The organism is Streptomyces sp. NPDC044571 (assembly GCF_040647115.1).
In the GTDB taxonomy this organism is placed as follows: Bacteria; Actinomycetota; Actinomycetes; order Streptomycetales; family Streptomycetaceae; genus Streptomyces.
In genome coordinates this window covers 54459-109725 of the sequence record NZ_JBEZBN010000007.1, presented here as the reverse complement: position 1 = coordinate 109725, position 55267 = coordinate 54459, and the positions used below count along the sequence as shown (strand labels likewise).

At 73.3% G+C, this 55267-nt stretch carries 54 protein-coding genes and 2 pseudogenes (2 of these 56 only partly in view); 32 read left to right on the top strand and 24 right to left on the bottom strand.

Features of this window, described 5'->3' with window-relative positions; all coding sequences use genetic code 11:
* Both AB0B01_RS05990 and mltG read left to right on the top strand, forming a co-directional pair.
* Nucleotides 1-577, top strand: partial view of an ABC transporter ATP-binding protein gene (locus tag AB0B01_RS05990; RefSeq protein WP_361713356.1) — the final stretch only. 1295 nt of this gene lie to the left of the window's left edge; the window shows 577 of its 1872 coding nt (coding positions 1296-1872); its start codon lies off the left edge, out of view; its stop codon occupies nt 575-577.
* Between the two features lie 63 nt (nt 578-640).
* On the top strand, nt 641-1507 hold the full coding sequence (mltG, locus tag AB0B01_RS05985) for an endolytic transglycosylase MltG (protein WP_361713354.1): 867 nt from the start codon (nt 641-643) through the stop codon (nt 1505-1507).
* Here the strand turns inward: mltG and AB0B01_RS05980 are convergent.
* Both AB0B01_RS05980 and AB0B01_RS05975 read right to left on the bottom strand, forming a co-directional pair.
* The gene (locus AB0B01_RS05980; RefSeq protein ID WP_361713449.1) at nt 1452-2567 is read right to left on the bottom strand and encodes an FAD-dependent oxidoreductase; all 1116 of its coding nucleotides are present in this window, start codon (nt 2565-2567) and stop codon (nt 1452-1454) included. The two genes, mltG and AB0B01_RS05980, sit on opposite strands and share 56 nt — an antisense overlap.
* Nucleotides 2568-2635: 68 nt before the next feature.
* Nucleotides 2636-3115: an Lrp/AsnC family transcriptional regulator gene (locus AB0B01_RS05975; RefSeq protein ID WP_361713352.1), complete on the bottom strand. Its 480-nt coding sequence runs from the start codon at nt 3113-3115 to the stop codon at nt 2636-2638.
* Nucleotides 3116-3262: 147 nt separating this feature from the next.
* Between AB0B01_RS05975 and AB0B01_RS05970 the strand changes: the two genes are divergently transcribed.
* The 3 genes from AB0B01_RS05970 to AB0B01_RS05960 are packed head-to-tail and all read left to right on the top strand — an operon-like array spanning nt 3263 to nt 7297.
* Complete coding sequence (locus AB0B01_RS05970) at nt 3263-4843, top strand: SDR family oxidoreductase (RefSeq protein WP_361713350.1); 1581 nt, start codon at nt 3263-3265, stop codon at nt 4841-4843.
* Between the two features lie 17 nt (nt 4844-4860).
* Nucleotides 4861-6234 (top strand): deoxyribodipyrimidine photo-lyase, encoded by a 1374-nt coding sequence (locus tag AB0B01_RS05965; protein ID WP_361713348.1) that lies wholly within the window; start codon nt 4861-4863, stop codon nt 6232-6234.
* Nucleotides 6235-6292: 58 nt separating this feature from the next.
* Entirely contained in the window at nt 6293-7297 is a 1005-nt protein-coding gene (locus AB0B01_RS05960) for a MerR family transcriptional regulator (protein WP_361713346.1), read from the top strand.
* Here AB0B01_RS05960 and AB0B01_RS05955 read toward each other — a convergent pair.
* The gene (locus tag AB0B01_RS05955) at nt 7224-7799 is read right to left on the bottom strand and encodes a sigma-70 family RNA polymerase sigma factor (protein ID WP_361713344.1); all 576 of its coding nucleotides are present in this window, start codon (nt 7797-7799) and stop codon (nt 7224-7226) included. The genes AB0B01_RS05960 and AB0B01_RS05955 overlap by 74 nt on opposite strands.
* Before the next feature lie 110 nt (nt 7800-7909).
* On the opposite strand from AB0B01_RS05955, the gene AB0B01_RS05950 reads away from it, so the two are divergent.
* The 4 genes from AB0B01_RS05950 (at nt 7910) to AB0B01_RS05935 (ending at nt 12815) form a co-directional block, all read left to right on the top strand.
* On the top strand, nt 7910-8503 hold the full coding sequence (locus tag AB0B01_RS05950) for a histidine phosphatase family protein (protein WP_361713342.1): 594 nt from the start codon (nt 7910-7912) through the stop codon (nt 8501-8503).
* A 320-nt stretch (nt 8504-8823) separates the two neighbouring features.
* On the top strand, nt 8824-10317 hold the full coding sequence (locus AB0B01_RS05945) for an FUSC family protein (RefSeq protein WP_361713447.1): 1494 nt from the start codon (nt 8824-8826) through the stop codon (nt 10315-10317).
* Between the two features lie 217 nt (nt 10318-10534).
* On the top strand, nt 10535-11671 hold the full coding sequence (locus AB0B01_RS05940) for a nitric oxide synthase oxygenase (RefSeq protein ID WP_361713340.1): 1137 nt from the start codon (nt 10535-10537) through the stop codon (nt 11669-11671).
* 49 nt (nt 11672-11720) lie between these two features.
* On the top strand, nt 11721-12815 hold the full coding sequence (locus tag AB0B01_RS05935) for a lactonase family protein (protein ID WP_361713338.1): 1095 nt from the start codon (nt 11721-11723) through the stop codon (nt 12813-12815).
* A gap of 75 nt (nt 12816-12890) precedes the next feature.
* Here AB0B01_RS05935 and AB0B01_RS05930 read toward each other — a convergent pair whose 3' ends face one another.
* The 3 genes from AB0B01_RS05930 to AB0B01_RS05920 all read right to left on the bottom strand — a co-directional run bounded on the left by AB0B01_RS05930 (nt 12891) and on the right by AB0B01_RS05920 (nt 15748).
* Nucleotides 12891-13811, bottom strand: a complete 921-nt coding sequence (locus AB0B01_RS05930; protein WP_361713336.1) for a hypothetical protein — start codon at nt 13809-13811, stop codon at nt 12891-12893.
* Nucleotides 13812-13919: 108 nt separating this feature from the next.
* On the bottom strand, nt 13920-14606 hold the full coding sequence (locus AB0B01_RS05925) for a uracil-DNA glycosylase (RefSeq protein ID WP_361713334.1): 687 nt from the start codon (nt 14604-14606) through the stop codon (nt 13920-13922).
* Nucleotides 14607-14656: 50 nt separating this feature from the next.
* Nucleotides 14657-15748, bottom strand: coding sequence for an exo-alpha-sialidase (locus AB0B01_RS05920; protein WP_361713332.1), 1092 nt, complete (start codon nt 15746-15748; stop codon nt 14657-14659).
* Between the two features lie 214 nt (nt 15749-15962).
* Here AB0B01_RS05920 and AB0B01_RS05915 point away from each other — a divergent pair, with 214 nt between their 5' ends.
* A complete protein-coding gene (locus AB0B01_RS05915; RefSeq protein ID WP_361713330.1) occupies nt 15963-17384 on the top strand; it encodes a wax ester/triacylglycerol synthase family O-acyltransferase in 1422 nt (473 codons plus the stop codon).
* A 68-nt stretch (nt 17385-17452) separates the two neighbouring features.
* Here the strand turns inward: AB0B01_RS05915 and AB0B01_RS05910 are convergent, their stop codons facing one another.
* The gene (locus AB0B01_RS05910) at nt 17453-18823 is read right to left on the bottom strand and encodes an FAD-dependent oxidoreductase (RefSeq protein ID WP_361713328.1); all 1371 of its coding nucleotides are present in this window, start codon (nt 18821-18823) and stop codon (nt 17453-17455) included.
* 53 nt (nt 18824-18876) lie between these two features.
* Nucleotides 18877-19533, bottom strand: coding sequence for a DUF305 domain-containing protein (locus AB0B01_RS05905; RefSeq protein WP_361713326.1), 657 nt, complete (start codon nt 19531-19533; stop codon nt 18877-18879).
* Nucleotides 19534-19610: 77 nt separating this feature from the next.
* Between AB0B01_RS05905 and AB0B01_RS05900 the strand changes: the two genes are divergently transcribed.
* The gene (locus AB0B01_RS05900) at nt 19611-21104 is read left to right on the top strand and encodes a hypothetical protein (RefSeq protein ID WP_361713324.1); all 1494 of its coding nucleotides are present in this window, start codon (nt 19611-19613) and stop codon (nt 21102-21104) included.
* On the opposite strand, the gene AB0B01_RS05895 is transcribed toward AB0B01_RS05900, so the two are convergent.
* The 4 genes from AB0B01_RS05895 to AB0B01_RS05880 all read right to left on the bottom strand — a co-directional run bounded on the left by AB0B01_RS05895 (nt 21098) and on the right by AB0B01_RS05880 (nt 24205).
* Nucleotides 21098-21751, bottom strand: coding sequence for a helix-turn-helix domain-containing protein (locus tag AB0B01_RS05895; RefSeq protein WP_361713323.1), 654 nt, complete (start codon nt 21749-21751; stop codon nt 21098-21100). The two genes, AB0B01_RS05900 and AB0B01_RS05895, sit on opposite strands and share 7 nt — an antisense overlap.
* Before the next feature lie 103 nt (nt 21752-21854).
* Nucleotides 21855-22508, bottom strand: coding sequence for a phosphatase PAP2 family protein (locus tag AB0B01_RS05890; protein ID WP_361713321.1), 654 nt, complete (start codon nt 22506-22508; stop codon nt 21855-21857).
* Nucleotides 22509-22625: 117 nt separating this feature from the next.
* Nucleotides 22626-23564 (bottom strand): M48 family metalloprotease, encoded by a 939-nt coding sequence (locus tag AB0B01_RS05885; RefSeq protein WP_361713319.1) that lies wholly within the window; start codon nt 23562-23564, stop codon nt 22626-22628.
* Between the two features lie 80 nt (nt 23565-23644).
* Complete coding sequence (locus AB0B01_RS05880) at nt 23645-24205, bottom strand: DUF5134 domain-containing protein (RefSeq protein WP_361713317.1); 561 nt, start codon at nt 24203-24205, stop codon at nt 23645-23647.
* A 141-nt stretch (nt 24206-24346) separates the two neighbouring features.
* On the opposite strand from AB0B01_RS05880, the gene AB0B01_RS05875 reads away from it, so the two are divergent.
* Nucleotides 24347-24886, top strand: coding sequence for a GNAT family N-acetyltransferase (locus AB0B01_RS05875; RefSeq protein ID WP_361713315.1), 540 nt, complete (start codon nt 24347-24349; stop codon nt 24884-24886).
* Nucleotides 24887-24934: 48 nt separating this feature from the next.
* Here AB0B01_RS05875 and AB0B01_RS05870 read toward each other — a convergent pair whose 3' ends face one another.
* Both AB0B01_RS05870 and AB0B01_RS05865 read right to left on the bottom strand, forming a co-directional pair.
* Complete coding sequence (locus AB0B01_RS05870) at nt 24935-25627, bottom strand: glycerophosphodiester phosphodiesterase family protein (protein ID WP_361713313.1); 693 nt, start codon at nt 25625-25627, stop codon at nt 24935-24937.
* 188 nt (nt 25628-25815) lie between these two features.
* Nucleotides 25816-26397, bottom strand: coding sequence for a PadR family transcriptional regulator (locus tag AB0B01_RS05865; RefSeq protein ID WP_361713445.1), 582 nt, complete (start codon nt 26395-26397; stop codon nt 25816-25818).
* Nucleotides 26398-26542: 145 nt separating this feature from the next.
* Here AB0B01_RS05865 and AB0B01_RS05860 point away from each other — a divergent pair, with 145 nt between their 5' ends.
* The 6 genes from AB0B01_RS05860 (at nt 26543) to AB0B01_RS05835 (ending at nt 32712) form a co-directional block, all read left to right on the top strand.
* Nucleotides 26543-27664, top strand: a complete 1122-nt coding sequence (locus tag AB0B01_RS05860; protein ID WP_361713311.1) for an LLM class flavin-dependent oxidoreductase — start codon at nt 26543-26545, stop codon at nt 27662-27664.
* A gap of 11 nt (nt 27665-27675) precedes the next feature.
* Nucleotides 27676-28680, top strand: coding sequence for an alpha/beta hydrolase (locus AB0B01_RS05855; RefSeq protein ID WP_361713309.1), 1005 nt, complete (start codon nt 27676-27678; stop codon nt 28678-28680).
* 81 nt (nt 28681-28761) lie between these two features.
* A complete protein-coding gene (locus AB0B01_RS05850) occupies nt 28762-30168 on the top strand; it encodes a DUF6421 family protein (RefSeq protein ID WP_361713307.1) in 1407 nt (468 codons plus the stop codon).
* Between the two features lie 26 nt (nt 30169-30194).
* On the top strand, nt 30195-30965 hold the full coding sequence (locus AB0B01_RS05845; protein ID WP_361713305.1) for an SDR family NAD(P)-dependent oxidoreductase: 771 nt from the start codon (nt 30195-30197) through the stop codon (nt 30963-30965).
* Nucleotides 30962-32023, top strand: a complete 1062-nt coding sequence (locus tag AB0B01_RS05840) for a low specificity L-threonine aldolase (protein ID WP_361713303.1) — start codon at nt 30962-30964, stop codon at nt 32021-32023. Before AB0B01_RS05845 ends, AB0B01_RS05840 begins: the two co-directional genes overlap by 4 nt.
* Nucleotides 32024-32112: 89 nt before the next feature.
* The gene (locus AB0B01_RS05835) at nt 32113-32712 is read left to right on the top strand and encodes a transglutaminase family protein (protein WP_361713443.1); all 600 of its coding nucleotides are present in this window, start codon (nt 32113-32115) and stop codon (nt 32710-32712) included.
* Here AB0B01_RS05835 and AB0B01_RS05830 read toward each other — a convergent pair.
* Nucleotides 32648-33889, bottom strand: coding sequence for an MFS transporter (locus tag AB0B01_RS05830; protein ID WP_361713301.1), 1242 nt, complete (start codon nt 33887-33889; stop codon nt 32648-32650). The two genes, AB0B01_RS05835 and AB0B01_RS05830, sit on opposite strands and share 65 nt — an antisense overlap.
* An 82-nt stretch (nt 33890-33971) precedes the next feature.
* On the opposite strand from AB0B01_RS05830, the gene AB0B01_RS05825 reads away from it, so the two are divergent.
* A complete protein-coding gene (locus AB0B01_RS05825; RefSeq protein WP_361713299.1) occupies nt 33972-34532 on the top strand; it encodes a CGNR zinc finger domain-containing protein in 561 nt (186 codons plus the stop codon).
* Nucleotide 34533: 1 nt separating this feature from the next.
* Nucleotides 34534-34896: pseudogene (locus AB0B01_RS05820) on the top strand (hypothetical protein); the annotation flags it as partial.
* 96 nt (nt 34897-34992) lie between these two features.
* On the opposite strand, the gene AB0B01_RS05815 reads toward AB0B01_RS05820, so the two are convergent.
* Complete coding sequence (locus AB0B01_RS05815; RefSeq protein WP_361713297.1) at nt 34993-35715, bottom strand: lysophospholipid acyltransferase family protein; 723 nt, start codon at nt 35713-35715, stop codon at nt 34993-34995.
* A 304-nt stretch (nt 35716-36019) separates the two neighbouring features.
* Between AB0B01_RS05815 and AB0B01_RS05810 the strand changes: the two genes are divergently transcribed.
* The 5 genes from AB0B01_RS05810 to AB0B01_RS05790 all read left to right on the top strand — a co-directional run bounded on the left by AB0B01_RS05810 (nt 36020) and on the right by AB0B01_RS05790 (nt 40649).
* Complete coding sequence (locus tag AB0B01_RS05810) at nt 36020-36367, top strand: thioredoxin family protein (protein ID WP_361713295.1); 348 nt, start codon at nt 36020-36022, stop codon at nt 36365-36367.
* A gap of 246 nt (nt 36368-36613) precedes the next feature.
* On the top strand, nt 36614-37174 hold the full coding sequence (locus tag AB0B01_RS05805) for a flavin reductase family protein (protein WP_361713293.1): 561 nt from the start codon (nt 36614-36616) through the stop codon (nt 37172-37174).
* A gap of 202 nt (nt 37175-37376) precedes the next feature.
* Nucleotides 37377-38162 (top strand): electron transfer flavoprotein subunit beta/FixA family protein, encoded by a 786-nt coding sequence (locus AB0B01_RS05800; RefSeq protein ID WP_356848881.1) that lies wholly within the window; start codon nt 37377-37379, stop codon nt 38160-38162.
* Nucleotides 38163-38224: 62 nt separating this feature from the next.
* Nucleotides 38225-39187, top strand: coding sequence for an electron transfer flavoprotein subunit alpha/FixB family protein (locus AB0B01_RS05795; protein WP_361713290.1), 963 nt, complete (start codon nt 38225-38227; stop codon nt 39185-39187).
* Between the two features lie 163 nt (nt 39188-39350).
* Nucleotides 39351-40649, top strand: coding sequence for an aldolase (locus tag AB0B01_RS05790; protein WP_361713288.1), 1299 nt, complete (start codon nt 39351-39353; stop codon nt 40647-40649).
* 469 nt (nt 40650-41118) lie between these two features.
* On the opposite strand, the gene AB0B01_RS05785 is transcribed toward AB0B01_RS05790, so the two are convergent.
* Entirely contained in the window at nt 41119-42105 is a 987-nt protein-coding gene (locus AB0B01_RS05785; protein ID WP_361713441.1) for a LacI family DNA-binding transcriptional regulator, read from the bottom strand.
* Between the two features lie 201 nt (nt 42106-42306).
* Between AB0B01_RS05785 and AB0B01_RS05780 the strand changes: the two genes are divergently transcribed.
* Entirely contained in the window at nt 42307-43347 is a 1041-nt protein-coding gene (locus tag AB0B01_RS05780) for an NUDIX domain-containing protein (protein WP_361713286.1), read from the top strand.
* Nucleotides 43348-43448: 101 nt separating this feature from the next.
* Here the strand turns inward: AB0B01_RS05780 and AB0B01_RS05775 are convergent, their stop codons facing one another.
* Together AB0B01_RS05775 and AB0B01_RS05770 are read right to left on the bottom strand one after the other, a co-directional pair.
* Complete coding sequence (locus AB0B01_RS05775; RefSeq protein WP_361713284.1) at nt 43449-44141, bottom strand: MBL fold metallo-hydrolase; 693 nt, start codon at nt 44139-44141, stop codon at nt 43449-43451.
* A gap of 129 nt (nt 44142-44270) precedes the next feature.
* Nucleotides 44271-45635 (bottom strand): dipeptidase, encoded by a 1365-nt coding sequence (locus AB0B01_RS05770; protein WP_361713282.1) that lies wholly within the window; start codon nt 45633-45635, stop codon nt 44271-44273.
* 252 nt (nt 45636-45887) lie between these two features.
* Between AB0B01_RS05770 and AB0B01_RS05765 the strand changes: the two genes are divergently transcribed.
* Nucleotides 45888-47186 carry a geranylgeranyl reductase family protein gene (locus tag AB0B01_RS05765; RefSeq protein WP_361713439.1) on the top strand — a complete coding sequence of 433 codons (1299 nt, stop codon included), beginning with the start codon at nt 45888-45890 and terminating at the stop codon, nt 47184-47186.
* A gap of 195 nt (nt 47187-47381) precedes the next feature.
* On the opposite strand, the gene AB0B01_RS05760 is transcribed toward AB0B01_RS05765, so the two are convergent.
* Entirely contained in the window at nt 47382-47840 is a 459-nt protein-coding gene (locus AB0B01_RS05760) for a nitroreductase/quinone reductase family protein (protein ID WP_361713280.1), read from the bottom strand.
* 147 nt (nt 47841-47987) lie between these two features.
* On the opposite strand from AB0B01_RS05760, the gene AB0B01_RS05755 reads away from it, so the two are divergent.
* Nucleotides 47988-48686 carry a TetR/AcrR family transcriptional regulator gene (locus AB0B01_RS05755; protein ID WP_361713278.1) on the top strand — a complete coding sequence of 233 codons (699 nt, stop codon included), beginning with the start codon at nt 47988-47990 and terminating at the stop codon, nt 48684-48686.
* A 111-nt stretch (nt 48687-48797) separates the two neighbouring features.
* A complete protein-coding gene (locus AB0B01_RS05750) occupies nt 48798-49286 on the top strand; it encodes a hypothetical protein (protein ID WP_361713276.1) in 489 nt (162 codons plus the stop codon).
* A 337-nt stretch (nt 49287-49623) separates the two neighbouring features.
* Here AB0B01_RS05750 and AB0B01_RS05745 read toward each other — a convergent pair whose 3' ends face one another.
* Together AB0B01_RS05745 and AB0B01_RS05740 are read right to left on the bottom strand one after the other, a co-directional pair.
* Nucleotides 49624-49896 (bottom strand): zinc-ribbon domain-containing protein, encoded by a 273-nt coding sequence (locus AB0B01_RS05745; protein WP_361713274.1) that lies wholly within the window; start codon nt 49894-49896, stop codon nt 49624-49626.
* Nucleotides 49897-50260: 364 nt separating this feature from the next.
* Nucleotides 50261-51126 (bottom strand): annotated as a pseudogene (locus AB0B01_RS05740) (IS5 family transposase).
* Nucleotides 51127-51159: 33 nt separating this feature from the next.
* On the opposite strand from AB0B01_RS05740, the gene AB0B01_RS05735 reads away from it, so the two are divergent.
* A complete protein-coding gene (locus tag AB0B01_RS05735) occupies nt 51160-51705 on the top strand; it encodes a hypothetical protein (protein ID WP_361713272.1) in 546 nt (181 codons plus the stop codon).
* 61 nt (nt 51706-51766) lie between these two features.
* Here the strand turns inward: AB0B01_RS05735 and AB0B01_RS05730 are convergent, their stop codons facing one another.
* Complete coding sequence (locus AB0B01_RS05730) at nt 51767-52309, bottom strand: GNAT family protein (protein ID WP_361713270.1); 543 nt, start codon at nt 52307-52309, stop codon at nt 51767-51769.
* A 217-nt stretch (nt 52310-52526) separates the two neighbouring features.
* The gene (locus AB0B01_RS05725; RefSeq protein ID WP_361713268.1) at nt 52527-53267 is read right to left on the bottom strand and encodes a maleylpyruvate isomerase family mycothiol-dependent enzyme; all 741 of its coding nucleotides are present in this window, start codon (nt 53265-53267) and stop codon (nt 52527-52529) included.
* A gap of 37 nt (nt 53268-53304) precedes the next feature.
* On the opposite strand from AB0B01_RS05725, the gene AB0B01_RS05720 reads away from it, so the two are divergent.
* Nucleotides 53305-53988 carry an alpha-ketoglutarate-dependent dioxygenase AlkB gene (locus tag AB0B01_RS05720; RefSeq protein ID WP_361713266.1) on the top strand — a complete coding sequence of 228 codons (684 nt, stop codon included), beginning with the start codon at nt 53305-53307 and terminating at the stop codon, nt 53986-53988.
* 44 nt (nt 53989-54032) lie between these two features.
* Nucleotides 54033-55267 carry the 5' portion of an ROK family protein gene (locus tag AB0B01_RS05715; RefSeq protein WP_361713264.1) on the top strand. It continues 37 nt past the right edge of the window, so the window shows 1235 of its 1272 coding nt (coding positions 1-1235); its start codon is at nt 54033-54035; its stop codon lies beyond the right edge, outside the window.

Sequence of the window (55267 nt, the reverse complement as noted above, 5' to 3'; positions counted from 1 at the left end):
CGACTTCGACTCGCTGGCCCGCTCCATCGGCGTGGTCTCCCAGGAGACCTACCTCTTCCATGCCTCCGTCGCCGACAACTTGCGCTTCGCCAAGCCGGACGCCACCGACGAAGAGATCGCCGAGGCGGCCCGCGCCGCGCAGATCCACGACCACATCGAGTCCCTGCCCGACGGGTACGACACCCTGGTCGGCGAGCGCGGCTACCGCTTCTCCGGCGGGGAGAAGCAGCGCCTCGCCATCGCCCGCACCATCCTGCGCGATCCGCCGGTGCTGATCCTCGACGAGGCCACCAGCGCACTGGACACGCGTACGGAGCATGCCGTGCAGCGGGCCATCGACAACCTGTCGCAGGGCCGCACCACCATCACCATCGCGCACAGGCTGTCCACCGTCCGCGACGCCGACCAGATCGTGGTGCTGGACAAGGGCCGGATCGCCGAGCGCGGGACCCACGAGGAACTCCTCGCGGCGGACGGCCGGTACGCGGCCCTGGTGCGCCGGGACCGGGAAGCGGCGCTCACGCCGGAGGCCCCGGGCGCCGGTGAAGCGACCGAACCGGCCCCGGTGAACGTGTGATCGTATGACCGACATCTGAGCCTTATGTCAGAAATGCCGCACCTCGCGGGTTAGCGTGCCTGCATGCGACATGAGCACCGGCCGCCACGGCGGCGCATCCGGCTCACTCGCCGGGGCCGTCTGGCACTCTTCCTCTGCCTACTGCTCCCGATCGGTGTAGCCGTCCTGGTTCCGCTGCTGCGCGGCGGGGGCGGCGGTCAGGCACCCGAGCAGCCCCGCCCGTTGGTGATCCCGGAGGGGTGGCGGGCCCCTCAGGTCTACGCCGCGATCGACCGCGCCCTGCATCTCCCGGCGGGCTCCGCGAAAGCCGCTGCCGCAGCCGCCCCGCTGGCCCTGCCCGCAGAGGCCGGGGGCAACCCGGAGGGCTTCCTCTTCCCGGCGACCTACCCGGTGACCTCCAAGACCACGCCGGCCACGCTGCTGGCGTACATGGTGGAGACGGCCAACCGGAAGCTCGCCACCCCGGCCGTCACCCAAGGCGGCAAGGAGCACGGGATGACCCCGTACCAGACCGCCACCGTGGCCAGCATCGTGGAGGCGGAGGCCGACTCCCGCGCCGACATGGGCAAGGTCGCCCGGGTGGTGCACAACCGGCTGGCGAGGTCGATGCCGCTCCAGATGGACTCCACCCTCAACTACGCGCTGAACCGCAGCACCGTCGACACCAAGCTGAGCGAGACCCGGATCGACAGCCCCTTCAACACCTACCGGCGCCAGGGACTGCCCCCGACCCCGATCGGCAACCCGGGCCTGGAGGCCATGACCGCCGCCGTCGCGCCGACCCCGGGGGACTGGCTGTACTTCGTCACGGTCGAGCCGGGGGACACCCGCTTCTCGGAGACGTACGAGGAACACAAGGAGCACGTCGCGGAGTTCAACCGCGTGCGCGCAGCCGCGACCGGTCGCGCCCACGCGGGGCCCGCTGGCTGACGGCCGATCCGGCCGGTTCGCGGGCGCCTGCGGCCAGCAGGCGGCGGATGTCGCGGGCCGCCGCACCGCCCGCCCGGTTGGCGCCGATGGCCGACGCGGACGGGCCGTAGCCGACCAGGTGGATCCGCTCGTCGCGCGCCGCACGGGTGCCCTCGACCCTGATGCCGCCGCCCGGCTCCCGCAGGCGGAGCGGGGCCAGGTGGTCGATGGCGGCCCGGAAACCGGTGGCCCACAGGATCACGTCGGCCTCCACCTGCCGGCCCTGCGCCCAGGCGACGCCCTCCGGGGTGATCCGCTCGAACACGGGCAGGCGCTCCAGCACCCCCGAGGCGATCCCGGCCCGGACGGCCTCGTTCAGCGCGAGCCCGGTGACGCTGACCACGCTCTGCGGGGGCAGCCCCCGGCGTACCCGCTCGTCGACCAGGGCCACCGCCGCGCGGCCCTCCGCCTCACCGAAGGCTCCGTCGCGGAAGACCGGGGGCCGCCGGGTCACCCAGGTCGTCCGCGCCGCCACCTCGGCGATCTCCAGCAGGTGCTGCACCGCCGAGGTGCCGCCGCCCACCACGACCACCCGGGCTCCCGCGAAGGCCTGCGGCCCCGGGTAGTCGGCGGTGTGCAACTGGCGGCCGCGGAAGGTCTCCTGGCCCGGGTAGCGCGGCCAGAACGGCCGGTCCCAGGTCCCGGTGGCGTTGACCAGGGCGCGCGCGGACCAGGTCCCGTCCGAGGTCTCCACCCGCAGCCGCCCCTCGCGCCCCTCGCGTACCGCGCTCACGTCCACGGGGCGCCGCACCCGCAGGTCGAAGCGAGACTCGTAGGCGGCGAAGTACTCCGCGACGACATCCGACGAGGGCCGCCGCGGGTCCGCGTCCACGAGTTCCATGCCGGGCAACGCGTGCATCCCGTGGACCTTGCCGTAGGTCAGCGAGGGCCAGCGGAACTGCCAGGCGCCGCCCGGCCGCGGCGCGTGGTCCAACACCACGTGGTCGATCCCCGCCCGGGCCAGGTGGTAGGCACTGGACAGCCCTGCCTGCCCGGCCCCGACGACGACCACGTCCCGCATGATTTCGTTCACGGTTCTACCAACCTGGGGCGGGGGCGGGATCTTCCCGGCCTTCCGCGTCCGGGGCCTCAGGAGGTGCGCACGGCCCGTCCCACGGACTCGACCAGCGGCAGGAGCCGGTGCGGGACCCGCTCGCGCAGGGCCACCTCGGTCCGGGTGCGGACCACACCGGGGAGCCGGATGAGCCGCTGGATCACGTCCTCCAGGTGCGCGTTGTCCCGGGCCGCCACCCGGGTCAGCAGGTCCCCGCCGCCCGTGATGGAGAAGGCCTCGATGATCTCGGGTACGGCGGCCAGCGCGTCCCCGACCTCGTCCAGGTACCCCTGGGTGACCTCGATGTGCACGAAGGCCAGGACCGGATGCCCGAGCGCGGCGGGGGACAGGACGGGGCCCGTCCCGGTGATCACCCCGGTGCGCTCCAGCCGGTCCAACCGGGCCTGGAGCGTGCCGCGCGCGATCCCGAGGATCCGCGCGTACTCGCGGACGCTGGTGCGCGGCTGCTCGATCAGCAGGCGCAGGATCCGGGTGTCGAGCTCGTCCACGGCCATGCTGCGACTGTACCCACGGCCCACCGGAACCCCCGCTCCGGCGAGCCATGGTCCACCCCGGCCCGTGTCCCCCGTACGGGTGCGGTGCGTCCGTACGGACCCTCGCGGGGGAATCCCTACCGGGAACCACGACGAGCGGAGACGGTCATGACGGGTCTGCACTGCCTGGTCACCGGGGCCACCGGTTACATCGGCGGCCGACTGGTGCCCGAACTGCTGGCCGCCGGCCACCGCGTCCGGTGCCTGGCCCGCTCCCCGGAGAAGCTCCGCGACCACCCCTGGGCCGACCGCGTGGAGGTGGCCCGCGGGGACGCCACCGACGCCGAGTCCGTCGGCGCGGCCCTGCACGGCATCGATGTGGCCTACTACCTCGTGCACGCCCTGGGAGGCGGCTCCGGCTTCGAGGAGCGCGACCGCTCCGCCGCCCGGATCTTCGCCGAACAGGCCCGGGCCGCCGGCATCCGCCGCATCGTCTATCTCGGCGGTCTGACGCCGGCCGGCATCCCCGTCTCCGAACTCTCCCCGCACCTGCGCTCGCGCGCGGAGGTCGGCGAGATCTTCCTCGCCTCCGAGGTGCCCGCGACCGTTCTGCGCGCCGCCGTCATCATCGGCTCCGGCTCCGCCTCCTTCGAGATGCTGCGCTACCTGACCGAGCGGCTCCCCGTCATGGTCACCCCCAGCTGGGTCGGCACCCGCGTCCAGCCCATCGCGGTCCGCGACGTCCTGCGCTACCTCGTCGGCAGCGCCACCATGCCGCCGGAGGTCGACCGCGCCTTCGACATCGGGGGCCCCGACGTCATCACGTACGAGGAGATGATGCGCCGCTACGCCGCCGTGGCCCGGCTGCCCCGGCGCCGCATCCTGCGCGTCCCCATGCTCACCCCGCGGCTGTCCAGCATCTGGATCGGCCTGGTCACGCCCGTGCCGCGGGCGCTGGCCCGACCGCTCGCGGAGTCCTTGCGCCACGAGGTGGTCTGCCACGAGCACGACATCGCCCGCCACGTACCGGACCCGCCGGGCGCGCCGATCGGCTTCGACGAGGCGCTGACGCTCGCCCTCCAGCGCGTGCGCGAGGCGAAGGTGACCACCCGCTGGTCCTCCGCCGCCCTCCCCGGCGCGCCCAGCGATCCGCTGCCCACCGACCCCGACTGGGCGGGCGGAAGCCTCTACACCGACCGTCGCGCGCTTTCCGTCGACGCCTCGCCCGCCGCACTGTGGACGGTCGTGGAGGGCATCGGCGGAGAGAACGGCTGGTACTCGTTCCCACTGGCCTGGGCCGTACGCGGGTGGCTGGACCGCCTCGTCGGCGGGGTGGGCCTGCGGCGCGGGCGCCGGGACGCGGCCCGGCTGCGCGTCGGGGACTCCCTGGACTTCTGGCGGGTGGAGGAGATCGAACCGGGACGGATGCTGCGCCTGCGCGCCGAAATGCGGCTGCCCGGACTGGCCTGGCTGGAGATGTACGCCGAACCGGCGCCGCAGGCCGCGGCCCCGGGAGCACCGCCCGGCCGGGCCCGCTACCGGCAGCGGGCCCTGTTCCACCCGCACGGCCTCCTCGGGCACCTCTACTGGTGGAGCGTCTCCCCCTTCCACGCCGTGGTCTTCGGCGGCATGGCCCGCAACATCGCCCTGGCCGCGCAGCGGCTCGACGGCGCAGCTCCCGCATCCGTACGGCCCGTACCGGCCGAAGTACCGGACGCCAGCCCACCCACCACGCCCCCTCGGCCCTGACGCGGAGCGACACCCCCATGAACGTCGCGGTGGTTCTCTACACCTCGGACCTGCGCCTGCACGACCATCCGCCCCTGCGCGCGGCCCTGTCCTCCAGCGACCAGGTGGTCCCGCTGTTCGTGCGCGACCCCGCGGTCGACGCGGCCGGCTTCGCCGCGCCCAACCGGCTCGCCTTCCTCGCCGACTGCCTGGCCGACCTGGACGCCGCGCTGCGCGAACGCGGCGGCCGGCTGATCCTGCGCTCCGGGGACACCGTCGCCGAAGTCTGCGCGCTCGTCCACGAAGCCGACGCCGACGAGGTCCACATGGCGGCCGGAGTCAGCGGCCATGCCCGCTCCCGCGAAGAGCGGCTGCGGGCCGCGCTCGAAGCCGAAGGCCGGCGGCTCTACGTGCACGACGCGGTGATCACCGCCACCGCCCCCGGCGCGGTGGTCCCCGCAGGATCCGACCACTTCGCCGTGTTCACCCCGTACTTCCGCCGCTGGGCCGAGTGGCCGCCCCGGCCCGTCACCCCCGCCCCCCGCTCCGTCCGCGTGCCCGAGGCGGTCGGCTCCGATCCGCTGCCCCGGCGCTCCGCCCTCCCCGGGACCTCGCCGGGCCTCGCCCGCGGCGGCGAGAGCGAGGCCCGCCGCCTCCTGACCCGCTGGCTGGGCGCGGGCCTCGCCGGATACGAGGACGCCCACGACGACCTGGCCGGCGACGCCACCTCGCGGCTCTCCCCGCACCTGCACTTCGGCACCCTCTCGGCCGCCGAGGCCGTCCACCGGGCGCGCGCCGCGGGCGGCCCCGGCGCCGAGGCCTTCGTACGGCAGCTGTGCTGGCGCGACTTCCACCACCAGGTGCTGGCCGCCCGGCCCGAGGCCGCCGCGCACGACTACCGCGACCGCCACGACCAGTGGCGAACCGGAGCCGCCGCCGAGGAGGAGACCCGGGCCTGGAAGGAGGGCCGCACCGGATACCCCGTGGTCGACGCGGCCATGCGCCAGCTCCGCCACGAGGGCTGGATGCACAACCGGGGCCGGCTCCTCGCCGCGAGCTTCCTCACCAAGACCCTCTATGTGGACTGGCGGGTCGGCGCCCGGCACTTCCTGGACCTCCTCGTGGACGGAGACCTGGCCAACAACCAGCTCAACTGGCAGTGGGTCGCCGGAACCGGCACCGACACCCGCCCCAACCGGGTCCTCAACCCGGTCCGCCAAGGCCTGCGGTACGACCCCGAGGGCCGCTACGTCCACCGCTGGGTGCCGGAACTCGCCGCCCTCCCCGCCCCGCAGGTCCACGAACCGTGGCGGCTGCCCGGCCCGGAACGCGCCCGCTACGACTACCCGGAGCGGGTCGTGGAACTCGCCGACGGGCTCGACCGGTTCCGGCGCGGGCGGGGCTCCGGCTGAGCGCCCGCCACGGCTCCCGCCCGGCCCCGGGGCCGCCCGGGCGCCGTATCGTGGGCGGGTGGAGAGCGTGCCCCCGACACCCCCGCAGGACCTGCCCCCGGCCGCCCTGAGCACCGGCGCGGTGGCCCGCCGCCTCGGGGTCTCGCCGACCACCTTGCGCTCCTGGGAGCGCCGGTACGCGATCGGCCCGGCCCGCCGGGAGGACGGCCGCCACCGGCGCTGGACCCCGCTGGACATCGCCCGGCTGGAACTGATGTGCAGCCTCACCGCGCGGGGCGTACCGCCCGCCGAGGCCGCCCGGGCCGCGCGCTCCGGGTCCGCCGAGCCGGCCCCCGTGCCCGCCCGCGCCCCGGGTGGTCCGGTGACCCTCCCGCTCGGGACGGTCCGCCCCGAGTGCCGCGGACTCGCCCGGGCCGCCGTACGCCTGGACGCGCCGACCGTGGCCGACCTGCTGGAGGCGGCCCTCGCCGAACACGGCCTGGTCACCGCGTGGGAGGAGGTCGTGGCGCCGACCCTGCACGCGGTCGGCCGCAAATGGGCGACCTCGGGGGAGCGCTACGTCGAGGTGGAGCACCTGCTCTCCTGGCAGATCTCCGCGGCCCTGCACCGGATCCGGCCCGCCGCCGAGGCCGACCGCACCCCGCCCGTGCTCCTCGCCTGCGTGCCGGGCGAGCAGCACAGCCTGCCCATCGAGGCACTGACCGCGGCGCTGGGCCAGCGGGGTGTGCCGGCCCGTATGTTCGGCGCCGCGCTGCCGGCCGAAGCCCTGCACGACGCCGTACGGCGTACCGGCCCGCGGGCCGTCGTCCTGTGGGCACAGTCCCGTACGACCGCTGACCCCGCACTCGCCCGCTCGGTGGCCGGTCTCGAATGGGGGCTGCGGGGCGCCCGCGGGCAGGCCGCGCTGCTGCTCGCCGGGCCGGGCTGGGGCGCCGGGCTGCCGGGCCCCCCCACCGAGCGGCTGCACGGCCTGCGCTCGGCCCTCGCGGTCATCGCACCGCCGCAGCCCCCGCCGGGAGCGAACGGCGCAACTGGTGCAGGGCCCGGCGCATATGGCTCTTGACGGTGCCCAGCGGCAGCCCGGTGCGGTCCGCGATCTGCGCCTGCGTCAGGTCCCCGTAGAAGGCCAGGCGCAGCACCTGCTGCTGCGCCGACGGCAGCCGGGCCAGTTCCCCGAGGATCAGCACCCGGTCCACGGTCCGCTCGGGCTCCGGATGCGGCAGGCTCCCCGGCCGCTCCGCGGCGGGGTGCAGCGTCCTCGCGGCGGCCTCCACCGACCTGGCCCGGCGGGCCCGGGCCTCCAGCGCGTCGGCCACCTTGTGCCGGGTGATACCGGTCAGCCAGGCTCCGAGACCGCCTGGGCCGGGCCGGTAGCGGCCGCGGCCGCGCCAGGCGGCGAGGAAGACCTGCTGCGTCACGTCCTCCGCCTCCCGTTCGTCCCCCAGGCCGCGCCGGGCGAGCGAGTGGACCAGCGGGCGCCAGCGCCGGTAGACGGCCTCCGTGCAGCGCTCGTCGCCCGCGGCGAAACCGGCCGCGAGGCGCTCCTCGCGCTCCTTCTCGTCCATGGCCCGAGCCTCGCGACCCCGCCCCCGCGGGGTAAAGTTGCATCGTTTTCGCATCGAATTTCGGAGTGGGGCGTGCGCGACGGGAGCGGCCCGCGGTTATCGTCCGAAGAATGAGCGACCTGCTGCTGGTGAGGCACGGAGAGACGGCCTGGAGCGCCTCCGGGCGGCACACCGGCCGCACGGACGTACCGCTGACCCCGACCGGAGTCGAGCAGGCGCTCTCCCTGGCGCCTTTCTTCCAGGACCGGCGTCCGGCCCGGGTGCTGACCAGCCCGCTGCGCCGGGCCGTCGCCACCGCCGAGCTCGCCGGGCTGGCCGACGGCGCCGTGGATCCCGACCTGTACGAGTGGGACTACGGCGGCTACGAGGGCGTGACCACGGCGGAGATCCAGTGCACCCGCCCCGGCTGGTCCCTGTGGACGGACGGGGTCCCGCCCGGCGACGCCGAACACCCCGGTGAGAGCGCAGCCCAGGTCGGCGCCCGGGCCGACCGGGTCCTGGCCCGCCTCGCCCCCGTCCTGCGGCAGGACGGGGGCGACGCCGTCCTGGTGGCCCACGGCCACTTCCTGCGCGTCCTGACGGCCCGCTACCTGGGGCTGCCGCCCGAGGACGGCCGCCTCTTCCTGCTCCGCACCGGCACCGTGAGCACCCTGTCCACCGAACACGGCCTCCCGGTGATCGCGGCCTGGAACGCCCGGCCCTGAGCGGACCTGAGCGGGGCGCGGGACCGTCCCTCCCGCGCGCCCGCCCGAGTGCCTGGTGCATTGGTCCGGCCCTGGCCGTTCACCTGCCGTCACGGCTGTGCCAATGGCCCAGTGTCGGCGGCCGGACTTGAGCCAGTGGGTCGGCACGTGCTTATGTGTGTCGTATCCATGTACTTTCGGCGCCGTGCAGCGCCGGGCGGCAACGAGGCCGGCCCGGAGCGCGGTGCCTTCGCCGTGCCCGCCTGCCGCCCACTACCCCCGGGCCGGCGCCGGGCCGGCGCGCACCACTGCAAGGGGGGCGGCACACCGCCGTGAAGAGGATGTTCGTGGCTCCGGATCCGGGGCGTCTGAGACTGCGCAACTCCCTGCGTGCCGTGATCGGCGTCGCCTGCGCCGTGGCCGTGGCCGAGCTCTGCGGCCTCTCCCTCACCGCCTCCATCACGGGAGGCCTCGCGGCCCTGCTCGCCCTGTTCACCGTCACCGACTCCACCGTCCGCGCCCAGCGGGTGACCACCGCCCTGCTTCCCGTGGCGGGATTCCCCGTCCTCGCGCTGGCCACCACCCTGCACGGGATGCCCTTGGCGCGGGACACCGCCTTCCTCGCCGTCGTCTTCGCCGGGGTCCACGCCCGCCGCTTCGGGCCCCGCGGGCATGCCCTCGGGATCTTCGGCTTCATGATGTTCTTCGTCACGCAGTTCCTGCACGCCGTGCCCGGGCAGCTGCCCGAGCTGTACGCGGCCGTCGGGCTGGCGCTGCTGTCCGCGGGAGCGGTCCGGTTCGCGGTGTGGCCCATCGAGCGCAAAACCCCTCCCGCCGCCGCTCCACCGCCGCTGCCCGGCACCGGGCTCGCGCGGCCGACCACGCGGCAGGCCTTCCAGGCGACCGCCGCCTGCGCGTTCGCCCTGGGGATCGGCCAGGCGCTCTCGGAGGACCGCTGGTACTGGGCCGTCGGCACCGCCTGGTGGATCTTCGTCAACACCGCCTCCCGGGGCGAAACGCTGGTCCGGGGCTTCCGCCGGGTCCTCGGCACCGTCCTCGGCATCGCCGCCGGTCTGCTCGTCGCCGTCCCCCTGCACGGAGCGCCCGCGCCCACCGCCGCGCTGGTCGCCGTATGCGTCTTCGGCATCTTCTACACCGCGGCCCCCTCGTACTCCTGGATGATGTTCTTCGTCACCGTCATGGCCGGACTGCTGTACGGGCTCCTCGGGGTCCTGCACCCGGGACTGCTGCTCCTGCGCTTCCAGGAGACGGCGATCGGCGCACTGGGCGCCGCCCTCGCCGTGGTGCTCGTCCTCCCGGTGACCACCCATGCCGCGAACCACGCCTGGATCCAGCGCGCCCTCCACTGCGTACGGGCTTCCACCGCGGCCTCGCTCGACCGCCTCGCGGGGAACCCGGACGCCGACCCGGCCCCGCACGTCGCCGAGCTCGAACTCCTGCTGGCGCGCGTCCGGACGGCCCTCGCTCCGTTGGTCCACCCGCTGAGCCCGCTGCGTGCCCGCAAGGCCCGCGCCCGGCAGGTCCTGGCCCTGCTCGACGACTGCGCGCGGGAGGTGCGCGGGCTGGTCGCGGTCGCCGCCGATCCGCAGGCCTCGCACGACGCCCGCCTGGCCGCCGCGTGCTGGCGGGTGGAGGCGGCGGTCGAGGCGCTGACCGCCCCGGGCGGCATGGCGGAACTCTCCGCTCCGGCCCGCCCCCGGCCGGACGCCGAGGAGCCCGCCCTCGTGCACCTGCACGGCCTGGAGCACGCCCTGGTGGCCCTCCACGCCCCGCTGCGCACGGACCCCCGGGCGCCGCTGGTCATCAGCGCCTGACCGCAAGGGCCCTACCACACGGACTCGGGAGCGGTGGATCCTAAGCCCCTTTGACGCCGAGGGGCGGGCCGATGCGCGACGATCACCCGGTGGGAGTGTTCCGCGTGCGCGGGGCGTCCACCGCTGACCTGCGGCATGTACAACGGGTGATTGTTGAATGCACATTCATCCGGCATGTACAGGGTGGATCTGTTCGGACAGGGGGTAGTCGCCCGGGATGGAAATACTTCAACAGCGCTCGACCGTCACTGAAGTGGCGGAAGCGGCCGAGGAGTTCATCCGACTCTTCCACCGGGAGAATCCGGAGGCCGGTGATCCGCGGCCCCGCCTCGCCGCCGTGCGGGACGAGCTCGCGGACACCGGCACGTACCGGCACACCCCGCAGGAACTCGCCCACGGGGCACGGGTCGCCTGGCGCAACAGCAACCGCTGCATAGGCAGGCTCTACTGGAACTCGCTGCGCGTGCGCGACCGCCGTGAACTCACCGACGCGGACGAGATCGCCGCCGAGTGCTTCGAGCACCTGCGCGAGGCCACGAACGGCGGCCGCGTCAGACCCACCATCACGGTCTTCGCCCCCGACGCCCCCGAGCGCCCCGGCCCGCTGATCTGGAGCGAACAGCTGGTCCGGTACGCGGGCTACGGCGACCACCCCTCCGTCACGGTCGGCGACGCCCGCAACGCCCCGCTCACCCGGGCACTGCTCGACCTCGGCTGGACCGGCGGCGCCGGCAGCCCCTTCGACCTGCTTCCCCTGGTGGTGCAGGGAGTCGACGACAAACCCCGCTGGTTCGACACCCCGCCGGACGCCGTGCTGGAGGTGCCGATCGAGCACCCCGACGAGCCCGGCTGGGCGGACTGGGGCCTGCGCTGGCACGCCGTGCCCGCCATCTCCAACATGTGCCTGGAGATCGGCGGGATCCACTACCCCGCCGCACCCTTCAACGGCTGGTACATGGGCACCGAGATCGGCGCCCGCAACCTCGCCGACACCGACCGGTACAACCTCCTCCCCGCCGTCGCCCGCCGACTCGGCCTCGACCTGTCCAGCGACCGCTCGCTGTGGAAGGACCGCGCGCTGGTCGAGCTCAACCGGGCCGTGCTGCACTCCTTCGACCGGGCGGGTGTCACCATCGCGGACCACCACACCGAGTCCCGGCGCTTCCTCGCCCACATGGAGCGGGAGGAACGCAAGGGGCGCGAGGTGGGGGCGGACTGGTCCTGGATCGTGCCGCCGATTTCCGGCTCCGCCACGCCGGTCTTCCATCGCACGTACGACGACAGCCCGAGCTCTACGGTGTACGTGCACCACGACGGCGCGCGGGAACGGGCCCAAGGACGGGACTTGGTCTAGACCTTCTGTTACGGTCGCCCCACGGAGCGGAACGGCGGAAGGGCGACCTGTGGACGACGTGAACGGCGGGACCGGTACCCAGGGTTCGGCGCGCAGCGCCGGACACCGGGCCTACATCGGCTCCTTCACCTCGGGGGGCGGCCGCGGGATCACCACCGCGGCCGTGGACCCGGCCACCGGGGCGCTGACTTCGCTCACGGTCACCGCCACCCCCGAGAACCCCTCCTGCCTCGCCCTCGCCCCGGACGGCCGGGTGCTCTACGCGGTGAGCGAGGCCGACCGGGGTGCCGCGCTGGCCTTCCGTACCGGACCCGAGGGGCTCACCGCGCTCGGCGCCCCCGTTCCGGTCGGCGCCGCGGGGCCGACCCACCTCAGCACGGCCGGCGGCCGGCTGCTGACCGCCAACTACACCTCCGGCAGCGTCAGCAGCCTGCCGCTCGCCGCGGACGGCAGCCTCTCCGGGCCCGCCGCCGTCCTCGCGCACCAGGGCAGCGGCCCGGACCCCGAGCGGCAGCAGGGGCCGCACGCACACCAGGTCCGGCCCGACCCGACCGGCCGCTGGGTGCTGAGCGTGGACCTGGGCACCGACTCGGTACGGGTCTGCGCGCCCGACCCGGCCACCGGCGGGCTGCGCGTGCACGCCGAGACGGTGCTCCGGTCCGGGTCCGGGCCGCGCCACCTCGCCTTCCACCCCGAGGGCGACGTGGTCTACGTGCTGCACGAGCTGGAGCCGCAGATGACCGTCTGCCGCTGGAACGGGGTCGCCGGGCAACTGGAACCGGTGTCGGAGGTTCCGGTGGCCCCGGAGGGTGTTCCTGGCGCCCCGCGGGCCTATCCCTCGGTGGTCGCCGTGTCGGCGGACGGGCGCTTCCTGTGGGCTGCGGTGCGCGGCGCGGACACCATCGCCGCCTTCTCGCTCGCCGACGGAGCCGAGAAGCCGCAGGCCGCCGCCACGGTGGGCTGCGGCGGCAGCTGGCCACGCGATCTCGTCGCCGATCCGTCGGGGCGCCGGCTGTACGTGGCCAACGAGTGGTCCGGAGACGTCACCTGGTTCGACCTGGACCGCGTCACCGGCGAGCCGCGCCGGGCCGGGTCGGTGGCCGTGCCCGCGGCCGCCTGCGTGGTCTTCGCCCCCGTGCCCTGACCGCCGCGCACGACCGACGAGGGCCCGCTCCCGGAATCCCGGGAGCGGGCCCTCGTCCGCGGCAGGACGGACCGGTCAGTGGGCGGCAGCGCCCAGCGTGAGCCCGAGCGCGGCGGAGTACTGGGTGACGACGAGCTTGCCGAGCGCCGGGTAGGCGCCGAGCACCTCGGCGGCCGCACAGTCGGCCTCCTTGCACGCCGTGTCCAGCAGCCCCTCGGCGGCTTCCGGGCCGATCAGGTACGGGGCCAGTGCGAGCTGCGTGGAGCCCTCGCTGCGCAGCTGCTCGGCGACCGAGGCCACCGAACCCTCCTGGTCGAGCGCGGCGGCCTTGACGGGCACGGCGAGGCGGGCGGCCAGCAGCATGCCGGTGACCGCGGCGACCTGCACCGCCTCCTCGCCACCGGTCGTGGCCACGACGATGCCGTCGGCAGCGGTGGTCACGGTGAACAGACGGGCGCGGTCGGCGCGCGCCAGACCCGCCTCGGAGAGCCGCACGTGCAGGCCCTCGGCGAGCAGGGGGTGCGGGCCGAGCACCTCGGCCAGCTCGACGGCGGCCGAGGAGTCCATGACGGCCCGGCGGATCCGGCGCAGCAGGTCGGCGTCCGGGCCGGCCAGCAGGGGGACGACCACGGCGTCCGGGCCGGTGGGCGCGGGCACCTCGTGGCCGGCGGCGCGGGCGAACTCCGCGCGCGCGGTCCGCTCGGCCGCGACCGCGGTCAGTACGCCTGAGAGGGACGGGAACTCGGAGCCCTCCTCGTCGACGCCGTCGAGGAAGCCGATGCGGGCGTCCAGGCCGGGCAGCTCGGAGCGGCCGATGCTGGTGATCTCTTCCGCGAGCCCCCGCGAGGCGGCCGAGGGGACACCGGGCACGGCGAGCACCAGCGCGGGCGCGCCCTCGGGCGCCACCGCGGGCTCGGGCCGGCGGTGCCGCCCGGTCTGGCGGGGTCGCGGCATTCGTACGGGCAGGCCATGTTCGGGCCCAGTGGGGGAGCTCATGGCGCCGCATGCTACTGGTTCACCGGAACCCGGTGTTCGGGCAGGGCCCAGACGAGCGGCGTTTGTCCCTATTTATCCGTTGAATGTCGTATAAGGTTCAACCGTCGGTCAACTCGCGGTCGGCAGACGCCAGTCGACCGGCTGCGCACCCTGGCGGACCAGCAGGTCGTTCGTCCGGCTGAACGGTCGGGAGCCGAAGAAGCCGTTGTCGGCGGACATGGGGGAGGGGTGGACGGACTCCACCGCCGGCAGGGAGCCGAGCAGCGGCCGCAGATTGCGCGCGTCCCGGCCCCACAGGACCGAGACCAGCGGCTTGCCGCGGGCGGCGAGCGCCCGGATCGCCTGCTCGGTGACGGCCTCCCAGCCCTTGCCGCGGTGCGCGTTCGGCTTGCGCGGGGCGGTGGTCAGGGAGCGGTTGAGCAGCAGAACGCCCTGCCTGCTCCAGGGAGTCAGGTCGCCGTTGGCCGGACGAGGCACCCCGAGGTCGGAGTGGAGCTCGCGGAAGATGTTGTCCAGGCTCGGCGGTACGGGGCGCACCTCGGGGGCCACGGAGAACGACAAGCCCATCGCGTGCCCCGGGGTGGGATACGGATCCTGGCCGACGATCAGCACTTTGACCTCGTCGAAGGGCTGCTGGAAGGCGCGCAGCACATGCGCCCCGGCCGGCAGGTACGTTCGGCCCGCGGCGATCTCGGCGCGCAGGAAGTCTCCCATCGCGGCGATCTGCCCCGCCACCGGCTCCAGAGCCCGGGCCCAGCCCGGCTCGACGATCTCGTTCAACGGTCGTGCTGCCACAGGCGGTCACTCTACTGGCTGCACCGCAACGCCCGGCCACGGCCACCGCCCTACGCGTCCAGCACCGCGGCCCGTACGCACAGGACGTCCGGCAGGTGTTCGGCCAGCAGCTGCCAGCTGTCCCCGTCGTCGTGGCTGGCGTACAACTCGCCGTTGCGGTTGCCGAAGTAGACCCCCGCGGGATCGGCGTCGTCGGTGCACAGGGCGTCGCGCAGGACCGTGCCGTAGTGGTCCCCGTCCGGCAGTCCTCGGGTGAGCGGTTCCCAGGTGGCGCCCGCGTCCTGCGTACGGAAGACCCGGCACCGGTGCTCCGCGGGCACCCGGTCGGAGTCGGCGTTGAGCGGGAAGACGTAGGCGGTGTCCGGCCGGTGGGGGTGGGCGGCCACGGCGAAGCCGAAGTCGGAGGGCAGCCCGCCGCCGATGTCGGTCCACCGCGCGCCCGCGTCGTCGCTGCGGTACACGCCCCAGTGGTTCTGGAGGTACAGCCGCCCGCGGTCGCCGGCGTCCTGGGCGATCTTGTGCACGCACTGGCCGAACTCCGGTTGCGGGTCCGGCAGGAACACCGCCGAGACACCCCGGTTGGACGGGGTCCAGCTCGCCCCGCCGTCCGTGGTCCGGAACACCCCGGCCGTGGACACCGCCACCGTCACCGCGTCGGGGTCGGCCGGATCGGTCAGCACCGTGTGCAGGCCCTCCCCGCCGCCGCCCGGCATCCAGCTCTTGCGGGTCGGGTGCTCCCACAGCGGGCGGACCAGCTCGAAGGACTGCCCGCGGTCGGCCGAGCGGAACAGCGCGGCGGGCTCCGTCCCGGCATAGACCACGTCCGGTGCCTCCGGCCCGGCCGGATGCAGCTGCCACACCCGCTCCAGCGAGGCACCGGTGTCCTTGGGGAACTTGACGGCGGGCGCGGCCGGTTCCTGCCAGCTCGCCCCCAGGTCGTCGGAGCTGAACACCGACGGCCCCCAGTGCGCGCTGTCCCCGCCGACCAGCAGCCGCGGGGCCGGGCCGCGCCGGTCGACCGCGACGGCATACACGGCCTGGGCGTTGAAGTGGGGGCCGTCGAAGTCCCACGGCCCGCCGCCCCGCCTGCGGCCGATGAAAAGACCCTTGCGGGTCCCCACGAGCATGAGCACATCGGACATGGCCGACACCTCCGGACTGCGTTGTCCCGGTCGTCTGCAGAGCATCTTCCGGCCAGTCTGCACCTCCCCGCCGACAGCGGCCCGGCGGGCACACGCTGCTCTGACCAGCCGATCACCATCGATCAACCGTGTGTGAAAAGGGGTGGCTACTTGATCGTAGGAGGGCGGGAGGAGTTGACTTTCAGCCCCTGCCGCCGCACGCGAGAGGCACTACGTGGTCACCGAGCACCTGTCCCCGCTCGACCTCGCCTTCTGGCGGATCGAATCCGCCACCCATCCCATGCACCTCGGAGCCCTCGCCGTCTTCGACGCGACACCGCGGACCGACGCGCCCGTTGCCGACCGCCCCGGGACCGACCGCCCCGGCGCCGCCCGCCGTGGCAGCGCCGCCCGCCGCCCCGGCGCAGCTCCCCGCCCCGATGCGGCCGCCCGAGCCGCCGAGCTGCTCGCCGCCCGCTGCGACGCCGTGCCCGGTCTGCGCCGCAGGATCCACGACGTGCTGCTGCCGGTCGGCGCAGCCGCCTGGTCGCCCGACCCGGACTTCGACCCGGCCCGGCACGTGTTCCTCGTACGGACCGGCGATCCGCAGCGGGCCGCCGGGCCGCTGATGGCGCGCCCGCTGGACCGGGACCGGCCGCCCTGGGAAGCGCATGTACTGGCCGGACCGGACCCGGACTCCTTCGCGGTGCTGTTCAAGTTCCACCACGCCCTCGCCGACGGGCTCGGGGCCCTGGCGCTGGCCGCCGCCCTCTTCGACGAGGGCTGCGCCTTCGCGGGTCCCGAGCGGCCCGCCCCCGCCCCGCGGCCCGCCCGCTCCCTGTTGCGCAGCCTGCCCGCAGTGCTGACCTCCCGCTTCCAGGACGTCGGCCAGGCCCTGGAGATCGGAGCCGCGGTGGCCCGGGCCGGGCTGCCCGTCGGCGTCCCGGCCGCCCTGGCCGCTCCGGTCCCGACCGGGCCCGGAACCCGGGCGGTCGCGGGTCTCGCCCTCGACCTGGACGAGGTCAACCGCATCCGGAAGGTCTCGGGGGGCACCGTCAACGACGTGCTGATCGCCGTCGTGGCCGGCGCGATGCGGCGCTGGCTCGTCGGCCGGGGCGACGGGGAGCCCACGGGCGCCGGGCCGCGCGCCCTGATACCGGTGTCCCGGCGCAGACCGGGTGGCGGCGCCAAGCCGTACGGGAACCGGCTCTCCGGCTACCTGCTGAGGCTTCCCCTCGCCGAACCGGACCCGCTGCGCCGCCTGGAGCGCGTCCGCACCGGCATGGACCGCAACAAGGAGGCCGGACCCGCCCGCGGGGCCGGGGCCGTCGCCCTGCTCGCGGACCACGTCCACCCGCTCGGCCACCGTCTCGGCGGCCCCTTCGTCGCGCAGGCCGCCCGGCTGCTCTTCGACGTCCTGGTCACGAGCGTCCCGCTGCCGAGCTTCACCTTCTCCCTCGGCGGCAGCCGGGTCCGGGAGGTGTACCCGCTGGCCCCGCTGGCCCGCGGCCACTCGCTCGCGGTGGCGGTCTCCACGTACAAGGGAACGGTCCACTACGGCCTGGTCGCCGACGCGGCGGCCGTCCCGGACCTCCCGGACCTCGCGCAGGCCCTGCGCGCCGAGCTGGACGACCTGGTACGGGTGGTGCGCTGCTAGGACGCCCGGACGGCCGCCCAGGCCTCGGGGACCAGGAGCCCGGGGCGGAGCCCGCGCGCGGGATTGGGCTAGCCGGTCGGGCGGTCCGCGGCGGCCGCGGTCAGGAGGCCGGTCCAGTCGGGGATCTTCACCGAGCCGCGGCCCAGGGAGCGGCCGAGGGCCGCCTCGGCCGTTTCGATCGCCAGCCAGCCCGGCCACTCCACCGGCTCCAGGCCCGCCGCCCGCAGGGCGTCCAGGGGGTCGTCCGGAAGCTCCCGGCGGGCCAGCGCACCCGCGTCCTGGAGCAGCGAGGAGGCGGTCTCCTTGGCGCAGGGGCGGTTGGTGCCGATCACCCCGGTGGGGCCGCGCTTGATCCAGCCCGCCACGTACTCGCCGACCGAGACCCGGCCCCCGCGCAGCACCCGCCCGGCCGCATGCGGGACCGTGGCCGTCGCCGGGTCGAAGGGGAGGCCCGGCAGCGGGACGCCCTGGTAGCCCACCGAGCGCAGCACCAACTGCGCCTCGACGTCCTCGTACTCACCCGTTCCGGTGACACCGCCCCGCCCGTCCGGAGCCGTGCGCTCGAAGCGCACCCCCGAAACCCGGCCGCCGGGGCCGCCCAGCAGCTCCACCGGGCGCAGGTAGAACCGCAGGGTGATGGCCCGCGGCGTCCCGTCGGGGTCCTGCTCCGCCCAGCCGCGCAGCACCTCAAGGTTGCGCCGGGCGACCGCGGGCAGCGCGGCGGCGGCGCCCGGGTCGGCATAGGCAGGGTCGAGGGCGAGCTCCGCGGGGTCCACCCGCACGCCCACACCCGGCAGCGTGCCGAGCTCCCGCAGCTCCTTGGTGGTGAACTTCCCCTGCGAAGGACCGCGTCGGGCGACCATCGCCACCGACCGCACCCCGCTGCCCGCGAGCACGCCGAGGGCGGGCTGCGGCATGTCCGTCGGCGCCAGCTCCGGTTCGCCCCGGGCCAGCATCCGCGTCACGTCCACCGCGACGTTGCCCGCCCCGATGACCACCGCCGAGCCCACCCCGGCCAGGTCGAATGCCTCTGCCGCCGTATCGGGGTGTCCGCTGTACCAGGCGACGAACTCGGTCGCGGAATGCACCCCGGCCAGCTCCTCGCCGGGAATCCCCAGCAGCCGGTCGCGCGCCGCCCCCACGCAGTACACCACCGCGTGGTAGAGCTCCAGCAGTCGCCCGGTGGACAGCAGGGGCCCGCCTACCTCCACATGGCCGAGGAAGCGGATCCGCTCGTCCTCCAACACCGTGCGCAGGCTGCCCTGGAGCGACTTGATCTTCTCGTGGTCGGGGGCGACCCCGTACCGCACGAGGCCGTACGGCGCCGGCAGCCGGTCCAGTACGTCCACGCGGACGCCCGGCACCTCGCGCTGCTGGACCAGTGTCTGAGCGGCGTAGACCCCGCTGGGGCCCGAACCGACGACGGCGACACGAAGCACGGCGGAGCTCCTCCCGCAGGTGTTCTCCAGCATGACACCAGGCCCCGCGCCCGTCAGCCCATCGCGCGCATCCGGTGGATCTCGGCGCTCTGGGTGGCCACGACCTCGTTGGCCATCTCCTCCACCGCGCCGTTGTTCCCGCCGGCCAGCACCTCGGCGGCCATCTTCACGGCCCCTTCGTGGTGGGCGGTCATCAGCCGCAGGAAGAGCCGGTCGAAGTCCGCCCCCCGGGCGCCTGCCAGCTCGGCCAGCTGCTCCTCGCTCGCCATGCCGGGCATGGCGCCGTGGTCGTGGCCGGCGCCGGCCCCGGCGGAGGGCTGCGGGTAGCGCGCCAACCACTTCTGCATGGCGGAGATCTCGGGCTGCTGAGCGGCCGAGATCCGCTCGGCGAGCCGTTTGACCGGGTCCGCCGAGGCCCGCGCCGGGACCAGCGCGCTCATGGCGAGGGCCTGGCGGTGGTGTTCGATCATGTGCTGGACGTAGGTCCGGTCGGCCGCGTTCGGACTGTCGTCGGGCTGCCGTCGGGCCGCCTCCCCGGGGGAGAGGGTGCGGGCCGCTTCGCCCGGTCTGCCGGGGGCGATGACTGCCGCGCCGTCCTGTTTCCCCTCGTCCGCACCGTCCCCGCCCCGGCAGCCGGCCAGCGCGAGCAGGACCGCGGCGGCCACGGCCGCCCCGGCGGTCCGGCCGAGTAACCCTTTTGCCATGTCCATGAAAGGAACATACTGCCGGGGTCCAGGTTCCGTTCCCACCCCGGACGGAATCGACCGGACTTCGATGGGAGGGCACAGTGACCTCAGAGCGCACCACCGGCGCGCGGCGCAGAAGCCTGTCCGTGGCCGCCGCCGCGGCCGGGCTGCTCGCCACGCTGCTGGCAGCCGGCCCCGCGTCCGCCACCCCCGACCCCGGCGACTTGTCGCCGGGCGGCGCCTTCCGGCAGGGCGCCGCCCCCGCCGCAGGACCGGACGTGGGCCGCGAACTCGCCCCCGGCGAGATCCCCGGCCAGGACGAGGTCGTCCACAGCGCCAACGTCAAACCCCTGGCCAACATCCCCAGCACCTATCCGGGCGTCATCAACTCCGACCTGGCCTTCCAGGGCAAGTACGCCTACGCGGGCAACTACAACGGCTTCACGATCTACGACATCGGCAATCCCAAGGCCCCGAAGGCCGTGAGCCAGGTGCTCTGCCCCGGCGGCCAGAACGACGTGTCCGTCCACGGCGACCTGCTCTTCCTCTCCACCGACTCCTCGCGCAGCGACGACTCCTGCAACAGCGTCTCGCAGCCCGCGACGGAGAAGTCCTCGTGGGAGGGCATCAAGATCTTCGACATCAAGGACAAGAAGAACCCCAAGTACATCAAGTCCGTCGAGACCAACTGTGGCTCCCACACCCACACCCTGGTGCCGGGCGGCCGCGACATCTACCTCTACGTGGCCTCGTACTCGCCGAACGAGGCCTTCCCCGACTGCCGGCCGCCGCACGACGGCATCTCCGTGGTCAAGGTCCCGAAGAAGGCCCCGACGCAGGCGGCGGTCGTCGCCTTCCCGGTCCTCTTCCCGGACGGCGGCAACCCGGGCGCGCCCACCAACCCCGGCGTCTCGAAGACCACCGGGTGCCACGACATCACGGTGCTGCCGTCCAAGAACCTGGCCGCCGGCGCCTGCATGGGCGACGGCATCCTCTTCGACATCAGCAAGCCCGAGCAGCCGAGGGTCATCGACCGCGTGCAGGACAACGTGAACTTCGCGTTCTGGCATTCGGCGACCTTCAACGAGAAGGCCGACAAGGTGGTGTTCACCGACGAGCTGGGCGGCGGTGGCGGCGCCACCTGCAACGAGGCCACCGGCCCGAACCGCGGTGCCGACGGGATCTACAACATCACCGGCAGCGGCGACCAGCGCAAACTCGTCTTCCGCAGCTACTTCAAGATCCCGCGCCTCCAGGCCGACACCGAGAACTGCGTGGCCCACAACGGCTCGCTGATCCCAGTCGCCGGCCGCGACATCATGGTCCAGGCCTGGTACCAGGGCGGGGTCTCGGTCTGGGACTTCACCGACTCCGCCGATCCCCGGGAGATCGGCTACTTCGAGCGCGGTCCGCTCACCACGGACGCGCTCGGCCTCGGCGGGTCCTGGTCCGCGTACTACTACAACGGACACATCTACTCGAACGACATCACCAAGGGCCTCGACGTGCTCCGGCTCGACGACTGGCGCACCGAGAGCGCGAAATGGGTGTACATGGACCGGCTCAACGTCCAGAGCCAGCCCGCGTATCACTGATCCGGCCGCGGGCCCTGCGCGCCGCTGAGCGGAAACGTTCCGTCGGGCGGTCCGCCGTCCGGCGGGACGCCGAGCTCCCAGTCCAGCCCGTAGCGCTGGAACAGCTCCGCCCGCAGCCGGGCCGGCGGCATGGGCGCGCCCGGCAGCAGCACCGCCACCACCGCGCCCATCAGCAGCGCCCGCAGCAGCGGGTAGTCGGTGTCCACGTCCGCCGAGCCGTACCGGGTGACGGTGTCCCGGAGCAGCTGCGCCAGCCGCTGCTGCTCCGGGCACTGCACGAAGCCCTCGGCCTGCAGGATGCCCGCCATGTGGGTCCGCATCAGCAGCGGCTGGTCGCGGGCCAGCCCGAGGATCGCGTCGATGGCGCGGGCGAGGCGCTCGCGGCCGTCGTCGGTGCGCGGCTCCCGCTCCAGGGCGGCGTCCAGCGTCAGATGCATCAGCCGGTGCACCGCCGACTGCAGCAGCTGCCGTTTGCCCGGGAAGTAGTACGACACCAGGCCGCGGGCCGTGCCCGCCCGGTCGGCGATGTCGCCGAGCGTCGTGGCCTCGTAGCCGTGCTCGGCGACGAGTTCGACCGTGGCCTGGAGCAGCCGCTCCCGGGAACGTCTGCGCAATTCTTCATTGACCGATGCGCTGCGCGGGGACATGCTTACTCCTGCGTTGACTGGCTCCCAGCCAATATACTCAGCGCACGGGGTCGCCTGCTCTGGGTGACACGGGGGATCGCCCAGAGCAGGTACGCCCACCCCCTCACGACACGCCGGTTTCCGGCCGATGTCGGTGCAGGGGCAGCGAGATCGCCGACGCCGCCAGGGCCGCGCCCAGGAGCCAGCCCCCGACCACGTCCGACGGCCAGTGCACGCCGACGTAGACCCGGGTGAAGCCGACCCCGAGCACCGAGAGGGCCGCCAGCGCCCACGCCGCACCCGCCCACGCCCTCCGCTTCGGCCTCGCCCGGGGGAGCAGCCACAGCAGCAGTCCGCACACCGCCGCCGCCGTCATCGCGTGGCCCGAGGGATAGGCGGCGAAGTGCGCCGTGGCGATCGGATCCGGCCACATTGGCCGCTCCCGCCCCACGAGAGCCTTCAGCGCCTGCTGCACCGCCGCCGCGGCCACCGTGGCCGCGGCGATCCGCAGGGCCCGCTCGCGCTCACCGCGGCGCCACAGCCACCCACAGGCTGCGGCGGCGAGGGCGCGCATGGTCCACGGGTCCCACACCCAGTCGGTCAGGATCCGCACCAGGTGGGTGACACCGGGGTGGCCGACGGCGTACGGGTGGAGCCGGAGCACGGCCTGGTCGTCGTACGACAGGAGCGGCCTCCAGCGGGCCACCACCAGCGCCGTCAGGACCACGGCGAGCACCGCGCAGCCGATCCCCGTCCACCTGACCCGCTCGCTCCGCATGCGGGAGATCCTCGCACCCGGCCGACGCCCCGGACGTGCGGGCACGCGCGCGGCGGGGCAGCCTCACCCGCCCCGCAGGGCACCGCTCCCGCAGCACCCGCTCACTCGGGCCGGCGCTCAGGCCAGCGCGCTCAGCCCCGGCACGACCGCCACGAGCAGCGGCACCGCAGGCACCAGGGTGGCCAGTGCCGCCAGCCGCAGCCGGCGCCCCGCCGAGAGCCGCGGCGCCGCGGACAGCAGCCTGCGCACCCGCTCCGACACGTGCGGCTGCGGGTTCGTCGTCGCCGCGAACACCCCGCGGTCCTCGTTGAGTCCGACCAGCGCCAGCGCCACCGTGAGCCGCCCGAACCGCCGCGAGGCCACGTCGTCGGCCGCCAGCTCGACGAGCCGGTGCATCTCCTCCTCGAACGCAGCGAACACCGGCACCTGCGGGAAACCGCCCGCCAGCGCCCGCGAGCAGTGCAGCAGCCAGTCGTGCCGGGCCGCCGCATGGCTCTGCTCGTGCGCCAGTACGGCGTCCAGCTGGGCGCCCTTGAGCCGGCCCAGCGCCGCCGTGGTCACCACCAGTTGGGGGGCCGCCCCGGGCAGCCACCAGGCGTCGGGCCGCGCCCCCTCCAGGACCACCAGCCGCGCCCCGGCCGGCACTTCCCCGGGCAGCAGCGGCGCCCGTACGAGGAGTTCGGCGCCCCGGGCCCGCCGCCCGGCACGCGCCCGCAGCACCTCCCGGGTCAGCCGGGCCCCCGTCCACAGCCCGCCGCCGGCGAGCACCAGCGCCGTGCCGGTGGCCCACGGGCCACCGGTCGGGCCCAGTGCGTACGCCTCGACCACCCCGTGCGGGGCGGCGGCGAAGAGCCGGCCCCGTACCGCCAGCCAGGCGGCGGCCGCACTCAGCACCATCGACAGGGCGAAACACAGCAGCACCGCCCCCACCACGCACTGCCACACCCACAGGGCGACGACGGGTTCGCGCTCGGGCCATTCGGCCCGGGCCAGGAAGCGCGGCGCGAGCACCGCGGTCAGGACGCCGAGCAACAGGAGAGCTGCGGGGACCATCATGGCCGCCAGCCTATGAGCGCCGGCCTACCTGCGGGTATGCTCCCGCGGGATTGGTGACGCAGGACACGTTTGCCCCAGGCTCACATGGTCAGCAGCATCGCCAACATCCCGATCCCCATGGCCAGTCGGCAGGCGCGCGCCAGCTCCGCCGACCTCGCGGGCGGCCCGCCTGCGGCCGGCTGCCCGCCCCCGCCCACCGCCACCAGACGCGCCCCGCCGAGCAGCACGTACCCCGCGAAGTACAGGAGCAGCACTCCCGTGACGAGCGGGAGGCCGGCGCCGCTCCCGTGGCCGGCCAGGGGCGGCTCCAGGTACGCCAGGTAGGCCATGTAGGCCATGTAGGCCATCGCCAGCGAACCGACCAGGTGGTGCGCATGGTGCACCCCGGCCCGCAGCAGCCACAGCGCGTGCAGCGCCGCCCCGCAGAAGACGGCCAGCAGGAGCCGCGGACCCCAGGGCCCGATGCCCGCGGGCACCGCCATCGCCGCCATCCCGAAGCCCATCAGCGCCTCACCGGCCGCCGCGCCCCGCGCCTCCCGGTCCGGACCGCCCGCCCGGGTCACCCGCCGCAGGCAGTACGCCCCGCTCACGGCACACAGCAGCACCAGCAGCCAGGCGGAGAACACGGCGGGAAAGGACATCGGACCGTGCACGGCGGTACCCCCGGTTGGTCGGCGTCACCGAAGGGATGCCCAGGCCCGGACGGCCGCACGCCGCCCCGGGTTAGGCTCTGGGTGCCGCACCGGGCATGTCATATGCCGCCGAGCAGAACGGAGCCCCCGATGTCGACCGCCCACCCCGCCTCCCTGAGCTTCCGCAGCGCCGTGGAGGCGGACGTACCGGAGCTGGTGGTGCTCGTCGAGTCGGCGTACCGCGGCGACGCGAGCCGCGCCGGCTGGACCACGGAGGCGGACTTCCTCGACGGGCAGCGCACCGACGAAGCCGGGGTCCGTTCGATCATCGAGGCCGAGGACGGCACCGTCCTCGCCGTCGAACGCGCGGGCGAGCTCGTCGCCTGCTGCCAGCTCGAACACCGCGGTGACCACGCCTACTTCGGCATGTTCGCGGTCCGCCCCGGCCTCCAGGGCGGCGGCCTCGGCAAGGAGATCCTGGCCGAGGCCGAGCGGTTCGCCCGCGAGACCTGGGGCGCCAAGGAGATGCGCATGACGGTGGTGAACGTACGGGAGGAGCTCATCGCCTACTACGTGCGCCGCGGCTACCGGCGCACCGGCGAGCTGAGCCCCTTCCCCTACGGCGACGAGCGCTTCGGCATTCCGCTCCGCGAGGACCTGGCCTTCGAGCTGCTCGTCAAAGAGCTGTAGGGCGGCAGGGGCGCGGGAGCGCCCGCCGCCGCCCCCTACAGCCGGAGCTCAGGCCGTGAACCGGCCGGTGCTGCGGATCTCCGGGAAATCGGTGGCGACGCCGTCCAGTTCGAGGGCGCGCGCCAGCCGCAGCTGCTCCAGGGTGTTCACCGTCCAGCCGGTCACCCGCAGCCCGGCCCGGTGCGCCGCCTCCACCGTCTCCAGGGTGAGCCGCCGCAGGTTCAGCGCGACGGTACGGGCGCCCGCGGCCAGGGCCCGGTCCACGATGTCCTCGGCCTCGTCGCCGCCCAGGTCCGCGTAGAGGGCGGTCCGGGCACCGGGCACCCGGCGGGCCGCCTCGGCGAGCACCGCGTCGTGGAAGGAGGCCACCTCCACCCGCGCGCTCAGGTCCCGGCGCAGCACCAGCTCCGCCAGCACGGCGACTGCGGCCACGTCCGCGACCGACACCTGCAGCGGGGTGCGGACGGCGTCCAGGACGTCCTCGAAGACCGGCACGCGCTCGCCGTCCCCGGCATCCAGTTCGCGCAGTTCCCCCAGGGTCAGGTCGGCGACGGCCCCGGCGCCGTCGGTGGTGCGGTCCACTTCGGCGTCGTGCAGGACGACGAGGACGCCGTCCTTACTGAGCTGCACATCCATGGAGATGACGTCCATACCGGAGCGTTCCGCGCGGACGAACGACCGCAGGGTGTTCTCCGGTTCGACACCCATGACCCCGCGGTGACCGATGGTGAGGAAAGTCAAGGTTCTCTCGCTTCCGTCGACGGCGGCTCCCCGCGCGGTCGGTGTCCCTGCCGGCCGCGCGCGGTGAGGACGCATGCTAGTGCGCCGCCGATGCGTTGGGACCGGCCGTGCAGAGCCCGCGGCGAAGCCGACGGCCGGTTCCCGCCGGGGTTCCGCGCCGCCGTACGCCCGTCCGGTGGCCCGCCGCGTCACCCGCGCGTGGGCGCGTCCCCGCCGCCTTGACGGCGGCCGGTCCCGGCACCGGCCCCCGTCGGCGCGAGCTCCGCCAGATCCGCCAACAGGGCCTTGGCCAGGGCGAGTTCGGCCAGGTGGTGGCGCTCGCTCCAGCGCAGCGCCAGGGCGGGGAAGGCCCATTGCGGCACCTCGGCCGCCTGCGCCACGGCCTCCCGTACGGCGGCCAGCTCGGCCCGGGTGCGCTCCAGGTGCTCGCCCACCAGCGCGCGCAACCGCTCCGGCTCGGCGAGGTGCCCCAGCCAGATCCGCAGCAGCAGCCCGTGCTTGAGCACCGGGGGACCGGCGTCGGCGGTGTCGCAGGCCCAGTCCGCCAGGGCCTGGCGCCCGGCGGGGGTGATGGCGTAGCGGCGCTTGGCCCGCGCCTCCTCGGGACCGGAGCGAGCGGAGGCCGCGTACCCCAGTTCCTCCAGGCGGCGCAGCTCGGCGTAGATCTGGCTGATCGCCGGCGACCAGTAGAAGAAGCGCAGCGAGGAGTCCGCCCACTTCTTCAGCTCGTAGCCGGTGCGCTCCCCGGGGAAGGACAGCAGCCCGAGCACCGCCCACGCCGTGGCCGGCAGGTCGGGATTCCGTCCGCTGCGCTCCTTCTCGTGCCGTCGTGTGTCTTGCTTCTTCCAGTTCTGACTACTAGTCATATTCCGAATTGAAGTAAGACCGGGCACGGGACGCAACCCTGGAGGCACCGTGAAATTTTCCGTGATCTTCGAAGCCCAGCTCGCCGACCCCACCGTGGAGCGCGAACACCAGGTCATCCGCGACTGCGTCGAGCAGGCCGTGCTCGCCGAGCGGATGGGCTTCGACCGGATCTGGGCCGTGGAGCACCACTCCCTGAAGTGGTACGCCCACATGAGCGCGCCGGAGATCTTCCTGACCTGGGTCGCGGCCCGGACGCGCACCATACGCATCGGCCACGGCGTCGTGTGCATGCCCTTCGGCTTCAACCATCCCGTCCGGGTCGCCGAGCGGGCCGCCATGCTCGACCTCCTCTCCGGCGGCCGGGTCGACCTGGGCGCCGGACGCGGCGGCACCGAGCAGGAGACCTCCCTGTGCGGGGTCGACCGCGACCGCACCGCGCAGGAGGTCGAGGAGGCGCTGCGGATCATCGGCAGGGCCTGGCAGGAGGAGGAGCTGGAGTACCACGGCGCGCTGCTGGACATCGACCCCCACCCGATCCTCCCGCGGCCCCGGCAGACCCCCCACCCTCCCCTCTTCCTGGCCTGCAGCCGCACCGAGACCCTGGAGCAGGCCGCCGAGCTGGGCATCGGGGCCCTGGTGATGGGCTTCGCCGGACCCGAGTCCGTCGCGGGGATGCGGGCGGCCTACGACCGGGCGCTCGCCCGGCGGGACGGCGACCGCTTCGTCTCCACCGTCGTCAACGACCACTTCTCGGTGCTCTGCCCGACCATCGTGCTCGACGACCGCGAGGAGGCCCGGCGGATCGGCATCCGCGGGCAGCGGTTCTTCGCCCAGTCCATCGGCCACTGGTACGGGGGGTCCGGCATCCCGGACGAGGCGGTGGTCGCGGGGGCGGACGAGGCCGCGGAGCTGCGCAGGGCAGCCGAGCAGGTGGTGGCCCGGCTGCACGAGCAGCACATCCCCGTCCGGCCGGCCTCGACCGCCACCTTCAACGCCGACCACGCGTACGGCAGCGCCGACGACGCCATCGCCCACGTCGAACGGCTCCGGCAGGCGGGCGCCGACGAGGTCATGTGCCTGGTCCAGATGGGCACCGTGCCGCAGGAGGCCTGTCTGGAGACGCTGCGGCAGTGGGGCGAGAAGGTCATCCCCCACTTCCGCGGCGCGTGAGGAGCCCTGCCGTGAGCGATCCGACCGACCGGCTCGACCCCGCCGCCCGCCCCTGGGTGGAAGCGCTGGCCGCCGCCTTCCCCGACGTCGGCGGGCGCGTCACCGATGCCGTCGAGGCCCGCCGCGTCCTCGCCGCCGCGTCCGGCGCGGCCGCCGGCCTCCCGCGGCCCGCCGTCGGCGCCGTCGAGGACCGGGAGATCCCCGGGCCGGCCGGAGCGCCTTCCCTGCCGGTGCGGGTCTACCGTCCCGATCCGCAGCGGTGGCCGGGCCCCCGGCCGACCGTCGTGTTCTGCCACGGCGGCGGCTGGGTCCTGTGCGACCTGGACAGCCACGACGCCACCGTCCGCGCGCTCTGCCGGGCCTCCGGGGCCGTCTTCGTGTCCGTCGGCTACCGGCGGGCCCCGGAGGACCCCTTCCCCGCCGCCGTCCTCGACGCCTACGCGGCGCTGCACTGGGCCGGCGCCCACGTCGCCGGGCTGGGCGGCGATCCCGGCGCGCTGGTGGTCGCCGGGGACAGCGCCGGGGGCAACCTGGCGGCCGCCTCCCTGCTGCTGGCCAGGGCGCACGGGGGGCCGGCCGTCGCCCTCCAGGTGCTCGTCTACCCGGCCCTGGACGCCGCGCAGGACAGCGGCTCGTACCGCCGGAACGCCTCGGGCTGCTTCCTGACCGCCGCCCACCTGCGCTGGTTCTGGCGGCAGTACCTCGGACCCGGCGGTGACGGGCGCCATCCGCTGGCCTCGCCCGGGACGGCCGACCTCACCGGACTGCCGCCCGCCCACGTGGTCACGGCGGGCTGCGATCCGCTGTGCGACGAGGGGGCCGCGTACGTACGACGCCTGCGCGCGGCGGGCACGGCGGCGCGCCGGGACCACCATCCGGGGATGTTCCACGGGTTCCTCGCGCTGAACGGCCTGCTGCCCGCAGCCCGTTCCGCACTCGACCGGATCGCCGAAGCCATCGCCGGGACGGTGCCCGGCGGGAAGAATTACGGTAACGATGGGGGTTGGGCAGGATAATTTCCCGATCTCCCACTTGAACAGGAGACCCTTACATGCATACGCTGCCTTGACGTGAGGTTCTCCTGTGGAGGAAGTGACATGACGGAAACTCTTGTGCCGGGTTCTGCCGGTGCGGTGATAACCGCCGGTGCGCGGGTGGTCGACCACCCCGCGTGGCCCGAGCTCAAGGCCGCCGTGGAGGAGATCCGCCCCTGGCAGGCCAAGGACGGTTCCATCGACTTCGAGGCCGCCGGCGCCCCGGCTCCGGCGCAGGTCGAGGCCGCCGTAGAGCGGGTGGTCAGCGGCATCGAGGCGCTGTCCCCGCTGCTGCCGCACGCCACCGCGTACCACAAGGCGCTGGTCGGCGACCTGCGCAAGTGGGTCGCGGACGGCTTCAAGGTGCCGGACTTCCTGGACTCCCTGATGGCCTTCCACCCGGCCGCCGAGCGCGCCGACGGGCTCCAGCACCTCGTCGTCTTCCCCATGTACACGCAGAACGGCAACCCGGACCGCAACTTCGAGGCCGTCGTCCTCAAGATGGTCTGGCCCGAGTGGCTGTCCGAGCTGGAGCGCACCCGGTACGACAACCCGCTCTTCCTCGGCATCACCTTCGAGGACTTCACCCCGGGCTACGACACCCACTCCGCCGTGCTCTTCCCGGAGACCATCGCCGTCCGCGAGGCCCCCGAGCGCTTCACCTGGGGCGGCATCTTCTGCGACCGCGAGGCCGCGCGCTACCGCAAGGTCACCGAGGCCGCCGTGGACATCCTCGGCATCGAGCTGCCCGAGGACATCGCGCGGATGGTCGAGGACCAGGAGCGCTGTGAGAAGGCCTTCGTCCTGTGGGACATGGTCCACGACCGCACCCACAGCCACGGCGACCTGCCGTTCGACCCCTTCATGATCAAGCAGCGCCAGCCCTTCTGGATGTACGGCCTGGAGGAGCTGCGCTGCGACCTCACCGCCTTCAAGGAGGCCGTGAAGCTGGAGTCCGAGGGCAACGAGCACGGCCGTGACGTGCAGTACGCCGTCCTGTTCGACCGCATGTTCCGCTTCCCGGTCTCGGGTGACCGCAACCGCAACTACGACGGCCTCGGCGGCCAGCTCCTGTTCGCGTACCTCCACAAGCACAACGTCGTGCGCTGGACGGACAACACGCTGAAGATCGACTGGATGCGCGCCCCCCAGGTCACCAACCAGCTGTGCGCCGAGATCGAGGACCTCTACCGGGCCGGCATCGACCGCCCGAAGCTCGTCCACTGGTTCAAGGCGTACGAGCTCGTCTCCACCTACCTCGCCCCCCACCCGGGCTCCAAGTGGGCCAAGGGCCCCGACGCCCTCGACCTGACGCAGCCGCCGCGCAAGCTGGTGGACGACGTGCTTCCCGACGAGTTTCCGCTGAGCATGTTCTATGAGGCGCTCGCGAAGAAGCTCAAGGGAGTGATCGCCTCCACCAAGGGCATCACTGCAGTGAACGCCGAGACGGCCGAGCGAGCCGCCGCGTGAGCGTTCGCCCACAGGAGGCTGCACAGATGAACGACTCTGGGATCGCCGGGAACGGCAACGGCGCGCTGCACGGGGCCGTCGTGGCGGTGGCCGGGGCCGGCGGGCCCGCCGGCCGCGCCACCCTGCTCCGCCTCGCCGAGGCGGGCGCCGTGGTCGTGGCGTCCGACGCCGACCCGGCGCGGCTCGCCGAGGCCGTGGACGCGGCGCGCTACGCCCACGGCGGCGCCACCGTCACCGGCGACACCGTGGACCTGCTCGACCTCGACGCCACCAAGGCGTGGGCCGAGCGGACCGAGAAGGAGTTCGGCCGCGTGGACGGCGTCGTCCACCTGGTCGGCGGCTGGCGCGGCAGCACCTCCTTCACCGAGACCGACCTCGCGGACTGGGACTTCCTGGAGAAGCTCCTCATCCGCACCGTCCAGCACACCTCGATCGCCTTCCACGACGGCCTGCTGCGCAGCGACCGCGGCCGCTACGTGCTGGTGAGCCAGTCCGGCGCGCACAAGCCCGTCGCCAACAACGCCGCGTACAACGCCGGCAAGGCGGCCGCCGAGGCCTGGACGCTCGCCATGGCCGACTCCTTCCGCAAGGCGGGGGGCGAGGAGGGCCCGGGCGCCGCGGCTGCCATCCTGGTGATCAAGGCACTGGTGCACGACGCGATGCGCGCCGAGCGTCCCAATGCGAAGTTCGCGGGCTTCACCGACGTCAAGGAGCTGGCCGAGGCCATCGCCGGCGTATGGGACCGGCCCGCCACCGATGTGAACGGACAGCGTCTGTGGCTCACTCCGCAACCGTGAAGACCGATGCCCGCCGGCACCACGATCCGGCGGTCCGCGGGTTCGCGAGCGACAACTACGCGGGGGTTCATCCAGAGATCCTGGAAGCCCTCGCCCTGGCCAACGGCGGCCATCAGGTCGCCTACGGCGAGGACGAGTACACCGAAAACCTGCAGAAGATCATCCGCAGCCACTTCGGCCCGTACGCGCAGGCGTACCCCGTCTTCAACGGCACCGGCGCGAACGTCACCGCCCTCCAGGCGCTGACTGACCGCTGGGGCGCGGTGATCTGCGCCGAGACGGCGCACATCAACGTCGACGAGGGCGGGGCACCCGAGCGGATGGCGGGGCTCAAGCTGCTCACCGTCCCGACCCCGGACGGCAAGCTCACCCCCGAGCTCATCGACCGGCAGGCCTGGGGCTGGGAGGACGAGCACCGGGCGATGCCGCAGGTCGTCTCGATCACCCAGAACACCGAGCTGGGCACGGTCTACACCCCGGACGAGATCCGGGCCATCTGCGAGCATGCACACGGCAACGGCATGAAGGTGCACCTCGACGGGGCACGAATAGCCAACGCCGCGGCCTCCCTCGACGTTCCCATGCGCACCTTCACCAACGCGGTGGGCGTGGACGTGCTGTCCTACGGCGGCACCAAGAACGGCATGATGTTCGGCGAGGCCATCGTCGTGGTCAATCCGGACGCGGTCCGGCAGATGAAGCACATCCGCAAGATGTCGATGCAGCTCGCGTCCAAGATGCGGTTCGTGTCGGTGCAGTTGGAGGCGCTGCTCGCGAAGGACCTGTGGCTGCGCAACGCGCGGCACGCCAATGCGATGGCCCAGCGGCTGGCTGCGGGCGTGCGGGAGACCGACGGGGTCGAGATCCTCTACCCGGTGCAGGCCAATGCCGTGTTCGCGAAGCTGCCCCACGAGGTCTCGCGGCGGCTCCAGCAGCGGTACCGGTTCTACTTCTGGGACGAGGTCGCCGGTCACGTCCGCTGGATGTGTGGCTTCGACACCCAGGAGGAGGACGTGGACGGCTTCCTCCAGGCACTCAAGGAAGAGCTGGCCCGGTAGTCCTGTTGACCTTGGCTCCAACTGAATATTTATGCCTCCGACTGCAAATCTATTGATTTAAGGTCGGAGGCATGCCTATGCTCGGACGCATGCAGCTGATCCAGCAGAACCCCGACATCCACGACTATCTTGGGTCTGACCAGGCCGTCGATCACTGGCACCAGCTGGTGCAGGAGACCGCGGAGACCCTCTGGTCCGCCACTGGAGATGCATACTCATACGCCAAGACTGCGTTCGAGTTCGTGCGTGACACGATCCCGCACTCGGCGGACTCCGGGGATCTGCGGGTTGCCTGGCGGGCCTCCGACGTACTGAGCACCCGCAACGGCATCTGCTACGCGAAGTCCCACGCGCTGGTGGCCCTGCTGCGGGCGCGGGGCGTCCCGGCGGGCTTCTGCTACCAGCGGCTCGCCGACGACGACGGTGCGAACCCCGCCGTGCACGGCCTGGTCGCCCTCCGGATGCCCGGCAGCAGCCGGTGGTACCGCCTGGACCCGCGCGGCAACAAGCCCGGCGTGGACGCCCAGTTCTCCGTGGACGGCGAACAGTTGGCCTTTCCCGTACGGCCGGAGCTCGGCGAGGTCGACTACCCCGAGGTGTACGCCGCCCCGCACCCGGCCACGCTCACGGCGCTCCAGGAGTCCGCCGACCGGCCCGAGCTGTGGCGGAACCTGCCGACGGCGCTGTAGCCGGCGCCGCGGGTACGGATCCCCGCGGGCGCGCCAGCAGGGCGTGCAGCAGGGCCGCCGCCAGGAGCAGGACGGAGATCCCGGCCAGCAGGGCCTGCGGCGGAGCTCCGGCGGTGACGCCGACCAGCGCCGCGCCGAGCGATGCGGCGGTCAGCTTGAGGCCGGCCCCGAGGGTGAACACCTGGGTCCGGACGGCATCCGGGGCGTACTCCGAGCGGATCCGGAGCGTGGCCGTCAGCAGTGGCCCGTCGCACACGCCGGCCACCGCGAACAGCGCCGCCCCGACGGCGACGGAAGGGCTGAAGGCGGCTGCGGCCAGGGCGGCCCCGGTCCCCGCCATGGCCCAGCGCGCCGACCGCCCCGGCTCGGCTGCCCTGATCCGGCCCAGGGTCAGCGAGCCCGCCAGCGCACCCAGGGCGAAGGCGGTCATCAGCACGCCCCCGCCGCCCGGGCTGCCGAGCCGGGTGGCGAGCAGGACCGCGGTGGTGGTGAGCGAGCCGATGCCGAGGAAGGCCAGGGTCGTCGCGGAGGTGATCGCCCGCAGCTCCCGGATCCGCCACAGCGCCGCCAGGCCGGCGCCCAGCCCGGCCCGCAGCGAAGCGGGCACCCGCTCTGCGCCGCCGTTCCCGTAGGGGAACGTCGCGGCCAAGGCGGCCGCGAGGGCTCCGGCCAGCGCGAGCACGGCCATCGCGGGCGCGGCGGAGCCCAGCGCCGCGACCAGGCCGACCGCCGCCGGAGCGGTGACCGCCGCGGCGTTGTAGGTGGCCGCGTCCCATGCATACGCCCGGTCCCGCCGGGCCCCCGCCGGGACCAGACCGGCGACCAGGCTGGACATCCCGCCCGTCACCATCGGCCCGCAGCTGCCGCCGAGCACCGCCGTGGCGAGCACCAGGGGCACCGGGGCCCGGCCGAGCAGCAGCGCGAGCGCCGCCACCGCACACGTGAACCCGGCCAGGGCGCCCACGTGGAACAGCCTCGGCCGCCGGGCCCGGGCCGCGGCGGCCCCGGCGAGCGGAGCCGCCAGGACGTGCGGGGCCAGCCAAGCCGTCAGCACGAAGGCCCCGTGCCCCGCGCTCCCGGTCCGCTCCAGGGCGAGCAGGACCACGGCCAGGCCCATGCCTTCGGAGGCCAACCGCGCCGCCACGGCCGCCGCCAGGTACCGCCCGAAGCCACCCATCCCCGAACCCCCTCCACGTTGGTAACGTGTTAGCGGTACAAGACGTTACGTCATCCGGGTGGAATGCGGCAGGAGAGCGGCCATGACCGGTTCCGTACAGGGCTTCTCGGCCGCCCGGCGGCTGCTCGACCTCGCCGAGGCGGTCCGGGCCGACCCCCGCCTCCCGCGCAGCGAGCTCGCGGAGCTCCTCGCCCGGCACGGGGAGCGCCCGGCGGACCTCACGGAGGAGGAGTTCGGCGAGGCCGACGCGGCCGAACTGCGTTCCGCCGCCGCGCGGATGGCGGTGCTGCTCGCCGAGCCCGACGAGGACCGTGCCGTCGGCGCCCTGAACGCGCTGTTCGAGCAGTACGCCACCCGGCCCCGTCTGACCCGGCACGACGGCCACCCCTGGCACCTGCACGTGGACCGGGGTGAAGAGGCCGGGTGGGGAGCCTGGTTCCTGGCCTCGGGCGCCCTGGCCCTGGCCGGGCTGCTCACCGAGCACGGGCGGATCGCCTGGGGGGCCTGCGCCGCGGAGGGGTGTGGGCGGCTCTTCCTCGGCGCAGGCCCCGGCAGCGCCCGCCGCTACTGCTCCACCGCGTGCGCCACCCGGGTGCGGGTGGCGGCGCACCGGAGGCGCAGGCGCGAGGAGACAGGGCGCTGACGTGCCGGCGCCGGTTTTGCGGCCCCCTGCCGACGCCACCGTCCAACAGGGGGCGGCCCCGGCCGCGTTCACCCATCCCGGCGTCCTCACCAGCCGCCCCCAACTGGACTTCGTACGCGCCAGGGCGCAGGAAGGCCGGCAGCCGTGGAAGGGCGCGTTCGACGCCGTGCTCGCGAGCCCGTACGCCTCGCTGGCGCGGACGCCCCTACCGCGCGCCGTCGTCGAGTGCGGCTCGTACTCCAACCCGGGCATCGGCTGCTCCGACGAACGCGAGGCCGCCATCGCCGCGTACACCGACGCCCTCGCCTGGTACTTCACCGGGGACACCCGGTATGCGAAGAAGTCCATCGAGTTGATGGACGCCTGATCGGCGAAGATCAAGGGCTGACGGCCTGGCGGCGTACGGCCCCGGCGCTGGGCGCCGCGGGACCGTACGCTCATTCGTCCCAGGGGTGGGGACTCAGCCCGCTTCCTTGACCTGTGCGGCCGTCGGTGCGGTTCCGCCCAGGTGGGCGGGCAGCCACCAGGCGTCCTCGGCGTCCTTCGGCGTGGCCGGGTAGGCGCGCTGCGCCGCCTCCAGCAGCTCCTGGACCCGCTCGCGCAGGCGGCGGGTGATCGCCCCGGCGTACTGGTCGGTCGGCGCCTCGATGGGCTCGCCGACCCGCATCGTCACCGGGATGTGGCTGCGCTTGAGGTTCTTCGGGCGGCCCTTGGTCCACAGCCGCTGGGTTCCCCACAGCGCCACCGGGATCAGCGGGACGCCGGCCTCCTGGGCCATCCGCGCCGCACCCGACTTGAAGCTCTTGAGCGTGAAGGACTGGGAGATCGTCGCCTCCGGGAACACGCCGATGATCTCCCCGGAGCGCAGGGAGTCGAGGGCGTGCTCGTAGGCGGTCTCACCCTGCTTGCGGTCCACCGGGATGTGCTTCATCGCGCGCATCAGCGGCCCGGAGACCCTGTGCCGGAACACCGACTCCTTCGCCATGAAGCGCACCAGGCGCTTCTGCGGCCGGGCCGTCAGGCCGGCGAAGATGAAGTCGAGGTATCCGATGTGGTTCGACACCAGGACCGCCCCGCCCTTGCGCGGGATGTTCTCGGTGCCCTTCATGTCGATACGGATGTCCAGCGCCCGGAAGAGGGTGTGCGCGGCACCGATCACCGGGGGGTAGACGAGCTCAGCCATGCTGGGGGGACCCCGCTTTCTGCCTGGGGAGGTTCTCCCGGCCGGAAGTTACGGCTGCGTAGGTACGCGGCCCTTGGGGATCGTGCCCCAAACGCGGCCTGCTGGCCAGTCCAGACCCTTGTACCCGGGGAGATTCTTGTCACGCGGGGAATGCGGAGCGTGTCCCGGGCGCTCGGATCAGCGTACGGACGTAGGACGATGGTGCGACAACCGGGGTCCCGTGAGAACGATGGACGCCGGCGAGGAAACGACGGACGCCGGCGAGGAACGACGGACACCGGCGACAGCGGCGAGGGGAGCAGCGGTGCGCGAGGAGGGGACCGTGCGCGGGCGGGGCGCCGGCGGCGGACGGCTGGGCGCGGCCGAGCTGGGCGCGGAGCCGGGGGAGCGGGCCAGCCTGGTGCAGTTCTCCAGCGCGTTCTGCCAGCCCTGCCGGGCCACCCGGCGGATCCTCACCGAGGTGGCGGAACTGGTCGACGGAGTCGAGCACATCGAGATCGACGCCGAACAGAACCTTGAGCTGGTCCGCGCCCTCGGCATCGAGAAGACGCCCACCGTGCTCGTCCTGGACGCCGCGGGCCGGATCGTGCGGCGGGCGGCCGGGATGCCGCGGAAGGCCGACGTGATCGCCGCGCTGGGCGCCGCCGTATGACCGGAGCGCCGGTGCACGCGCCCGCACACACCGTGACGCGCCTCGCATCTGTCCGCCGCGGCTTGACTGTGTACACGGGTGATCGCCAGGCTGGCGGCATGCGGTACGAACTCCTGCTGTACGGACGGGTCCACGTGGACCTCGTCCGCCACGCGAGCGCGCGCTGTCGGGGCCACTGAACGGATCCGACACCCGAACCGACCGCGCCCGCGTCCGCCGCCCCGTGCGGCAGAAGGAAGCCTTCCCATGACGGCCTCGACGGCCCACACCACCTCGTCCGCACTCGCCTCGACGCCCCCGGCGCTGTCCCCGCCCTCCGGCTCGGTGCAGCCCGGTTCGCCCGAGCTGCTGCGCTCCGTCTTCCGGCGGCACGCGGCGGGCGTCGCCGTGATCACCGCCGAGGACGGCGGCCGGCCGGTCGGCTTCACCGCGACCTCGCTCAACTCCGTCTCCGCCGATCCGCCCCTGCTGTCCTTCACCATCGGCACGGGGGCTTCCACATGGCCCGCGATACGCGATTCCGACCACCTGGGCGTCCACATACTCGGCGAGCACCAGCGTGACCTGGCCGGCCTGTTCGCCCGCAGCGGAGCCGACCGCTTCGGGCCGGCCACCGGGTGGGCCCCGGGCCCGCACGGGGTCCCGCTGCTGGACGGCGTACTGGCGTGGCTGGTGTGCCGGGTCGTGGCGAGGGTTCCGGCCGGCGAGCACCGGGTGATCATCGCGGAGGCGGTTGCCGGGGACCCCGCCGGGGAAGGTCGTCCCCTGCTGTACCACCAAGGTCGCTTCAACGCGTTGCGCGACTGAATCGTCCCTGCTGGGGCGGGTTAGGGCGGCGTTGGACAGATCACAGTTCACCGGCCTTGCCTCCTGGGGGCACCCAGGGTGTACTGACGAGTAACATTCCCTTCGGAGCGCGGGCCGCCCCGACCGGGATCCGCCCGACAAGGCGCCTATGCTGCCTGCACAAGGCGGTATCAGAAAAAGACGATGCGGTAGGAGAGCCGGCGTGAGCCTGAGGATCGTTGTCTGTGTGAAGTACGTGCCCGACGCCACCGGCGACCGGCACTTCGCCGATGACCTGACCGTCGACCGCGACGACGTGGACGGTCTGCTGTCGGAGCTCGACGAGTACGCCGTCGAGCAGGCGCTGCAGATCGCCGACGAGGCCGACGACGCCGAGATCACCGTCCTGACGGTGGGCCCCGAGGACGCCAAGGACGCGCTGCGCAAGGCGCTGTCCATGGGTGCCGACAAGGCCATCCACGTCGAGGACGACGACCTGCACGGCACCGACGTCATGGGCACCTCGCTCGTGCTCGCCAAGGCGATCGAGAAGGCCGGCTACGACCTGGTCATCACCGGCATGGCCTCGACCGACGGCACCATGGGCGTCCTCCCGGCGATCCTGGCCGAGCGCCTGGGCGTCCCCCAGGTCACCCTGCTCTCCGAGGTCAAGGTCGAGGACGGCACCGTCACCGGCCGCCGCGACGGCGACACCGCGAGCGAGCAGCTGGAGGCCTCCCTCCCGGCGCTCGTCTCGGTGACGGATCAGTCGGGCGAGGCCCGCTACCCCTCCTTCAAGGGCATCATGGCCGCCAAGAAGAAGCCGGTGGAGTCCTGGGACCTGGAGGAGCTGGAGATCGAGGCCGACGAGGTCGGTCTGGAAGGCGCCTGGACCAAGGTGGACTCCGCCGCGCAGCGTCCGGCCCGCACCGCCGGCACGATCGTCAAGGACGAGGGCGAGGGCGGCAAGCAGCTGGCCGAGTTCCTGGCCGGTCAGAAGTTCATCTAAGAGCTTCAGCCGACACCCTCTCGATCGCCCCCTGACTACTTCGCATTCGCAGGAGCATTCCCATGGCTGAAGTCCTCGTCTACGTCGACCACGTGGACGGCGCCGTCCGCAAGCCCACCCTTGAGCTGCTGACCCTGGCCCGCCGCATCGGCGAGCCCGTCGCCGTCGCCCTCGGCGCCGGCGCCGAGAACACCGCCGCCGCGCTCGCCGAGCACGGCGCGGTCAAGGTCCTCACCGCCGACGCCCCCGAGTTCGCCGAGTACCTCGTCGTTCCGAAGGTGGACGCGCTGCAGGCCGCGTACGACGCCGTTTCCCCGGCCGCCGTGCTCGTCCCGTCCTCCGCCGAGGGCAAGGAGATCGCCGCGCGCCTGGCGGTCCGCATCGGCTCCGGCATCATCACCGACGCCGTCGACCTGGAGGCGGGTGACGAGGGTCCGGTCGCGACGCAGTCCGCGTTCGCCGCGTCCTTCACCACCAAGTCCCGCGTCTCCAAGGGCACCCCGGTCATCACCGTCAAGCCGAACTCGGCTCCGGTCGAGGCCGCCCCGGCCGCCGGTACCGTCGAGGCGCTCGCCGTCACCTTCGGCGCCCTGGCCACCGGCACCAAGGTCGTCTCCCGCACCCCGCGCGAGTCGACCGGCCGCCCCGAGCTGACCGAGGCCGCGATCGTGGTCTCCGGCGGCCGCGGCGTCAACGGCGCCGAGAACTTCCACATCATCGAGGAGCTCGCGGACTCCCTCGGTGCCGCCGTCGGCGCCTCGCGCGCCGCCGTCGACGCCGGCTGGTACCCGCACACCAACCAGGTCGGCCAGACCGGCAAGTCGGTCTCCCCGCAGCTGTACATCGCCTCCGGCATCTCGGGCGCGATCCAGCACCGGGCCGGCATGCAGACCTCGAAGACCATCGTGGCCATCAACAAGGACGCCGAGGCCCCGATCTTCGACCTGGTCGACTACGGCGTGGTCGGCGACCTCTTCACGGTCGTCCCGCAGCTGACCGAGGAGATCAAGGCGCGCAAGGGCTGACCTGCGCTTCTCTGAGGCCCCGGGGCCGTGTGGTGATTCTCACCGCACGGCCCCGAGTCGTTTGCCCGGCACGGCGAGGGACCATTGACTGAGCGGAACCACGTGACTAAATTCTGCTATGCGGATCTAAGCTTCCGTGAAGCGGAAAAGAGGAGAGTGCACGATGGGTCAGCAGGAGAAGGTGGCAACGAGCCTCGCAGGCGCGGTCAGCGAGGCAATCAGCGCCTCCCTCGCCCCGGTGGACGCGGAGCTCGCGCGCCACTACCCGGGCGACCCCGGCACCCGGCAGCCCATCCACACCGTCTACGTGCCCGGCGACGTCTTCGCCGCGGACACCATCCGCTCCTGGGGCGACCAGGCCCTCGCGGCCCTCGACGAGCACGCCCCGGACGCCGCCACCTTCGCCAAGGTCCTCGGGATCTCCGACGAGCTGGCCGCCCCCGTCTACGACCGCGTACGGGCCAAGCTCGCCTCCGAGCCGATCGAGGACCTCCGCGTCGACTTCGAGGACGGCTTCGGCGTCCGCTCCGACGAGGAGGAGGACCAGGCCGCCGCCCGCGCCGCCCGCCTCGTCTCCGAAGCCTTCGCCAACGGCACGAACGCCCCGTACATGGGCATCCGCATGAAGTGCATGGAGTCCAACGTCCGCGACCGCGGCATCCGCACCACCGACATCTTCCTCACCGGCCTGCTGGAGCACGGCGGCCTGCCCGACGGCCTCGTCCTGACCCTGCCCAAGGTCACGTACGCCGAGCAGGTCACCGCCTTCGTCAAGCTGCTGGAGGCCTTCGAGACCGCCCGCGGCCTGCGCCCGGGCCGGATCGGCTTCGAGATCCAGATCGAGACCAGCCAGTCGATCGTCGCCTCCGACGGCACCGCCACGGTGGCCCGGATGATCGAGGCCGCCAAGGGCCGCGCCACCGGCCTGCACTACGGCACCTTCGACTACAGCGCCTGCGTCGGCGTCTCCGCCGCGTACCAGTCGAGCGACCACCCCGCCGCCGACCACGCCAAGGCGATCATGCAGGTCGCCGCCGCCGGCACCGGCGTACGCGTCTCCGACGGCTCGACGAACGTCCTGCCGATCGGCACCACCGAGCACGTCCACGAGGCCTGGAAGCTGCACTACGGCCTCACCCGCCGCGCCCTGGCCCGCGCCTACTACCAGGGCTGGGACATGCACCCGGGCCACCTCCCGACCCGCTACGCGGCGGTCTTCACCTTCTACCGCGAGGGTCTCGAAGCCGCGGCCGCGCGCCTGAAGGCGTACGTCGCCAAGATCGAGGGCGACGTGATGGACGAGCCCGCCACGGCCAAGGCCCTGGCCGGCTACCTGGTCCGCGGCCTCGACTGCGGCGCGGTGGGCACCGAGGAGGTCACCGCCCTGACCGGCCTGACCCGCGCCGAACTGGACGCCTTCGCGATCCCGCGCCGCTCGGCGACGCTGACGGCGACCGCCTGATCCGACGTGCCGGGCATCCGCCGCCCGGCCCCCCGCTGCCCGGCACACGCCTCCTCGTGCGCCGGGCAGCGGCGTACCCGGCGCCAGGGACGGCGGGCCGGCGCCCGAGACACCGGTCCGGACGGGATGGGGGGTTGGGCCTGCCCGGATGGGTCCCGGAAGCCGGAGCGCGGCGGGTGGGGGTGGGGACCTGCGGAGAAGAGGGGCTCGGGGCGGTGGACGGTGGCACGGACGGGCCCGGGAGCGGGAAGGCCGCCTGTGTGGGGGTCCTGCATGACCGCCACCGGGCCCGAGCCCCCCTCTTCTCGCAGGTTCCTGCCCCGGCCGGCCACAACCCCGCCTACAGGGCCCGATTCCGACCGGCCGGCCCTTCTCCTGAACCCCCTCGGACACGCCGGTCGCGGAGCTCGTGGGGCATCGGCCCGGGTACGGCGGTCCGACGCGTCGAACGGTCCGACGCACCCAACCGTCAGGCCCCCGGGGGCAGTTCGCCCGAGCCGCGGGGGACCAGGCGGGTGGGGAGTTCGATGCGGGTCGCGGGAAGGGCGGCTCCCGACAGGCGTTGGAAGAGGCGGTCCGTGGCCACCCGGCCCAGGGCCGCCGCGTCCTGGGCCACCACCGTCACGCCCGGGCGCAGGAGATCGGCCAGTTCGAAGTCGTCGAAGCCCACCAGAGCCACCGGCCGCGGTTGGTGCGCAAGGACCCGTACCACCGTCACCGTGACCCGGTTGTTCCCCGCGAAGACGGCCGTGACCGGGTCCGGGCCCGTCAGCATCCTCCGCGCCGCTGCCGTGACGTGCTCCGGGGCCGTCGGCCCGAGGGACACCCAGGCGCCCTCCACTGCCAGTCCGGCCTCCGCCATGGCCGCACGGTAGCCCCGCAGGCGTTCGGTGGCCGTGTGGATGCGCGGGTGGTCGCCGATGAAACCGATCCGGCGATGACCGCCCGCGATCAGGTGCGCGACCCCGTCCCGGGCGCCGCCGAAGTTGTCGGACAGGACCACGTCCGCCTCGATCCGGCCGGCCGGGCGGTCCACGAACACCGTGGCCACCCCCGCCCGCATCTCCGGCTCCAGATAGCGGTGGTCGTCCCCGGCCGGGATCACGATCAGCCCGTCCACCCGGCGTGCGCACAGTGCGAGCGCCAACTCACGCTCGCGGTCCGGATCCTCGGCACTGGAGCCGTTGATGAGCAGCGCGCCGTGGGCCCGGGCCACCTCCTCCACCGCCCGGTTCAGCGGCCCGTAGAAGGGGTCCGCGAGGTCCTCCAGGACCAGGCCCACGGTGGCGGTCCGGCCCTTGCGGAGCACCCGCGCGCTGTCGTTGCGGCGGAAGCCGAGCGCCTCGATGGCCTCCTCGACCCGTCTGACGGTGTCAGCGGTGACCCCCGGCTCGCCGTTGACCACCCGTGACACGGTCTTCAGGCCGACGCCCGCGCGGGCCGCGACGTCCTTCATGGTCGGCCGGTTGCCGTAGCGGGGATCGGACGGACGACGGGTGTGCGGCACGGTACGCAAACCTCCCAGGGCAACGGGCACGACGACGGGCACGGCTGTGACCTTGAGGATAAGCACTGGGCCGGGGAGCGGGTTTCCGTGGCAGGGTGATGCGGGCAAGCCACTGGGGGCTCCGGACGAGCCATGGGGAGAGGGGTAGACGTGATTGTCTGGATCAACGGCACATTCGGCGCCGGGAAGACCAGCACGGCCCGCGAACTCACCGGAATCCTGCCGGACAGCACCCTGTACGACCCGGAGCTCATCGGTGACACGCTGCGCCGGCTCCTGCCGCCCAAGCGCCTCGCGGAGGTCTCCGACTACCAGGACCTGCCGAGTTGGCGGCGCCTGGTGGTGGACACGGCCGCCGCAATGCTCGCCGAGGTGGGAGGGGTGCTCGTGGTGCCGATGACGCTGCTGCGCCAGGAGTACCGCGATGAGATCTTCGGCGGGCTCGCCGCGCGGCGGATACCGGTGCGGCATGTGCTGCTCGCCCCCGCGGAAACGATCCTGCGGGAGCGGATCGCCACCCGGGAGGAGCCGGGCGCCCCGGAGGTGGTGGACGTACGGGTGCGGCAGTGGGCGTACGACCACATCCCGGTCTACCAGCAGGCGTTGGGCGGCTGGCTGACGGCCGACGCGCACGTCGTGGACAACGGCCGCCTGACGGTGCGGGAGACGGCCGAGCGGATCGCCGAGGCCGTGCGCACGGATGCGGCCGGCATCTGCGAGATCGTGCAGACGCCGGAGCCGACGCGGGAGACGGTGGCGGCGGGCGTGCTGCTGTTCGACGACGAGGACCGCGTGCTGCTGGTTGATCCGACGTACAAGCCGGGCTGGGAGTTCCCGGGCGGGATCGTCGAGGCGGGAGAGGCGCCGGCCCGTGCGGGGGTGCGGGAGGTCGCGGAGGAACTCGGCGTCGCGCTGGAGCGGACACCGGGGCTGCTGGTGGTCGACTGGGAGCCGCCGGCCCCTCCGGCCTACGGGGGGCTGCGGATGCTTTTCGACGGCGGAAGGCTGTCGGAGCGGGCGGCGGCCGGGCTGCGGCTGCCGGGGCCGGAGTTGCGGGCCTGGCGGTTCGTGACGGAGGAGGAGGCGGGCGGGCTGCTGCCGCCGGAGCGGTACGAGCGCTTGCGCTGGGCGCTGCGGGCCCGTGAGGCGGGGCGGCCGGCCTACCTGGAGGCGGGTCGGCCCAAGCCGTAGCACCCGACGGCCCGGAGCAGTGGCATCCCGCGGCCCGGGCCGGATCGGCCCGGGCCGCCGCCGCCGGTGGCCTTCGGCGGCGGGGCGGAGGGCGGCCGGGGTCAGGCGGCGGCCTTGGCGAGGGTCGTTGCCGTATCCGCCGCCAGCGGAGCGCCGTGGCCGAAGCAGGCGAGGGACGGCGACAGGGCCGCGAGGCGCCGGAAGGAGTCCTGCGCCGCGGCCCGGTCCACGTTGAAGACGCCCAGCATCACCTGTCCCACCCCCGCTATGCAGTCACCGGCGAACAGCACGCCGTGGCGCGGCAGATGGATGCCGATGCTGCCCGGGGTGTGGCCCGGGGCGTGGACCACCACCGCCCCGTCACCGAAGGGGAGCACCTCGCCGTCCTCCAGCTCCCGGTCGACGCGGGTCGGCGGCGCTTCGGGAACCGTCAGGCCGTGCTCGTACAGCGGGACCTCCCAGTCGAGGAGCACCGGCTCGGGGACCGGGACCTCGCCACGGATCACCGGGGCATCCAGGCGGTGGGCGAGGACCTCCGCGCCCCAGCGGGCCGCGAGTTCCTCCGCCGCGCCGATGTGATCGCGGTGGCAGTGGGTCAGCACGATCCGCTCCAGCCGCTCCGGGCCGAGCCCGAGGGAACGGATCGCCGTCTCGATGGCGGGCGCCGCGCCGGCGTGGCCGGCGTCAACCAGGGTCAGGCCCTCCCCGTCACGCCACAGGTACGCCTGGCCGATCGGGAAACCGAGCATGTGCAGCCGGCCCGGGACTATCTCGACTGTCTCGACAAGATCCATACCGCGACCGTACGCCCCGGGACTCCGCTCCCGGGGCGTGGTTCACCGGGAGCGGAGTTCGCCCTGGGCGTAGGCGCAGGCGCGCCGCAGTGGGCCCGGGCAGGAGGGGGGCAGGCCGCCGGCGTGGGCTCAGACCGCCTTGGACGCCGCGTAGTTGACCAGGAACAGGGCCTCCGCAACCGAGAGGCGCTCCAACTCCTGCGGCGAGACGCTCTCGTTCACCGCGTGGATCTGCGCCTCCGGCTCGCTCAGCCCGATGAGCAGCATCTCCGCCTGCGGGTACAGCGACGTCAGCGTGTTGCACAGGGGGATCGAGCCGCCCATGCCGCTGATCTGCATCTCCTGGCCGTCGTACGCCTCGCGCAGGGCCGCCGCCATCGACGCGTACGCCGGGCTGCTCGTGTCGGCCTGGAACGGCTGGCCCTGACCCACGACCTCCAGCTCCAGGCGTGCCTTCCACGGCGTGTGCGCCACGAGGTGGGCCTCCAGCAGCTTGATGGCCTCGGCGGTGTCCACGCCCGGCGGCACGCGCAGGCTGATCAGCGCGCCGGCGCTCGCGTGCACCGACGGGGTCGCGCCGACCACCGGCGGGCAGTCGATGCCCAGCACCGTCACCGCCGGGCGGGCCCACAGGCGGTCCGCGACCGTGCCCTCGCCGATCAGCTCGACGCCGTCCAGAACGCGTGCGTCGGAGCGGAAGTCCTCCTCCGGGTACTGGAGCCCCTCCCACACCGCGTCCGAGGCCAGCCCGTCGACCGTCGTCGAGCCGTCCGCCGCCCGCAGCGAGTCCAGTACGCGGATCAGCGCGGCCAGCGCGTCGGGGGCGACACCGCCGAACATGCCGGAGTGCAGGTTGCCGGCCAGCGTGTCGATCTTCACCTTGATCAGGGTCATCCCGCGCAGCGTGGCCGTCACCGTCGGCAGGCCGAGCCGGAAGTTGCCCGCGTCGCCGATGACGATCGTGTCGGCGGCCAGCAGCTCCGGGTGGGCCTCGGCGTACTGCTGGAGGCCGCCGGTGCCCTGCTCCTCCGAACCCTCGACGATCACCTTCACGCTCACCGGCACCCCGCCGTTCACCTTCAGAGCGCGCAGCGCGAGCAGGTGCATGATGAACCCGCCCTTGCAGTCCGCCGCACCGCGCCCGTACCAGCGGCCGTCGCGCTCGGTCAGCTCGAAGGCCGGGGAGGTCCAGGCGGCGTCGTCCAGCGGCGGCTGAACGTCGTAGTGGGCGTAGAGCAGGACGGTCGGGGCGCCCTCGGGGCCGGGCAGGAACCCGTACACCGACTGCGTGCCGTCAGGGGTGTCGAGCAGCGCCACGTCCTGGAAGCCCTCGGTGCGCAGCGCGTCCGCCACCCAGTTCGCGGCGGCCTCGCTCTCGCTGCGGGGGAACTGCGCGAAGTCCGCCACCGATTGGAAGGCCACCAGCTCGGCCAGCTCCTGCTTGGCGCGGGGCATCAGCGAGGCGATGGTCTCGGCGACCGAATTCGGCGACATGGGCACGCTCCTCATGGGTGCGACGTTGTTCTACGTGTACGCCGCCCGATCCGCGTGGTGCGCGTATACCGGGTACGGCGGGAGACGGTCCCGATCCTCGCACAGCAGGACGAGCGGAACGCGCGCCGTAGGATTTCCCCGGCATCGGAGCAACCGCATGATCAGGAGCAGCAGCACATCGTGAGCAGCGACGAAAGCACCGTCGGCGGGTCCGGCGCAGCAGAGCAGGGCGCTCAGGGGGCGGGCGAGGACATGGCCGGGGGGACCGGCGAGGTGTGGGACGTGGTGGTGGTCGGGGCCGGCCCGGCCGGCGCCTCGGCCGCACACGCGGCGGCGACGGCGGGGCGGCGCGTCCTGCTGCTGGAGAAGGCCGAGCTGCCCCGGTACAAGACCTGCGGGGGCGGGATCATCGGCCCGTCGCGCGACGCCCTGCCGCCGGGCTTCGTGCTGCCGCTCCAGGACCGGATCCATGCGGTCACCTTCTCGCTGAACGGGAAGCTGACCCGGACCCGCCGCGCGAAGCACATGCTGTTCGGGCTCATCAACCGGCCGGAGTTCGATGCCGGTCTCGTCGCGGAGGCCGAGAAGGCCGGCGCGACGGTGCGTACGGGTACGGCCGTCGCGCGCGTCGAACAGCACGGGGCGGCGGTGCCCGACCGGCGGACCGTCGCCGTGGTCCTGGCGAGCGGGGAGACCGTGCTGGCCCGGGCCGTGGTCGGTGCGGACGGCAGCGCGAGCCGGATCGGCGCGCACGTCGGGGTCGAGATGGAGCAGGTGGATCTCGGTCTGGAGGCGGAGATCCCCGTTCCGGAGACGGTCGCCGAGGACTGGAAGGGACGGGTGCTCATCGACTGGGGCCCGCTGCCCGGCAGCTACGGCTGGGTCTTCCCCAAGGGGGACACCCTCACCGTGGGTGTCATTTCGGCCAAGGGCGAGGGCGCGGCCACCAAGCGGTACCTGGAGGACTTCATCGCCCGGCTGGGCCTGGCCGGTTTCGAGCCGTCCATCTCCTCCGGCCACCTGACGCGGTGCCGCACGCCCGAATCGCCGCTCTCGCGCGGCCGGGTGCTGGTGGCGGGCGACGCGGCCGGACTGCTGGAGCCGTGGACCCGGGAGGGCATCTCGTTCGCCCTGCGCTCGGGTCGGCTGGCGGGGGAGTGGGCCGTGAAGATCTCCGAGGCGCAGGACGCGGTGGACGCGCGGCGCCAGGCCCTGAACTACGCCTTCGCCATCAAGGCCGGCCTGGGCGTCGAGATGGGGGTCGGGCGGCGGATGCTGACCCTCTTCGAGGCGAAGCCGGGGCTCCTGCATGCGGCGATCACCGGCTTCCGCCCGGCGTGGCGGGCCTTCGCCCGGATCACTCGGGGTTCGACGACGCTGGCCGACCTGGTGCGGACGTACCCGCTGGCCCGCAAGGCGCTGCACGCGCTCGACGGCCGACAGGCGCGCGGCCGGGCGCAGGCGGCGGACCGGGGCGCGGGTGCGGGCGCCGTCTCGGGCGAGGGGTCGGGCTCGGGCTCGGGTCAGGGTTCGGGGGCCGGCCAGGGCTGAGGCCGGCCGGTTGAGGGCCGGGCTCGGGCCGGGAGGCCCGGCCCGGCGCTGCGGCCGGGGGCGCTGCGGCCAGGGGCCTTTCGGGGTCGTGTGGCACAGGGGCGGGCGGCGGTCCGTCCTCTCCTGGGCGGGTGCCGGTGGCTGCAGGTGGGGGCCGCCGACGGCCGGCGGTACGTGGCCTGGTGCGGCGGGCGGTCAGTGCGACACCGTGAGGGCGAAGACGGGGTGGTCGTCGGCCACGGCCTGGAGCTCCGCGTCGGAGGACTCCGCCGAGACGCCCTGGAAGAACTGGTTGACCTGCCAGCCCCACCTCTCCAGGTAGGCGCGGATCACCGGGGCCTTCGCGGCGGGGTCGGTGAGTTCGACGACCGTGAAGGTACGCACCTTGCTGCCCACGCGGAGCTCGCCGCCACCCGCCGCCCGCATGTTGCGGACCCACTGGGAGTGGCCGCGCGCCGAGACCAGGTACTGCTGTCCTGCGTAGGCGTGCGGATTCACCGGGATCCGCTGCATCCGGCCGGACTTGCGTCCGCGCACCGACAGTTCGGCGGAGCCGGCCAGGCTGACGCCGAGGCGGGCGAGCTTCCCGAAGAGCGAGTTGAAACGGGTGGCGAGCGGACCGGCCTGGACGTAGTAGGGGGTACGGGCGTTCATGACGGCCTCCGGAAGCGTTTGGAGAGCGGTGCTCTCGCTTGAGATCAGTGTGCACGGATCGGTGCACCAAAGCAAGAGCACTGCTCTCGAATCGGATCGCTGCTGCTCGTTGTGGGCACTGCTCTCCTTGCATGGCACACTGACCGCATGAGTACCGTGCGCGGGGCCCGGGAACGGGCCCGCATCGAGGTGACCGCCGCCATCAAGGACGAGGCCCGCCGCATGCTCGCGGCCGAGGGCGCAGCCAAACTCTCGCTGCGCGCGGTGGCCAGAGAGCTGGGCATGGTGTCCTCCGCCCTCTACCGCTACTTCCCCAGCCGCGACGAGCTCCTCACGGCGCTGATCGTCGACGCCTACGACAGCATCGGCGTCGCCGCCGAGGAGGCGGACGCCCGCGCCCTCGCCGCAGCCGCGCTGCCCCGCGCGCGCTGGGTCGCGGTCTGCGAGGCCGTACGGGCCTGGGCGCTGGAGCATCCGCACGAGTACGCCCTCATCTACGGTTCCCCGGTCCCCGGCTACAGCGCCCCCGTGGACACCGTCGGCCCCGCCTCCCGCGTCGGCAACACCCTCATCGGCATCGTCCGGGCCGCCTACGAGGGCCGCGGGCTCGCACTCCCGCCCCTGCCCGCCGCCCTGCGCCCGGAAGCCGTCCGCATGACCGCGGACTTCGCCCAAGGCCTGCCCCCCGAGGCCACTGCGTCCCTGGTGGCCGCCTGGGCGCAGCTGGCGGGCCTGATCTCCTTCGAGCTGTTCGGCCAGTTCAACCGCGTGGTCGAAGACCGCGACACCTTCTTCACGCACGCGGCGACCCAACTCGCCCATACCGTCGGCCTCCCCACCACCTGACCCCCGAGCCATTAACGGAGTGACGCGCCGGGCTGGGGCGGGGGAGATTGTGTCATCGCCGTGGACCGGGCCGGCCGCACCGCCTTCTTCCGGGTGGCACACTCCTGCCCTGTGGCTGACATAACGACTCAAGTAGTGCCGGTGGCCTCCGCACTTGCGGCAGTTGCCCCGACACTCGCAGGCAACATGTACGTGGAGCGCAGCAAGTGGCGGCGGGCCCGGTACGCCGAGCAGGAAGCCAGGTCGCTCCAGTCGTACACCGACCTGCTGCAGGCGGCCGCGGACATCGCACGGACGCTCCGGCAGACGGCTGAGCATCTGGACGAGGGTCGCGAGGTCGACATGCAGGAGGTTGTCACGGTTGTCGATGGCCACATAGGCCACGTGCGGCGGCAGGGGACAGTAGTGCGCCTGGTCGGGCCGCGTAGCGCCTTCGACCTCGTCAAGTCGTTGGAGGACCAGGTCGCCCCTCTCTACCGGCTGCTCGCCGAGGTCGCGCGGTCGCGCGACGGTTCTGCTCTGGTCGAGCCTGCCCGGCGGTTGATGAGGTCGCGGGACGCGATCACCGATCATCTGAGGGAGATCGGAGGGCTTACCTGAACCGACCCCTCGGACAGGTCCTGGTTGGGGGAGCAAGATCCGAGAGACGACCCTGCCGGCCGGTTTGCCGCTGCCCGTCGAGCGCCGTGCACCGCCCCTGCGCGCGGGCGGATCGGGGTCCCTGCCCGCCGGCTGCCGCGGCCGTCGGCCGGTTCGAGTGGGAGCGTCTCGTCCGCCGAGGCTGCCCTCGCATCCGTCGTTTACAGCAGACGCCGCACTGCAATACCACTCTGCTCAGGTGCGACTTGGTCGTGACCTGCCACTGAGAAGTGACGCACTGTCCAGGGCCCTGGCTGGCCGGCGTCGGCGACTGTCGGGCTCCAGGGTGCTCGTACGGCTACCGTGAGTGCCCGTACGCCTCGGCGCCGACATCGCCTGCGGCTTGCGCCTGCGACTGCTCGGCCCACTCCTTGGGCACCTCCTGCTCCATACCGCAGAACGTGCACTGCGTCGCATACTTCGTCGAGATGGGGAACAGTGGCACGAAGAACAGCGTGAACTTGGTGACGTGCTTCGTGATCGTGTGCGCGGCGGGGTTGCCGCAGTGACGGCACGTCAGCGTGAGTATCGCGAGTTGGTACAGGTATACCTTGGTGCCAAAGATGATCATGAGTTCGGCCCTTCTGGGTTCAGTGCCCACCGCCGGGCGGGGACGCTGACCGGGATCCTCTCCCCCATTTTCCCAGGCAGTCGCCAGGGCCGCCCAGGCACCCGACCGCACCGCGGATGAGCCCTTGACCAGGTGCTTCGGTGTCGGAACCCGTTGTGCCGCCCCGTCGCCGTGGGCGCACATCCCTCACCACCGCCAGGTGAGTGCCCTGACCGGCTCGGGGGCCCGCTGCCATGACGGCCCCGGCACGACTGACCCGCCAACGCCCCGGTCAAAACGATCCCGGATGGCCTCCTCATCCCGATCAACAAGGAGGGCACCCCTGAGGACATCGGGACCACTCGGCTAGGCGGTTTCGTTTGGATCAAGGGGCGGACCAGAGGAAGATGCCCGCGACGTGCAATCCAGCCAGGTAGATGGTCGCCGTCTTCTCGTAGCGAGTGGCGGTGCCGTGCCACTGCTTCAAGCGGTTGATGCATCGCTCGACCGCGTTGCGCTGCTTGTATGCCTCGCGGTCGAAGGCGGGTGGCCTGCCGCCCCGGCTGCCTCGGCGCAGCCGGTCACCCCGCTGGTCCGCCGGAACGGGGATTACCGCCCGGATACCGCGCTTGCGCAGGTGTTCACGGATGGCGCGTGATGAGTACGCCTTATCGGCCAGGACTACGTCTGGCCTGGTGCGGGGCTGTCCGCGTCGTCGGGGAACGCGCAAGCGGGCCATCACGTGCGCGAAGGCGGGCGCGTCACCAGCCTGTCCGGCAGTGAGAGCGAAGGCGAGGGGCCGGCAGTGGGCGTCGGCTGCGAGGTGAATCTTCGTGGTTGGTCCGCCGCGGGAGCGACCGATGGCATGGTCGTCCGGCTCGTCGGCCGGGGCCCCTTTTTGCGGGCCCCGGCCGCGTGCTGGTGGGCGCGCACGATCGTGGAGTGCACCGAGACCGTCCAGCTCAGGTCCTCGTCGCCGTCGGCCTGGGCCACGAGCGCGGTGAAGACGCGCTCCCAGGTGCCATCGACGGCCCACATGCGAAGCCGGTTGTAGACACCTGGCCAGTTGCCGTACTTCACGGGCAGGTGAACCCACTGCGATCCGGTCTGGAAGTTCCAGGCGATCACATCGATCACCTCGCGGCGGTGGTCCCGCCAGCGGCCACCCCGTTTCGGCGTCGGGTTCGGGAGCAACGGCTCAATCCGCGCCCACTGCACGTCAGTCAACGGCACAATGAGACCAACGATCAGATGGTCTGAAGGAAGCGGTCCTACTATCCCGCCATGGGCGCCGTGATCATGACCGTCAGTCTGGCCTTCGTCGGATACCTGACGACGTACCTCAACGGGCTGAGGCTCGCGCAGCGACAGGCCCGGCTCGCCCGAGTGAACCAGCAGTTGAGCGACTTCTACGGCCCACTCTTCGCGCTCATGGAGTCCAATAGTCGCGCCTATGAGGCGTTTTGCGAGAAATATGCTCGCCCTGATGGGGTCCACCCCTTCGACCACGACATTCCCCCCACCGAGGAGGAGCTCGTCGAGTGGCGCATCTGGGCCACGACTGTCTTCCTGCCCAACATCCAGAAGATGCGCGACGTGGTCGTCACCAAGGCCGACCTTCTCATCGAGGAGGAGATGCCGCCTGTCCTGCTCGAACTGTGCGCCCATGTCTCCGGCTACGAGATCACCGCGGCGCGTTGGGCGAGTGGCGAGTTCCGCGAATACAAATCTGTCATCCAGTTCCCGGGGCCGGAGCTGAAGGAGTACACCACCACGCGCTTCGCGCGTCTCAAGATGGAGCAGGCGGCCCTTCTCGGTCGGCGCCGGTGAAGTCCGAGGAGGACTGGACGTACATCCCAGACCATCGATCGGATGATCCAAACGAAACGGCCTAGACCTTCGAGTCCTGCTTCCAGTCCTGGACGAGGAGCCCGAGCAGCACCTGGTCCAGGAACTCGCCCATCACCCAGGCCGCGGAGCGCAGCACGCCCTCGCGGACGAAGCCGTTGCGCTCGGCGGAGCGCAGCATCGCGGTGTTGTCCGACAGCGTCTCGATCTGCAGCCGCTGCAGGCCGCGCACGTTGAAACCGTAGTGGCACAGCACCGCGACCACGTCGGTGCCGTAGCCCTTGCCGCGGGCGGACGGCAGCAGCCCCAGTCCGATGTGCGCGGACCGGTGGTGGTTGTCGATGCCCCACAGCGTCGCGGTGCCGGCGAGCGTCCCGCCGTCCAGCTCCACCACGGAGAACTGGACGCTGCCCTGCTCCTTGTCGTCCACCACCAGCCGCGGATCATTCGAGCCGGGCGTGACCGGCCGCCACGGCTTGCTCTCGGCCCGCGAGGAGTTGACCACGTCGTCGTAGAGCTCGGCCCGCAGGATCGGGATGTCTTCCTCGTGCCGGGCCCTCAGCCCGACCTCGCCGCCTCGTAGCATGCGAGCTTCCTATCCGGCCGGACTGGCCGGCGGCAAACCAATCAGCGGTCGTCTCATGAGTGTTCGACCTCGTGCTCGTCACGCGGTGCAGACGGCGGCATCCGGTCAGCCAGGACCTCGTCCGTCCGAGGCTCAGGCCGCCACGTGCCCCGGAGGCGGCCGGACAGGCCCTCCGCCCCTGCCGGGGCGGGGGCCGTCGGTGTCGGCCGGTACGGGCTCAGATGCCGGCGGTTTCGGTCCACAGGCGGGCCAGGGCCAGGTCACCGGTCACCTCGGGGCCGGACAGGGGGAGGCGGTTCCAGAGGGCCGCGTACAGCCAGGACGCCTCGCCGGTCACCTCGCAGTCCGCGGGGCCCGCGTCGCCGAGCACCGTGCGGGGCGGTTCCTGGGACAGGTGCACGGTCCACACCGCGCCGGTGTCGGCGGCGCGGATCCGCAGGACCCGCGGCTCCTCCGTCCGGACCCGGCTGCGCGGGCGGGCGTGGAAGCCGACGAGCAGCTCGTCCACCCCGTCCTCGGCGAACTCGGCGGTCACCGGCCCGTACGCCGCGCCGAGCGCCGCCTCCGCGTCCATCCGGTGCACCGCCGTCTCGTGCGCCTGGCGCCGTGCCCAGAAGGCCAGCGGTGAGGGCGCGGCCGTCGGCAGGAAGGTCCAGCACTGGACGTCGGCCGGGGCGTCGGTCAGCGTGCGCACCAGCGCCCGGTGGCCCTCCCGGAACCATGCCAGCAGCTCCGCTCCGACCAGTTCCGGCGCCTCCGGGAACGGCGCGGGCTCCACGGCCGCGTCCCGTACGAAACCGGCCGCCCACCGGTGCACCGCCCCCGTGTGCCGCAACAGATCGGCAACACGCCACTGCGGACAGGTGGGCACCGGAGCGTCCGTACCCGCCCGCTCCGCCACGTCGGCGAGCAACTCGCCTTCCCGCGTCAGGGTTTCCACATAGTCGATGATCTTCATGCGGGCAGTGTCGCAGCCGCCTACGACAATGGGGAGCATGAATGGGGAACTCTTCCCGCGCGAGCGGACCGAGATCGCCCCGGGTGCCGTGCTCGTGCCGGACTGGCTCGCCCCCGAGCGCCAGCGCGAGCTGCTCGCGGCCTGCCGGGCGTGGGCCCGCCCGCCCGCCGGGCTGCGTACGGTGCACACCCCGGGCGGCGGGACGATGACCGCCCGCCAGGTGTGCCTCGGTCTGCATTGGTATCCGTACGGGTACGCCCGCACCGCCGTCGACGGCGACGGGGCGCCGGTCAAGCCGATGCCCGACTGGCTCGCCCAGCTGGGGCGGGAAGCGGTGGCCTGCGCCTACGGCCCCGGCGACACGGGCCCGGCGGCCGAGGCGGCCTATGACATCGCGCTGATCAACTTCTACGGCGGCGACTCCCGCATGGGCATGCACCGCGACTCCGACGAGAAGTCCGGGGCCCCGGTCGTCTCGCTCAGCCTCGGCGACAGCTGCGTGTTCCGCTTCGGCACCACCGCCTCGCGGGGCCGCCCCTACACGGACGTGGAGCTGCGCAGCGGGGATCTGTTCGTCTTCGGCGGCCCGGCCCGCCTGGCCTACCACGGGGTGCCGAAGGTCATGCCCGGCACCGGCCCGGCCTGGCTCGGGCTCGCCGGGCGGCTGAACCTCACCCTGCGCGTCAGCGGCCTTGACCTGCCCGGAGCGCCGCCCGGCTGATCGTCGGCGCCGCGCACACCACCGATCATGCGAGGATCGCTGTCATGAACGGCAACGGGGCCCCGCAGCGGGTGGGGGAAGTGACCACCGCGTCCACCGCGTCCACCACGTCCACCAGGACGAAACTGGAGCGGGGCCGCGGCGCCCTCGGCCCGGCGCTGGAGCTCGTCCACACCGGCCGGGCCCCGACCCGTGCCGTCCTGACCGCCGAGCTGGGCGTCACCCGGGCGACCGCCGGGGCCGTGGCCGCCGAACTGGAGGCCCTGGGACTGATCCGCGTCGACTCCCGCCCCGGCGGGGCGGGCGGCGGGCAGGGCCGGCCCTCGCACCGGCTCTCCATCGACGAGAACGGCCCGGTGGCCCTGGCCGCGCAGGTGCACGCCGACGGGTTCCGGGCCGCGCTGGTCGGACTCGGCGGCCGGATCGTCGCCACCGCCCCCGGCAAGGTCACCGTCTCCGCCGATCCGGCACAGGTCCTCGGCGCCGTCGTCGAAGCGGGCGCGGCGCTGCTCGCCGAGACCGGTCGGCGCTGCGTCGGCGCCGGACTCGCGGTTCCATCGGCGGTCGCGGAGCCGGAGGGCACGGCGCTCAACCCGCTGCACCTGGCCTGGCCGGCCGGTGCTCCCGTACGGGCGGTCTTCGCCGAATGCGTGAAGGCGGCCGGGATCGACGGCCCCGCGCTTAGCGGGAACGACGTCAACCTGGCGGCCCTCGCCGAGCACCGTCACGGCGCGGGCCGCAGCGCCCAGCACCTGCTGTGCGTGGCCACCGGCCACCGCGGGGTGGGCGGGGCGCTGGTCCTGGACGGCCGTCTGCACAGCGGGAGTTCCGGCCTCGCCCTGGAGGTGGGCCACCTCACCGTGAACCCGGAGGGGCGGCCCTGCCACTGCGGCGGCCGCGGCTGCCTCGACGTGGAGGCGGACCCGCTGGCCTTCCTCACCGCGGCGGGCCGCACCCCCGGCCCCCGGGTCTCGCTGCTCCAGCAGGCCCGTGACCTGTTGCGCGAGGAGTACGCGCAGCCTTCGGTACGGGCCGCCGCCGAGGAGCTCATCGACCGGCTCGGCCTGGGCCTGGCGGGCCTGGTGAACATCCTGAACCCGGACCGGATCATCCTCGGCGGCCTGCACCGCGATCTCCTCCAGGCCGACCCGGAGCGGCTGCGCGCGGTGGTCGCGGACCGCAGCCTGTGGGGACGCAGCGGGGGAGTGCCGATCCTGCCCTGCACGCTCGACCACAACAGCCTGGTGGGCGCCGCGGAGCTGGCGTGGCAGCCGGTGCT

Excerpts from the sequence above, each read along its gene's own strand:
- mltG (WP_361713354.1), top strand. The coding sequence starts at position 641 with ATGCGACATGAGCACCGGCCGCCACGGCGGCGCATCCGGCTCACTCGC.
- AB0B01_RS05980 (WP_361713449.1), bottom strand. The coding sequence starts at position 2,567 with ATGCGGGACGTGGTCGTCGTCGGGGCCGGGCAGGCAGGGCTGTCCAGT.
- AB0B01_RS05975 (WP_361713352.1), bottom strand. The coding sequence starts at position 3,115 with ATGGCCGTGGACGAGCTCGACACCCGGATCCTGCGCCTGCTGATCGAG.
- AB0B01_RS05970 (WP_361713350.1), top strand. The coding sequence starts at position 3,263 with ATGACGGGTCTGCACTGCCTGGTCACCGGGGCCACCGGTTACATCGGC.
- AB0B01_RS05965 (WP_361713348.1), top strand. The coding sequence starts at position 4,861 with ATGAACGTCGCGGTGGTTCTCTACACCTCGGACCTGCGCCTGCACGAC.
- AB0B01_RS05955 (WP_361713344.1), bottom strand. The coding sequence starts at position 7,799 with ATGGACGAGAAGGAGCGCGAGGAGCGCCTCGCGGCCGGTTTCGCCGCG.
- AB0B01_RS05950 (WP_361713342.1), top strand. The coding sequence starts at position 7,910 with ATGAGCGACCTGCTGCTGGTGAGGCACGGAGAGACGGCCTGGAGCGCC.
- AB0B01_RS05945 (WP_361713447.1), top strand. The coding sequence starts at position 8,824 with ATGTTCGTGGCTCCGGATCCGGGGCGTCTGAGACTGCGCAACTCCCTG.
- AB0B01_RS05940 (WP_361713340.1), top strand. The coding sequence starts at position 10,535 with ATGGAAATACTTCAACAGCGCTCGACCGTCACTGAAGTGGCGGAAGCG.
- AB0B01_RS05930 (WP_361713336.1), bottom strand. The coding sequence starts at position 13,811 with ATGAGCTCCCCCACTGGGCCCGAACATGGCCTGCCCGTACGAATGCCG.
- AB0B01_RS05920 (WP_361713332.1), bottom strand. The coding sequence starts at position 15,748 with ATGTCCGATGTGCTCATGCTCGTGGGGACCCGCAAGGGTCTTTTCATC.
- AB0B01_RS05905 (WP_361713326.1), bottom strand. The coding sequence starts at position 19,533 with ATGGACATGGCAAAAGGGTTACTCGGCCGGACCGCCGGGGCGGCCGTG.
- AB0B01_RS05895 (WP_361713323.1), bottom strand. The coding sequence starts at position 21,751 with ATGTCCCCGCGCAGCGCATCGGTCAATGAAGAATTGCGCAGACGTTCC.
- AB0B01_RS05890 (WP_361713321.1), bottom strand. The coding sequence starts at position 22,508 with ATGCGGAGCGAGCGGGTCAGGTGGACGGGGATCGGCTGCGCGGTGCTC.
- AB0B01_RS05885 (WP_361713319.1), bottom strand. The coding sequence starts at position 23,564 with ATGATGGTCCCCGCAGCTCTCCTGTTGCTCGGCGTCCTGACCGCGGTG.
- AB0B01_RS05880 (WP_361713317.1), bottom strand. The coding sequence starts at position 24,205 with ATGTCCTTTCCCGCCGTGTTCTCCGCCTGGCTGCTGGTGCTGCTGTGT.
- AB0B01_RS05875 (WP_361713315.1), top strand. The coding sequence starts at position 24,347 with ATGTCGACCGCCCACCCCGCCTCCCTGAGCTTCCGCAGCGCCGTGGAG.
- AB0B01_RS05850 (WP_361713307.1), top strand. The coding sequence starts at position 28,762 with ATGACGGAAACTCTTGTGCCGGGTTCTGCCGGTGCGGTGATAACCGCC.
- AB0B01_RS05845 (WP_361713305.1), top strand. The coding sequence starts at position 30,195 with ATGAACGACTCTGGGATCGCCGGGAACGGCAACGGCGCGCTGCACGGG.
- AB0B01_RS05835 (WP_361713443.1), top strand. The coding sequence starts at position 32,113 with ATGCAGCTGATCCAGCAGAACCCCGACATCCACGACTATCTTGGGTCT.
- AB0B01_RS05830 (WP_361713301.1), bottom strand. The coding sequence starts at position 33,889 with ATGGGTGGCTTCGGGCGGTACCTGGCGGCGGCCGTGGCGGCGCGGTTG.
- AB0B01_RS05825 (WP_361713299.1), top strand. The coding sequence starts at position 33,972 with ATGACCGGTTCCGTACAGGGCTTCTCGGCCGCCCGGCGGCTGCTCGAC.
- AB0B01_RS05815 (WP_361713297.1), bottom strand. The coding sequence starts at position 35,715 with ATGGCTGAGCTCGTCTACCCCCCGGTGATCGGTGCCGCGCACACCCTC.
- AB0B01_RS05805 (WP_361713293.1), top strand. The coding sequence starts at position 36,614 with ATGACGGCCTCGACGGCCCACACCACCTCGTCCGCACTCGCCTCGACG.
- AB0B01_RS05795 (WP_361713290.1), top strand. The coding sequence starts at position 38,225 with ATGGCTGAAGTCCTCGTCTACGTCGACCACGTGGACGGCGCCGTCCGC.
- AB0B01_RS05790 (WP_361713288.1), top strand. The coding sequence starts at position 39,351 with ATGGGTCAGCAGGAGAAGGTGGCAACGAGCCTCGCAGGCGCGGTCAGC.
- AB0B01_RS05785 (WP_361713441.1), bottom strand. The coding sequence starts at position 42,105 with ATGAAGGACGTCGCGGCCCGCGCGGGCGTCGGCCTGAAGACCGTGTCA.
- AB0B01_RS05775 (WP_361713284.1), bottom strand. The coding sequence starts at position 44,141 with ATGGATCTTGTCGAGACAGTCGAGATAGTCCCGGGCCGGCTGCACATG.
- AB0B01_RS05770 (WP_361713282.1), bottom strand. The coding sequence starts at position 45,635 with ATGTCGCCGAATTCGGTCGCCGAGACCATCGCCTCGCTGATGCCCCGC.
- AB0B01_RS05765 (WP_361713439.1), top strand. The coding sequence starts at position 45,888 with ATGGCCGGGGGGACCGGCGAGGTGTGGGACGTGGTGGTGGTCGGGGCC.
- AB0B01_RS05760 (WP_361713280.1), bottom strand. The coding sequence starts at position 47,840 with ATGAACGCCCGTACCCCCTACTACGTCCAGGCCGGTCCGCTCGCCACC.
- AB0B01_RS05755 (WP_361713278.1), top strand. The coding sequence starts at position 47,988 with ATGAGTACCGTGCGCGGGGCCCGGGAACGGGCCCGCATCGAGGTGACC.
- AB0B01_RS05745 (WP_361713274.1), bottom strand. The coding sequence starts at position 49,896 with ATGATCATCTTTGGCACCAAGGTATACCTGTACCAACTCGCGATACTC.
- AB0B01_RS05735 (WP_361713272.1), top strand. The coding sequence starts at position 51,160 with ATGGGCGCCGTGATCATGACCGTCAGTCTGGCCTTCGTCGGATACCTG.
- AB0B01_RS05730 (WP_361713270.1), bottom strand. The coding sequence starts at position 52,309 with ATGCTACGAGGCGGCGAGGTCGGGCTGAGGGCCCGGCACGAGGAAGAC.
- AB0B01_RS05725 (WP_361713268.1), bottom strand. The coding sequence starts at position 53,267 with ATGAAGATCATCGACTATGTGGAAACCCTGACGCGGGAAGGCGAGTTG.
- AB0B01_RS05720 (WP_361713266.1), top strand. The coding sequence starts at position 53,305 with ATGAATGGGGAACTCTTCCCGCGCGAGCGGACCGAGATCGCCCCGGGT.